General features: G+C 64.5%; 53 protein-coding genes (2 of these 53 running past the window's edge). 13 read left to right on the top strand and 40 right to left on the bottom strand.

The window, feature by feature from the left end:
• The 3 genes in view from coaBC to ubiE are tightly spaced (at most 55 nt apart) and all read right to left on the bottom strand, a layout consistent with a single transcriptional unit that may run on beyond the window.
• Positions 1 to 1204, bottom strand: the 5' portion of a protein-coding gene (coaBC, locus tag Q2941_RS03200; protein ID WP_458191637.1) for a bifunctional phosphopantothenoylcysteine decarboxylase/phosphopantothenate--cysteine ligase CoaBC. It extends 248 nt beyond the left edge of the window; 1204 of the gene's 1452 nt are visible here — the first part of the coding sequence; its start codon is at positions 1202 to 1204; its stop codon lies off the left edge, out of view.
• Between the two features lie 55 nt (positions 1205 to 1259).
• Positions 1260 to 2834, bottom strand: a complete 1575-nt coding sequence (gene ubiB / locus Q2941_RS03195) for a 2-polyprenylphenol 6-hydroxylase (RefSeq protein WP_254109761.1) — start codon at positions 2832 to 2834, stop codon at positions 1260 to 1262.
• Positions 2831 to 3592 (bottom strand): bifunctional demethylmenaquinone methyltransferase/2-methoxy-6-polyprenyl-1,4-benzoquinol methylase UbiE, encoded by a 762-nt coding sequence (gene ubiE, locus Q2941_RS03190; protein ID WP_027528305.1) that lies wholly within the window; start codon positions 3590 to 3592, stop codon positions 2831 to 2833. Before ubiE ends, ubiB begins: the two co-directional genes overlap by 4 nt.
• An 81-nt stretch (positions 3593 to 3673) precedes the next feature.
• Here ubiE and mutM point away from each other — a divergent pair, with 81 nt between their 5' ends.
• Complete coding sequence (gene mutM / locus Q2941_RS03185) at positions 3674 to 4555, top strand: bifunctional DNA-formamidopyrimidine glycosylase/DNA-(apurinic or apyrimidinic site) lyase (RefSeq protein WP_027528306.1); 882 nt, start codon at positions 3674 to 3676, stop codon at positions 4553 to 4555.
• 270 nt (positions 4556 to 4825) lie between these two features.
• Here mutM and Q2941_RS03180 read toward each other — a convergent pair whose 3' ends face one another.
• Together Q2941_RS03180 and Q2941_RS03175 are read right to left on the bottom strand one after the other, a co-directional pair.
• Positions 4826 to 5569 (bottom strand): nucleotide-binding protein, encoded by a 744-nt coding sequence (locus Q2941_RS03180; protein WP_458191636.1) that lies wholly within the window; start codon positions 5567 to 5569, stop codon positions 4826 to 4828.
• 369 nt (positions 5570 to 5938) lie between these two features.
• A complete protein-coding gene (locus Q2941_RS03175; RefSeq protein WP_458191635.1) occupies positions 5939 to 7297 on the bottom strand; it encodes a serine protease in 1359 nt (452 codons plus the stop codon).
• 238 nt (positions 7298 to 7535) lie between these two features.
• On the opposite strand from Q2941_RS03175, the gene Q2941_RS03170 reads away from it, so the two are divergent.
• A complete protein-coding gene (locus Q2941_RS03170; RefSeq protein ID WP_027528309.1) occupies positions 7536 to 8339 on the top strand; it encodes a HesA/MoeB/ThiF family protein in 804 nt (267 codons plus the stop codon).
• 12 nt (positions 8340 to 8351) lie between these two features.
• Here Q2941_RS03170 and Q2941_RS03165 read toward each other — a convergent pair whose 3' ends face one another.
• Positions 8352 to 9359: an aldo/keto reductase gene (locus Q2941_RS03165; RefSeq protein ID WP_458191634.1), complete on the bottom strand. Its 1008-nt coding sequence runs from the start codon at positions 9357 to 9359 to the stop codon at positions 8352 to 8354.
• A 116-nt stretch (positions 9360 to 9475) separates the two neighbouring features.
• Between Q2941_RS03165 and Q2941_RS03160 the strand changes: the two genes are divergently transcribed.
• Positions 9476 to 10387 (top strand): LysR family transcriptional regulator, encoded by a 912-nt coding sequence (locus Q2941_RS03160; RefSeq protein WP_027528311.1) that lies wholly within the window; start codon positions 9476 to 9478, stop codon positions 10385 to 10387.
• A 3-nt stretch (positions 10388 to 10390) separates the two neighbouring features.
• Here the strand turns inward: Q2941_RS03160 and Q2941_RS03155 are convergent, their stop codons facing one another.
• Positions 10391 to 11392, bottom strand: coding sequence for a 2-hydroxyacid dehydrogenase (locus Q2941_RS03155; RefSeq protein WP_027528312.1), 1002 nt, complete (start codon positions 11390 to 11392; stop codon positions 10391 to 10393).
• Positions 11393 to 11721: 329 nt separating this feature from the next.
• Between Q2941_RS03155 and Q2941_RS03150 the strand changes: the two genes are divergently transcribed.
• Entirely contained in the window at positions 11722 to 12249 is a 528-nt protein-coding gene (locus Q2941_RS03150; protein WP_458191684.1) for an SH3 domain-containing protein, read from the top strand.
• Between the two features lie 177 nt (positions 12250 to 12426).
• On the opposite strand, the gene irrA is transcribed toward Q2941_RS03150, so the two are convergent.
• Entirely contained in the window at positions 12427 to 12918 is a 492-nt protein-coding gene (gene irrA, locus Q2941_RS03145) for an iron response transcriptional regulator IrrA (RefSeq protein ID WP_027528314.1), read from the bottom strand.
• 352 nt (positions 12919 to 13270) lie between these two features.
• Here irrA and fabA point away from each other — a divergent pair, with 352 nt between their 5' ends.
• The 4 genes from fabA (at position 13271) to Q2941_RS03125 (ending at position 18142) form a co-directional block, all read left to right on the top strand.
• Positions 13271 to 13792 (top strand): bifunctional 3-hydroxydecanoyl-ACP dehydratase/trans-2-decenoyl-ACP isomerase, encoded by a 522-nt coding sequence (fabA, locus tag Q2941_RS03140; protein WP_027528315.1) that lies wholly within the window; start codon positions 13271 to 13273, stop codon positions 13790 to 13792.
• Positions 13793 to 13840: 48 nt separating this feature from the next.
• Positions 13841 to 15064, top strand: a complete 1224-nt coding sequence (gene fabB / locus Q2941_RS03135) for a beta-ketoacyl-ACP synthase I (RefSeq protein ID WP_458191633.1) — start codon at positions 13841 to 13843, stop codon at positions 15062 to 15064.
• A gap of 154 nt (positions 15065 to 15218) precedes the next feature.
• Positions 15219 to 16016: an enoyl-ACP reductase FabI gene (gene fabI, locus Q2941_RS03130; protein WP_027528317.1), complete on the top strand. Its 798-nt coding sequence runs from the start codon at positions 15219 to 15221 to the stop codon at positions 16014 to 16016.
• Positions 16017 to 16156: 140 nt separating this feature from the next.
• Positions 16157 to 18142, top strand: coding sequence for an autotransporter family protein (locus tag Q2941_RS03125; protein ID WP_458191632.1), 1986 nt, complete (start codon positions 16157 to 16159; stop codon positions 18140 to 18142).
• A 16-nt stretch (positions 18143 to 18158) separates the two neighbouring features.
• Here Q2941_RS03125 and Q2941_RS03120 read toward each other — a convergent pair whose 3' ends face one another.
• The 4 genes from Q2941_RS03120 to Q2941_RS03105 all read right to left on the bottom strand — a co-directional run bounded on the left by Q2941_RS03120 (position 18159) and on the right by Q2941_RS03105 (position 20950).
• Positions 18159 to 18755: a glutathione S-transferase family protein gene (locus tag Q2941_RS03120; RefSeq protein WP_027528319.1), complete on the bottom strand. Its 597-nt coding sequence runs from the start codon at positions 18753 to 18755 to the stop codon at positions 18159 to 18161.
• A gap of 95 nt (positions 18756 to 18850) precedes the next feature.
• Entirely contained in the window at positions 18851 to 19465 is a 615-nt protein-coding gene (locus Q2941_RS03115) for a Rid family hydrolase (protein WP_458191631.1), read from the bottom strand.
• 51 nt (positions 19466 to 19516) lie between these two features.
• Entirely contained in the window at positions 19517 to 20005 is a 489-nt protein-coding gene (locus Q2941_RS03110) for a GNAT family N-acetyltransferase (protein ID WP_027528321.1), read from the bottom strand.
• 12 nt (positions 20006 to 20017) lie between these two features.
• The gene (locus tag Q2941_RS03105; RefSeq protein ID WP_458191630.1) at positions 20018 to 20950 is read right to left on the bottom strand and encodes a hydrogen peroxide-inducible genes activator; all 933 of its coding nucleotides are present in this window, start codon (positions 20948 to 20950) and stop codon (positions 20018 to 20020) included.
• A 113-nt stretch (positions 20951 to 21063) separates the two neighbouring features.
• Between Q2941_RS03105 and katG the strand changes: the two genes are divergently transcribed.
• A complete protein-coding gene (gene katG, locus Q2941_RS03100; protein WP_458191629.1) occupies positions 21064 to 23220 on the top strand; it encodes a catalase/peroxidase HPI in 2157 nt (718 codons plus the stop codon).
• Positions 23221 to 23310: 90 nt separating this feature from the next.
• On the opposite strand, the gene pnp is transcribed toward katG, so the two are convergent.
• The 8 genes from pnp to rimP all read right to left on the bottom strand — a co-directional run bounded on the left by pnp (position 23311) and on the right by rimP (position 33662).
• Positions 23311 to 25473, bottom strand: a complete 2163-nt coding sequence (gene pnp, locus Q2941_RS03095) for a polyribonucleotide nucleotidyltransferase (RefSeq protein WP_458191628.1) — start codon at positions 25471 to 25473, stop codon at positions 23311 to 23313.
• Positions 25474 to 25852: 379 nt separating this feature from the next.
• Positions 25853 to 26122, bottom strand: a complete 270-nt coding sequence (gene rpsO, locus Q2941_RS03090) for a 30S ribosomal protein S15 (RefSeq protein WP_008540131.1) — start codon at positions 26120 to 26122, stop codon at positions 25853 to 25855.
• 2 nt (positions 26123 to 26124) lie between these two features.
• Positions 26125 to 27243: a tRNA pseudouridine(55) synthase TruB gene (truB, locus tag Q2941_RS03085; RefSeq protein ID WP_458191627.1), complete on the bottom strand. Its 1119-nt coding sequence runs from the start codon at positions 27241 to 27243 to the stop codon at positions 26125 to 26127.
• Entirely contained in the window at positions 27240 to 27683 is a 444-nt protein-coding gene (gene rbfA / locus Q2941_RS03080; protein WP_027528326.1) for a 30S ribosome-binding factor RbfA, read from the bottom strand. The genes truB and rbfA overlap by 4 nt, the downstream gene beginning before the upstream one ends.
• Before the next feature lie 156 nt (positions 27684 to 27839).
• Complete coding sequence (infB, locus tag Q2941_RS03075; RefSeq protein WP_254109772.1) at positions 27840 to 30521, bottom strand: translation initiation factor IF-2; 2682 nt, start codon at positions 30519 to 30521, stop codon at positions 27840 to 27842.
• A gap of 64 nt (positions 30522 to 30585) precedes the next feature.
• Complete coding sequence (locus tag Q2941_RS03070) at positions 30586 to 31269, bottom strand: RNA-binding protein (RefSeq protein WP_458191626.1); 684 nt, start codon at positions 31267 to 31269, stop codon at positions 30586 to 30588.
• A 24-nt stretch (positions 31270 to 31293) separates the two neighbouring features.
• On the bottom strand, positions 31294 to 32904 hold the full coding sequence (gene nusA / locus Q2941_RS03065) for a transcription termination factor NusA (protein ID WP_027528329.1): 1611 nt from the start codon (positions 32902 to 32904) through the stop codon (positions 31294 to 31296).
• 2 nt (positions 32905 to 32906) lie between these two features.
• The gene (gene rimP, locus Q2941_RS03060; protein ID WP_458191625.1) at positions 32907 to 33662 is read right to left on the bottom strand and encodes a ribosome maturation factor RimP; all 756 of its coding nucleotides are present in this window, start codon (positions 33660 to 33662) and stop codon (positions 32907 to 32909) included.
• A gap of 354 nt (positions 33663 to 34016) precedes the next feature.
• Here rimP and Q2941_RS03055 point away from each other — a divergent pair, with 354 nt between their 5' ends.
• Positions 34017 to 35099, top strand: a complete 1083-nt coding sequence (locus Q2941_RS03055; protein ID WP_458191624.1) for a DUF2336 domain-containing protein — start codon at positions 34017 to 34019, stop codon at positions 35097 to 35099.
• Between the two features lie 104 nt (positions 35100 to 35203).
• Here Q2941_RS03055 and trmB read toward each other — a convergent pair whose 3' ends face one another.
• The 18 genes from trmB to murJ form a co-directional block, all read right to left on the bottom strand.
• Positions 35204 to 35917: a tRNA (guanosine(46)-N7)-methyltransferase TrmB gene (gene trmB / locus Q2941_RS03050; RefSeq protein ID WP_458191623.1), complete on the bottom strand. Its 714-nt coding sequence runs from the start codon at positions 35915 to 35917 to the stop codon at positions 35204 to 35206.
• Positions 35914 to 37041: a M20 family metallopeptidase gene (locus tag Q2941_RS03045; RefSeq protein ID WP_458191622.1), complete on the bottom strand. Its 1128-nt coding sequence runs from the start codon at positions 37039 to 37041 to the stop codon at positions 35914 to 35916. The genes trmB and Q2941_RS03045 overlap by 4 nt, the downstream gene beginning before the upstream one ends.
• 120 nt (positions 37042 to 37161) lie before the next feature.
• A complete protein-coding gene (locus Q2941_RS03040) occupies positions 37162 to 37575 on the bottom strand; it encodes a helix-turn-helix domain-containing protein (RefSeq protein ID WP_027528334.1) in 414 nt (137 codons plus the stop codon).
• Between the two features lie 218 nt (positions 37576 to 37793).
• A complete protein-coding gene (lnt, locus tag Q2941_RS03035; RefSeq protein WP_458191621.1) occupies positions 37794 to 39407 on the bottom strand; it encodes an apolipoprotein N-acyltransferase in 1614 nt (537 codons plus the stop codon).
• Positions 39404 to 40522, bottom strand: a complete 1119-nt coding sequence (locus tag Q2941_RS03030; RefSeq protein WP_027528336.1) for a hemolysin family protein — start codon at positions 40520 to 40522, stop codon at positions 39404 to 39406. The genes lnt and Q2941_RS03030 overlap by 4 nt, the downstream gene beginning before the upstream one ends.
• A 13-nt stretch (positions 40523 to 40535) precedes the next feature.
• The gene (ybeY, locus tag Q2941_RS03025; protein ID WP_458191620.1) at positions 40536 to 41033 is read right to left on the bottom strand and encodes an rRNA maturation RNase YbeY; all 498 of its coding nucleotides are present in this window, start codon (positions 41031 to 41033) and stop codon (positions 40536 to 40538) included.
• A gap of 56 nt (positions 41034 to 41089) precedes the next feature.
• Entirely contained in the window at positions 41090 to 42085 is a 996-nt protein-coding gene (locus tag Q2941_RS03020; protein ID WP_458191619.1) for a PhoH family protein, read from the bottom strand.
• Positions 42086 to 42150: 65 nt separating this feature from the next.
• Positions 42151 to 43548 (bottom strand): tRNA (N6-isopentenyl adenosine(37)-C2)-methylthiotransferase MiaB, encoded by a 1398-nt coding sequence (gene miaB, locus Q2941_RS03015; protein ID WP_458191618.1) that lies wholly within the window; start codon positions 43546 to 43548, stop codon positions 42151 to 42153.
• Between the two features lie 213 nt (positions 43549 to 43761).
• Positions 43762 to 43920 carry a hypothetical protein gene (locus tag Q2941_RS03010; RefSeq protein ID WP_458191617.1) on the bottom strand — a complete coding sequence of 53 codons (159 nt, stop codon included), beginning with the start codon at positions 43918 to 43920 and terminating at the stop codon, positions 43762 to 43764.
• A gap of 162 nt (positions 43921 to 44082) precedes the next feature.
• The gene (locus Q2941_RS03005; protein ID WP_458191616.1) at positions 44083 to 44766 is read right to left on the bottom strand and encodes an HAD family hydrolase; all 684 of its coding nucleotides are present in this window, start codon (positions 44764 to 44766) and stop codon (positions 44083 to 44085) included.
• Positions 44766 to 45221, bottom strand: a complete 456-nt coding sequence (locus tag Q2941_RS03000) for a Fur family transcriptional regulator (protein ID WP_254109780.1) — start codon at positions 45219 to 45221, stop codon at positions 44766 to 44768. The genes Q2941_RS03005 and Q2941_RS03000 overlap by 1 nt, the downstream gene beginning before the upstream one ends.
• Positions 45222 to 45259: 38 nt before the next feature.
• The gene (gene rimI / locus Q2941_RS02995) at positions 45260 to 45745 is read right to left on the bottom strand and encodes a ribosomal protein S18-alanine N-acetyltransferase (protein WP_254109781.1); all 486 of its coding nucleotides are present in this window, start codon (positions 45743 to 45745) and stop codon (positions 45260 to 45262) included.
• Entirely contained in the window at positions 45742 to 46437 is a 696-nt protein-coding gene (gene tsaB / locus Q2941_RS02990) for a tRNA (adenosine(37)-N6)-threonylcarbamoyltransferase complex dimerization subunit type 1 TsaB (RefSeq protein WP_458191615.1), read from the bottom strand. Before tsaB ends, rimI begins: the two co-directional genes overlap by 4 nt.
• Positions 46438 to 46525: 88 nt before the next feature.
• Positions 46526 to 47095, bottom strand: coding sequence for a NifU family protein (locus tag Q2941_RS02985; RefSeq protein WP_254109783.1), 570 nt, complete (start codon positions 47093 to 47095; stop codon positions 46526 to 46528).
• Between the two features lie 155 nt (positions 47096 to 47250).
• On the bottom strand, positions 47251 to 47745 hold the full coding sequence (locus Q2941_RS02980; RefSeq protein ID WP_027528346.1) for a universal stress protein: 495 nt from the start codon (positions 47743 to 47745) through the stop codon (positions 47251 to 47253).
• 191 nt (positions 47746 to 47936) lie between these two features.
• A complete protein-coding gene (locus tag Q2941_RS02975; RefSeq protein ID WP_458191614.1) occupies positions 47937 to 48218 on the bottom strand; it encodes a hypothetical protein in 282 nt (93 codons plus the stop codon).
• Between the two features lie 16 nt (positions 48219 to 48234).
• Positions 48235 to 49287, bottom strand: a complete 1053-nt coding sequence (gene trpS / locus Q2941_RS02970; RefSeq protein ID WP_254109784.1) for a tryptophan--tRNA ligase — start codon at positions 49285 to 49287, stop codon at positions 48235 to 48237.
• Between the two features lie 86 nt (positions 49288 to 49373).
• Positions 49374 to 50924, bottom strand: coding sequence for a murein biosynthesis integral membrane protein MurJ (gene murJ / locus Q2941_RS02965; protein WP_458191613.1), 1551 nt, complete (start codon positions 50922 to 50924; stop codon positions 49374 to 49376).
• Between the two features lie 186 nt (positions 50925 to 51110).
• On the opposite strand from murJ, the gene Q2941_RS02960 reads away from it, so the two are divergent.
• Positions 51111 to 52112, top strand: a complete 1002-nt coding sequence (locus tag Q2941_RS02960) for an adenosine kinase (protein WP_458191612.1) — start codon at positions 51111 to 51113, stop codon at positions 52110 to 52112.
• A gap of 147 nt (positions 52113 to 52259) precedes the next feature.
• On the opposite strand, the gene Q2941_RS02955 is transcribed toward Q2941_RS02960, so the two are convergent.
• Complete coding sequence (locus Q2941_RS02955; RefSeq protein ID WP_458191611.1) at positions 52260 to 53954, bottom strand: AMP-binding protein; 1695 nt, start codon at positions 53952 to 53954, stop codon at positions 52260 to 52262.
• A 116-nt stretch (positions 53955 to 54070) separates the two neighbouring features.
• Positions 54071 to 55264, bottom strand: coding sequence for a serine hydrolase domain-containing protein (locus Q2941_RS02950; RefSeq protein WP_458191610.1), 1194 nt, complete (start codon positions 55262 to 55264; stop codon positions 54071 to 54073).
• A 338-nt stretch (positions 55265 to 55602) separates the two neighbouring features.
• On the opposite strand from Q2941_RS02950, the gene Q2941_RS02945 reads away from it, so the two are divergent.
• Both Q2941_RS02945 and Q2941_RS02940 read left to right on the top strand, forming a co-directional pair.
• The gene (locus tag Q2941_RS02945) at positions 55603 to 55923 is read left to right on the top strand and encodes a hypothetical protein (protein ID WP_458191683.1); all 321 of its coding nucleotides are present in this window, start codon (positions 55603 to 55605) and stop codon (positions 55921 to 55923) included.
• A gap of 220 nt (positions 55924 to 56143) precedes the next feature.
• Positions 56144 to 56540 carry the start of an NAD-dependent succinate-semialdehyde dehydrogenase gene (locus tag Q2941_RS02940; RefSeq protein WP_458191609.1) on the top strand. The gene runs 1097 nt beyond the window's last position, so the window shows 397 of its 1494 coding nt (coding positions 1-397); it begins with the start codon at positions 56144 to 56146; its stop codon lies beyond the right edge, outside the window.

Here is a 56540-nt window from a genome sequence, read left to right as displayed (position 1 = left end):
CGATGAGATGCTCGGTTTCGGCGGCAAAGCCGATCACCAGCGGCGGACGCTTGTCGCTGAGTTTCGAGATCGTGGCGAGGATGTCGGGGTTTTCGACGAGTTGAAGCGGCGGCATGCCGGCCGACGTCTTCTTCAGCTTCTGCTCGCCCTCATTGGCGACCCGCCAGTCGGCAACCGCTGCGGCGAAGATGGCGATATCGACCGGAAGCGAGGCCTGCACATGCTCCAGCATCTGCCGGGCCGATTCCACGTGCTTGACCGTGACGCCGTCGGGATCGTTGAGGTCGACCGGGCCGCTCACCAGGATCACCTCGGCGCCTGCGGCCTGCGCGGCGGCGGCAATGGCAAAGCCCTGCTTGCCGGAGGAGCGGTTGGCAATGTAGCGCACCGGATCGATCGGCTCGTGGGTTGGCCCCGCGGTGATCAGCACGCGCTTGCCCGCGAGCGGCCGCGGCACCGGCGGCCGCAGCAGGCGCTCGGCGGCGACGGCGATCTCGATGGCCTCGGACATCCGGCCGACGCCGGCCTCGCCCGCTTCCGCCATCTCGCCGGCGTTGGGGCCGATCATCACCACGCCGTCGCGCTGGAGTTGCGCCACGTTGCGGCGTGTCGCGGCGTTATTCCACATCAGCGGATTCATCGCCGGCGCCAGCAGGATCTTTCGGTTGGTGGCGAGCAGGACGGCGCTGGCGAGATCGTCGGCATGACCGCATGCCATCTTGGCCATCAGATCGGCGGTCGCCGGCGCCACCACGATCAGGTCGCAGTCGCGCGCGAGGCGAATATGGCCGGCGTCGAACTCGCTCTGGGGATCGAACAGGTCGGTATAGACACGCTCATGGGAGAGCGCGCTTGCCGCCAGTGGCGTGACGAATTGCTGCGCGGCCTTGGTCAGCACGCAGCGGACGTCGACGCGCCGCTCCTTGAGCCGGCGGATCAGGTCGAGCGACTTGTAGGCTGCGATCCCGCCGCCGATGATCAGGGTGACGCTGGCCTCGGCCACGGCGCCGGTGCGCGGGGATGGGGGAGCGGGAGACGCCGCGGGCGGCGCCGCGAACGGCGTCAGCGGCTCCTCGCGGCCCTCGATCAGCTCCCGCAGGATGACCCGGACCTCTTCCTCGACCGACCTGCGGTTCTTGGCCGAGCGCAGGCGCAAATAGGTTTTGACGCCTTCGTCGAGCTTGCGGATGGTCAGGCTGGCCATGACGCCCTCCAGCAGGGAATGATGGCAATGCTATCACATCATGAATGCATTGCAATCAATTCCCTCGGATGGCGAGCAGGATTCCGACCAGGGCGAGGGCAATGACCCAAAGGCCAATCGTCTGCCACCGAGCTTTGCGGCCCTCCGCGCGGGCCATTTCCTCGATCGTGTCCGACGACAGCATGTGGCCTTCGCGGGTCATGGTTTCCAGCTGCTCGAGCACTGTCACGGCGCGGCTCGCGATTGCAGGCAGTCCCGCCAGCACCCGGCCGAGCTCGCCGGCGCCGGACATCGCGCCCTGGATGCGGCCGACCGGGCCGAGATTTTGCGCGATCCACTCGCGCACCACGGGATCGGCGGTTTTCCAGATGTCGAGCTTGGGATCGAAGCCGCGCGCGACGCCCTCGACCACCACCATGGTCTTTTGCAGCAGGATCAGCTCGGGTCTGGTCTGCATGTCGAACAGGCCGGTGACCTCGAGCAAAAGCGTCAACAGCTTCGCCATCGAGATTTCTTCGGCGGTGCGGTTGTGGATCGGCTCGCCGATGGCGCGGATCGCCTGTGCAAAGTTCTCGACCGAATGGTGCGAGGGCACGTAGCCCGCCTCGAAATGCACCTCCGCCACGCGGCGATAGTCGCGGGTGATGAAGCCGAGCAGGATTTCGGCGAGGAAGCGCCGCTCCTTCAGGCCGAGCCGGCCCATGATGCCGAAATCGACCGCGACGAGATGTCCCGCATCGTCCAGGAACATATTTCCCGGATGCATGTCGGCATGAAAAAAGCCGTCGCGCAGCGCGTGGCGCAGAAAGCTCTGGATGACCTTGCGGCCGAGGTCGGGCAGGTCGACATGGGCCCCCTGCAGGCGCACGTGGTCGTTCAGCGCGATGCCGTCGATCCACTCCATCGTCAGCACGTTGTGCGTGGTGCGATCCCAATCGACCGTGGGCACACGGAAATCCGGATCGCCCTGCGTGTTCTCCGCCATCTCCGACAGCGCGGCCGCTTCCAGCCGCAGGTCCATCTCCATCGCGACCGAGCGCGACATGGTGTTGATGACCTCGACGAGGCGCAGGCGGCGTGCTTCCGCCGAATAGGTCTCAGCCTTGTGTGCGACGAAGAAGAAATCGGAGAGGTCGCGTCGGAAGCGCGCGGCGACGTTGGGTCGCAGCACCTTGATCGCGACCGCCTTGCGCACGCCGTCGCGTACCACCTCGCCACGATGCACCTGCGCGATCGAGGCCGCCGCAACGGGCGGGCCGAAGCTCGCGAACACCTCCGTCAGAGGACGCTCCAGCGATGTCGCGATCGCGGCTTCCGCCTCAGCTTGCGAAAACGGCGGCAGGCGATCCTGGAGGCTTTCAAGGTCGCGCGCCATGACGACGCCGACGACGTCCGGGCGTGTTGCCAGGAACTGGCCGAGCTTGAGATAGGCCGGGCCCATCCGGGTCAGCGCGCGCGACAGCCGCGGTCCGTGCTTTGGGCCGCGCCGTTCGACGAGGCGGGCAAGCTTCAGGGCGAGTTGTCCAGGCGGCGGCACCAGGCTCGGATCGACGGCGCCGAACACGCCCTCGCGCGCAAACACGATCGCGGCGCGGGCAAGACGCGCAATGTGGGTAATGGCAGAGATCACAAACGCCAGCCTGAATGCAATGCGACGATGCCGCCGGACAGGGTCTGCCAGCTCACGCGGGAGAAGCCGGCCGCGCGGATCATGTCGGCGAAGGCGTTCGGCTTGGGGAATTTGCGGATGGACTCGACGAGATACTGATACGATTCGGCATCGCCCGTGACCATGCGGCCAAGCGGCGGAATCACCTTGAACGAGAACAGGTCATAGAGACGATCGAGCCCGGGCATCTCGACCGTGGAGAACTCCAGGCACAGGAAGCGGCTGCCGGGCTTCAGCACCCGATAGGCCTCGCCAAGTGCGAGATCGATCCGCGGCACGTTGCGGATTCCGAAAGCGATCGTATATGCGTCGAAGCTGCGATCGGCAAAGGCGAGCGCTTCGGCATTGCCCTCGACGAAGTCGACCTGGGTGTCGAGATGCCGCTTCTCTGCGCGCTCGCGTCCCACGGCCAGCATGTTGGCGTTGATGTCGCAGACCGTGGCATGAAAGCCGGAGCCTGCCGCCTTGGCGGCACGGAAGGAAATATCGCCGGTGCCGCCGGCGACGTCGAGCAGCGCGAACGGCCGGTCACTCCGCGGCGGATCGAGCGCGTTGATCATGATGTCCTTCCAGACCCGGTGCAGGCCACCGGACATCAGGTCGTTCATCAGGTCATAGCGCGAGGCGACGCTGTGAAACACATCGTTCACCAGCGTCTGCTTGTCGCTCAGGGGGACGTCCCTGAAGCCAAAATGCGTGGTTTCGCCCGGCCGATCCATTACTCTACTCCACGAGGCGGACCATAGCGCGGCCGCCGCAATGGCGCTATCACACCGCCCTCATAAGGTGAATGCCTGACCATGCCTGAATTGCCCGAAGTCGAGACCGTCCGCCGCGGCCTCCAGCCCGTCATGGAAGGCGCCAAAATCGTCAAGGCAGAGGCCCGCAGGGCCGATTTGCGCTTTCCCTTTCAGCCGGATTTCGTGGCACGGCTCCAGGGCCAGGTGGTCACCGGGCTCGGCAGGCGCGCAAAATATCTCATGGCCGATCTCGCCTCCGGCGACGTGCTGTTGATGCATCTCGGCATGTCCGGCTCATTCCGCGTGATCAAGCCCAATGATGAAAAGTCACCGGGAGAATTTCACTATCCCAGGGGCAAGGACTCCTCGCACGACCACGTGCTGTTTCGCATGTCCTCGGGCGCCGACATCGTGTTCAACGATCCGCGCCGCTTCGGTTACATGAAAGTGATCGCGCGCAACGCGCTCGAGGACGAGCCGCTGTTGCGCGGGCTCGGCCCCGAGCCGCTCGGCAACGAATTCGACGCCGCGATGCTGGCGCAGTCCTGCGCCGGCAAGAAGACCAGCCTGAAGGCCGCGCTGCTCGACCAGCGTGTGGTGGCGGGGCTTGGCAACATCTATGTCTGCGAGGCGCTGCATCGCTCGCATCTGTCGCCGCGCCGGATCGCCGCCACGCTTGCCACGCGAAAGGAGGAGCCGACCGATCATGCCAAGCGGCTGGTCGGCGCGATCCATGCCGTGCTCAACGACGCCATCAAGGCGGGCGGCTCGAGCCTGCGCGATCATCGCCAGACCACCGGCGAGCTCGGCTACTTCCAGCATTCGTTCAAGGTCTATGATCGCGAAGGCGAGCCCTGCAAGACGCCGGGCTGCGGCGGCATCGTGAAGCGCTTCACCCAGAACGGACGATCGACGTTCTGGTGCCCGAAATGTCAGAAGTGAGGATCAAGCTCGCGGCCGAGAAAGCCGTGAGTCTCTGCGCGGCTGACGAACCCACCACGAGCGTCATTGCGAGCGCAGCGAAGCAATCCAGACTGTCACCGCGGAAAGATTCTGGATTGCTTCGCTGCGCTCGCAATGACGGGGCGGATGAAGCCTTCGAATGGCGAAGCGAAGCAATCCGGCCGGGCTGGTGGGCGGATTGCTTCGCAGCTTGGGCGCCCTGCTACCGGAAAACGGGGAGCCCCGCTGTCGTCTGAGCGATCGCCCCGCTCAGGACGCCAGTGTGGCTGTGCCCTTCGACGTGATCTCTGCGGCGGCGTGCAACATTCCGTCGGCGGCCGAGATGACCTGATCGATCAGCAGATTGGTCGTCGTCGCGAGGTTGAGCCGGGTCTCGATCCAATGCCAGAGCCCGCGGATCTCGGCGGCCGACTTGCCGCCGGGCGCAAATTCGTTGACCGCAAGGCCGGCGGCAAGTGAGTCCTGGTGATCGTTGCGCATTACGATCAGCGGGCGCGCGAGCACGTCGGCGAGCTCGAGCGCGGCTTCCTCGCCGAGCGTATTGGCCGCATTGTCGATGCGCTGGCCGCGGATCGGTGTCTGGTTCAGCACGAAGCCGAAGGGCCGTTTCCAGGCGCGGGCGACGCTGAGCGTCGAGGCGGTAGCCTCGATGTCAGCGACCGTGGGCCGGGCCGGGATCAGGCACAGGTCGGAATGGCGAATTGCAGCGGTGGTCGCGGCGCTGAGGCCGGCCGCGGTGTCGACGATCGCGAGCTGCAGGCCGCTCGCCGCCAGCATCTTCAAACGTGGCTCGATGTTGGAGGCCTGGTAGATCGGTTCGACCACGGGATCAGCCGTGGTGCGGCGGCGCTGCCAGTTCGACAGCGTGCCCTGCGGGTCGGTCTCGATCAGGCGAACGCTGAATCCGGCCTGCCGGGCGGCCAGCGCGAGGCCGATGGCAAGGGTGCTCTTGCCACTGCCACCCTTTTGGGTGGCCAGTACGATAGTATGCATAGATGTTGAATCCTCTGGAATGCTCGGGTCTCGGGTAACGCCACGCGAACGTGCATCGATGGTGATGCTGAGCTCTTCTCGCTCAGGACGTGCCCGGCCCGATCCAAAGGGGATCGCGGATGTCCGAATCAACGGTATGATGATGGCGGAATCTGGGATTCCGGCGAATCCGTAGCAATACTGAATCCGTAGTCGTACGTACCGCTCGTGCCCCGGACGCAGCGCAGCGCGCCAGCGGTGCGCTGCTGAGCCGGGGCCCAGAAGCCAATTGCTCAGTTGGGAATGCATGGGTTCCGGCTCGGCGGCGCGGCATTTCATGCCGCGTCTTGTCCGGGACACGAGAGAAGAAGCGTGGCCGTCGCCTGATCGTTACTTCCGCACGCAGATGACTCGCACGACGGCGGCTTTTGCATCCGTCGAGCTGCCATTGCCGGTGACATCGTTCGCCTTCAGGAAATCGCGCACGGCATCGGCAGGCACCATCACGGCCTGCGCGGCAGGCGCCGCGTTGGCGGGGCCGGCGACGACCAACGGTTTCAGCAGTGCGATGCCGGCGAACTTGCCGTCACCATCGATCGTGGCGGCGCCGGAAAATCCGACCGCCGGCGCCGGCGAAAGCGCTGCATCGCCGCCGGTGACGGGCGCCAGCGCAGTCTTGAGGCTCGAGACCGCGGCGCTGCCGCCTTGATTCTGTGGATCGGCGATGCCGATGACATCGACGGCCGTTTTGGCCGCCCCGCTCGCCAGGTTCAGCGGCTTCAATCCGCGCGCTCCGTAGATATGCAGCAGCGCAAGATCGTGCTCCTTGTCCTCCGCGAGCCGGTCGGCATTGCCATAGCCCCCGATGGTGATGGCAAGGCACCCGTCGGTCACGAGACGGTCTGTGATGATCGCGCCGTCTTCGGTAACGACGATGCCGGTGCCATATTCGACGGTTTTCCGCGGTGGTGGTCCCGCCTGCGGCATCGAGGGAAACGCGTTGAAGGCGCTCGATATCGCGATCACGACCGGCTCGACGGTGTTTTCCATGGCCTGGTCGTAGAGGATCGTCATGATCCGCACCTCGTCACCCCTGAAGGTGCCGCGCACGTAAAACTTCTTCAGGCCCTGCAATCCCGACAGCACGAAGAAGTCGGGCTTCACCACCGTGTAATCGACCTTGCGCCCGGCGGGGTCCTTCTTCTCGACTTCCGCGAGCTTTGCGGTGGTCGGGTTCGCCTCCTTGCGGCGGCTGAGCAGCACCTGCACCGTGCCGGTCGGCGAGGTCCATTTCGAGCCGTTGGCGTCGGTCGCCTGCTGCGGCACGAGCTTGCCGGGGATGCCGAGCCGCGCGCCGCTGGTAGGCTCCATCACGATCTTCCAGCCGACGCTCTCCTGCTTCTTGCGCGCCGTCTCGGTGAGTGCGGCCCGCTCCTGCGGGTTCAGCACACCGGTCGGCTTGCCGCCGTTCGCCTTCTGGTATTCCTTGATGGCGTTGACCATGCGCTCGCTGACGTCGCCGGTGATCGCGCCGTTATACTGCCCGACCCAGGCGAGGTCGGATTGCAGCAGAAGGCGCTCCGCCTGCGCCATGGCGTCCGCGGTCTCGGACGGCGTTTGCAATGCGGGACGGATCGGAACGGTCTGGACCGTCTTCGGCCTGGTGCCGGGAAGCGGCGGCGTCGTCATCTGCGCGTGCGCGCTCGCCGCGGTCACCAACACAAATGTTGCCGCGAGCATCGATCTCATGACAAATCCAACCCGGCCATTGAACGTGGGCTCATTGAAGCACATCTCGTTGGTCGCAAACAATCTCGGGGTGGTTCAGGCCTGCGATAGAGGGCGCGAAGCCATGTTCTCATGTCCTCATCCTGAGGAGCGACCTCAAGGCCGCGTCTCGAAGGATGGCCCCGGGTGACATGCGGGCCTTCAGGGTCGAGACGCGCGTTCCGCGCTCCTCACCATGAGGGTCAAGAGAGGAACGACGATGCTGAGTCCCGACGAACTCGAACGCTATGCCCGCCATATCGTGCTGCGCGATGTCGGCGGGCCGGGTCAGGCCGCGCTGAAGCAGGCCTCCGTGCTGGTGATCGGTGCCGGCGGTCTCGGCGCGCCGGCCCTGATGTATCTTGCCGCCGCCGGCATCGGCACGCTCGGCGTGGTCGATGACGACGTCGTGTCGCTCTCCAACCTTCAGCGCCAGGTCATCCACACGACGCCCGATATCGGCCGGCACAAGGTCGAGAGCGCCGCGGAGCGGATCGCGGCCCTCAATCCGCATGTGCGCTTCGTCGGTCACGCCACCTGGCTCAACGCCGACAACGCGCTCGGCCTGATCGGCGATTACGACCTCGTGCTCGACGGCTCCGATAATTTCTCAACCCGCTATCTGGTTTCGGACGCCTGCTTCTTCGCGAAGAGGCCACTGATCACGGCCGCGCTCGGCACCTTCGACGGTTCGCTGACGACAATCCGCGCGCACGAAAAGAACGAGGCCGGCGAATTCAATCCGACCTATCGCTGCCTGTTCCCGGAGGCGCCGCCGCCGGGCACCGTACCGGCCTGCTCGGAGGCCGGCGTGATGGGTGCGCTCGCCGGTGTGCTTGGCTCGATGATGGCGCTGGAAGCAATCCGCGAGATCGTCGGCTTCGGCGAGGGCCTGGTCGGCCGTCTGTTGATGCTGGATGCGCGCGCGATGCGCTTCGAGACGCTGCGCTACGCGCGCGATCCGGCCAATCCGCTCAACGGCGATGGACCCGTCTTCGACGATCTGAGCATCCACCGCGAGTAGTGGCGGGCTTGCTCAGCGCGCGAGCGGCCGCTCGCTGTCCAGATGTGCCATCTGCTCGGCGGCATAGCGCGTGCCGGAGGCGACATCCGGCGGGAAGGCTTTTGCGAGCGCCGCAAGATGCGCCGGCGTCAGTGTCACCTTGGTCGAGCCGAGCGCCTCGGTGAGACGGTTGCGGGTGCGGGCGCCGACCAGCGGCACGATCTCCTTGCCCTGCGCCGCCACCCACGCGATCGCGACCTGCGCCGGCGTGGCACCGATCTCGGTAGCGATCGCACGCAGCGAGTCGACAAGCGCGAGATTGGCGTCGAGGTTCGCCCCGTGGAAGCGCGGGGTCATCAACCGGTAATCCCTGCCGGCCTTGCCGCTGTCCTTTGTCCAGTGGCCGCTGATCAGACCGCGCGACAGCACGCCATAGGCGGTGATGCCGATGCCGAGCTCGCGGCAGGTCTTCAAAATATCGCGCTCGATGCCGCGCGCGATCAGCGAATATTCGATCTGGAGATCGACGATCGGATGTACGGCGTGCGCGCGGCGAATGGTGTCGGAGCCAACCTCGGACAGGCCGATATGCCTGATGTAGCCGGCCTTCACCAGCTCGGCGATTCCGCCGATCGTCTCCTCGATCGGAACATTGGGATCGAGCCGCGCCGGGCGATAGATGTCGATGTAATCGGTGCCGAGCCGCTGAAGCGAATAGGCGAGGAAGTTCTTGATCGCGGCCGGCCGGCAATCGATTCCGGCGAATTCACCGGCGGGTCCGCGCAGCGCGCCGAATTTGACGCTGAGCTGCACCTTGTCGCGCGGGCGATCCTTCAACGCTTCCCGGATCAGCATTTCATTGTTGCCCATGGCGTAAAAGTCGCCGGTGTCGAGCAGCGTGATGCCCGCATCGAGCGCCGCATGGATCGTGGCGATGCTCTCATCGCGGTCGGCCGGTCCGTAGACCTCCGACATGCCCATGCAGCCGAGACCGATCGCAGTGACGGTGGGGCCGGTTGAACCGAGTTTGCGCTGTTCCATGATGGCTCTCCTCGAATGGCGGGCAGGCTGCGCCGCGCGATGAGGTCAGATATGCGCATGGCCGATTACGCCGATAAGCTGGACAATTCAGAATAGCTTGTTCATCATATCGAACAATGGCCGATCCTGACCTGCGTGATCTCGACGTCTTCGTTGCTGTCGCCCGCACCCGCAACTTCCGGCGCGCGGCGCAGGACATTCGCGTATCCGTGTCGAGTCTCAGTCAGCGCCTACGAGATCTGGAGGAGCGCCTCGGCGTCCGTCTGATGAATCGCACCACCCGCAGCGTCGCGCTGACCGAGGCAGGCGAGCTGCTGCTGTCGCGCGTGGCCCCGGCGCTGCGGGATGTTGGTAATGCCCTCGATCAGGTCCGGGGCCTGCGCGAGGTTGCGTCGGGCCGCCTGCGCATCAATGCGCCGCCGCCGGCGGTCGATCTGGTGTTGGCACCGATGGTCGGGCCGTTCCTCGCGGCCTATCCGCAGGTCGATCTCGACATCGTTTCCGAAAGCGGTTTCGTCGACATCGTCAGTGCGGGCTTCGATGCCGGCGTGCGCTATGGCGAGCATCTCGCGCAGGACATGGTGGCGATCTCGCTGAGCGGTCCGCAAAGCTATGTCGTCGTCGCATCACCCGATTACGTCGCGCGGCGCGGCATGCCCCGGCACCCGAAAGATTTGCTCGACCATGATTGCATCCGCGCCCGCTACAGCAGCGGCGTCATGCACGATTGGGAATTCGAGAAGGGCGGCCAGATCATGAAAGTCGATCCACCGGCCAAGCTGATCTCGACCAACATGGGTCTTGCCATGCGTGCCGCGCTGGACGGCGCTGGCATCTGGGCAAGCCTTGATGGCTATGTCGGCGAAGCCCTGAAGTCCGGTGCACTGGTGAGCATGCTGGAGGATTGGTGCGAGCCGTTTCCGGGACCGTTCCTGTACTATCCGAGCCGGCGCCAAACGCCGCCCGCGCTGCGCGCCTTCATCGATTTCGTCGCCGGCTGGCGCAAACGCGAGACGCGCGAACAATAAATCTCAGAGCATGCTCGGTAGCACGCGATCCGGCGGCTTGTGAGCGTCGAGGAAGGTGCGGATGTTGATGATCACCTTCTCGCCCATGTCGACGCGGCCTTCGATGGTGGCCGAGCCCATGTGCGGCAGCAGCGTCACCTTGCCGGCTTTGGCGAGCCGCACCAGCTTCGGATTGACCGCGGGCTCGTGCTCGTAGACGTCGAGACCGGCGCCGCCGATCTCGCCGGCTTCGATCAGCTTGATCAGCGTGTCCTCGTCGGTCACCTCGCCGCGCGCGGTGTTGACGATATAGGCCTCTTTCCGGATCAGCTTCAGCCGCCGTGCCGAGAGCAGGTGATAGGTCGCGGGCGTGTGCGGACAGTTCACCGAGATGATGTCCATCCGCGCCAGCATCTGGTCGAGGCTTTCCCAATAGGTCGCGCCAAGCTCCTCGGCGATCTTCGGGGCGACGGGACGGCGATTGTGATAGTGGATCTGCAGGCCGAAGGCGCGGGCACGGCGCGCCACGGCCTGGCCGATGCGGCCCATGCCGACAATGCCGAGGCGCTTGCCGCCGATGCGATGGCCGAGCATCCAGGTCGGCGACCAGCCCGCCCAGGGTTTGCCTTCCGTGAGCACCGAGGCGCCCTCGATCAGCCGGCGCGGCACCGCGAGGATCAGCGCCATGGTCATGTCGGCGGTGTCCTCGGTCAGAACCTTCGGCGTGTTGGTGACGGTGATGCCGCGCGCATGCGCCGCCTCGACGTCGATATTGTCGACACCGTTGCCGAAATTCGCGATCAGGCGAAGCTTGCAGTCGGGCTGGTTGATGATGTCGGCGTTGATATGGTCGGTCACCGTCGGGACCAGCACCTCGGCCGTGCGCGCGGCCTCCGCGATCTGCTCCCGCGACATCGGGGTGTCGTCAAGATTGATCCGGGCGTCGAACAATTCGCGCATGCGCGTCTCGATCGAGTCCGGCAGCTTGCGTGTCACGACGACGAGGGGTTTTTTCTTGACCGACATGTCCTGCTCTCATGAGGCTTCGCTGGCCGCCTCTGTGGTCAAAGGCTTACCGTTCAGACCTCATTAACCCGGTTGTTCGACACTGGCCTTGCCGCATCGTCCCCGGCGTTTCCTTCAAGCTCTCCCGACGTTTCCGGCCGGAAAATCGGGCCAAACTGGTTTGTTAGACGCTCGTCCTCTCTAGCAGATGGCCGGGCCAAGACAAGAACCACGGCAGCGGAGGGAAAGACCCGCGTGGGGCGGGGAGAGGGACATGCGGCATGGATTTGGAAGTGATTTCTCGGAATTCGGCTCGCTTGCGCCAGGGTTCCGGCAGGAGACGGGTCGTGATGGCGTTGGGGCGTTTTTGGTCGGTGGTGGTGCTCGTCTTGGGTTGGCTGGGCGCATCGGTCAGCCCCGGACATTCGGCCAAGGACGCGGTTCAGACCGCGAGCGGCCTTCCCGTGCCGCGCTATGTCAGCCTCAAATCCGACCATGTGAATGTCCGCGCCGGCCCGACCAAGGACAACGATGTGGCCTGGGTCTACACCCGCGCCGGCCTGCCGGTCGAAATCACCGCCGAGTTCGAGAACTGGCGCCGGGTGCGCGATTCCGAAGGCGCCGAGGGCTGGGTCTATCATTCATTGCTGTCGGGGCGCCGCACCGCGGTCGTCACCATGAAGCACAAGGACGATCTCGCGCCGATCTATGATCGCGCCGACACCGAGAGCTCGGTCGCCGCAAAGCTCCAGGCCGGCGTCGTCGCCCAGGTCAAGAAGTGCACCACAGGCTGGTGCCACGTCACGGGCAACGGTTTCGACGGCTGGATCCAGCAGGAGCGGCTCTGGGGCGTCTACTCCGACGAGCTGGTGAACTGACGCCGCAGGCGTCATCCGGGGGGCGATGCGTCAGCATCGCAATCCGGGATCTCGAGATCCCCCGAAGCGCATTGCGCTCGGAGGTCTGGTGCTCGCGCACCATCCCGGAATGACCACGCAAATAAAAATGGCCGGGACAAGCCCGGCCATGACGATCTCTCGTCCTGTTTCGAGAACTCAGCGCTTCTTGCGCAGGCGCACCACCATGTCGATGCGCGCGATCTCGTAGCCCTCGGGCACGTCGGGCATCTTCGAGAGCGCCAGATGCGGGTCGGGAATGTCGACCAGCTCGTGGCTGTTCTCGAGATAATAGTGGTGGTGCGTGGTGACGTTGGTGTCGAAATAGGTCTTGGTGCCGTCGACGCTGACCTGGCGCAGCAGACCGGCATCGGTAAGCTGGTTCAGCGTGTTGTAGACGGTCGCCAGCGACACCGGAACCTTGGCCAGCGTCGCTTCCTCGTAGAGCATTTCGGCGGTGAGGTGCCGGGCGCCCTTGCCGAACAGCAGCCAGCCCAGCGCCATGCGCTGGCGCGTCGGGCGAAGCCCGGCGGCCTGGAGCATTTCGTTGACGTCGTGCCACGGGCAGCCGGTCAGGGCCGGCTGGCGTCCGGAGTGGAGGGACGCGGAATGGGCGGTTTCGTCATGGTGGTTCGGGGCGCTATCGCTCATTTCCGATTTCAGGGCACGCGAGGAAAAACACTATTGTTCTGCAATATATGGACGGATAGATGCAGATGCAAGTTTCTCGCAACTAGAGCGGTTCTAAGTCGGTCCGGAACCGGGACGAGATGCGATCATTTTACCCTGTAAAGGGCGCTTTGACGCCGGGAGGGCCTATGATAGAGAGCGCGCGGTCCCGCTTAACCGATTTTGGCGCAGCCGGGCTCAACGAGGCTTGGCCCGCGGTCCGTCCGGTCACGCGGTTTTCGCGCCTGACAACGGCGAATGGCGCTCCTTCCGTCGAGAAACGGGGCCATTCTCGCCAAAACTGCCCCATCGGGATTTGAACAGAGGCTCCGGGATGCTGAACAGGCGCAACGGTTACGAATACGAGGATTTGCTGGCGTGTGCCCGCGGCGAGATGTTCGGCCCAGGCAACGCCCAGTTGCCGCTGCCGCCGATGCTGATGTTCGACCGCATCACGGAAATTTCGGATACCGGCGGCGAGTTCGGCAAGGGACTGGTGCGGGCCGAGCTCGACGTCAAGCCGGACCTCTGGTTCTTCGGCTGCCATTTCAAGAACGACCCGGTGATGCCGGGCTGCCTAGGCCTCGACGCGCTCTGGCAGATGGTCGGGTTCTACCTCGGCTGGATCGGCGGCGAGGGTCGCGGCCGCGCGCTGGGGTTGAGCGAGTTGAAGTTCGGCGGCCAGGTGCTGCCCGAGGCCCGCAAGGTCGTGTACCAGGTCGATATCAAGCGCGTAATGCGCTCAAAGCTGGTGTTGGGCATTGCCGACGGGTGGCTTTCGGTCGACGACACGATTATCTATCGCGCCAAGGATCTGAAGGTCGGCCTGTTCAAGCAGGGCACGAGCCTGGGCTGAAGCAAGGCGCATCAATTTGAAGGCGACAACGATTAGGGCGAGGCGGTCATGAGGCGGGTTGTGGTCACCGGGATGGGCATTGTCTCGTCCATCGGAAACAACACCCAGGAAGTGCTTGCGAGCCTTCACGAGGCGAAGTCAGGCATCTCGCGGGCAGAGAAATATGCCGAGATGGGCTTCCGCTCGCAGGTGCAGGGCGAGCCGACGCTCGATCCCGCCGCTGTGATCGACCGGCGCGCGATGCGCTTCCTCGGCCAGGGCGCCGCGTGGAATCACATCGCAATGGAGCAGGCGATCCAGGATTCCGGCCTCGGGCCCGACGAAGTCTCCAACATCCGCACCGGCATCATCATGGGCTCAGGCGGCCCGTCGGCCCGCACCATCGTCGAATCCGCCGACATTACCCGCAGCAAGGGACCGAAGCGTGTCGGACCTTTCGCGGTGCCGAAGGCGATGTCGTCGACGGCGTCCGCGACGCTCGCGACCTGGTTCAAGATCAAGGGCGTGAACTATTCGATCTCGTCGGCCTGTGCGACGTCGAACCATTGCATCGGCAATGCCTACGAGACGATCCAGATCGGCAAGCAGGACGTCATCTTCGCCGGCGGTTGCGAGGAATTGGACTGGTCGCTGTCGGTCCTGTTCGACGCCATGGGCGCGATGTCCTCGAAATACAACGACACGCCCGCCACCGCCTCGCGTCCCTATGACGTCAATCGCGACGGCTTCGTCATCGCAGGCGGCGCCGGTGTGCTGGTGCTGGAAGAGCTCGAGCATGCCAAGGCGCGCGGCGCGCGCATCTATGGCGAGATCGTCGGTTATGGCGCGACGTCGGATGGTTACGACATGGTCGCGCCGTCGGGTGAAGGCGCCGAGCGCTGCATGCGCATGGCGATGTCGACCGTCAAGACCAAGGTCGATTACATCAACCCGCACGCCACCTCGACGCCGGCGGGTGATCCGCCGGAGATCGAGGCGATCCGGAAGGTGTTCGGCGTCGGCGAGAAGTGCCCGCCGATCTCCGCCACCAAGGCGCTCACCGGCCATTCGCTGGGCGCAACCGGCGTGCAGGAGGCGATTTACTCGCTGCTGATGATGAACAACGGCTTCATCTGCGAGAGCGCGCACATCCAGGAGCTCGATCCGGTGTTCGCCGACATGCCGATCGTGCGCAAGCGCATCGACAACGCCAAAATCGGCACCGTGCTGTCGAACTCCTTCGGCTTCGGCGGCACCAACGCCACGCTGGTGTTCAGCCGGCTGGATGCGTGATTGTTTGATTTGGTCATGCCCCGCGAAGGCGGGCCATCCAGTACGCCGCGGCCTCTCGATTTATCACGAACCGTCCTGGAATACTGGATCGCCCGCTCCAGTGCGCAAGTGCGCACAAGGCGGGCGATGACGCCGAAATGGGAGCTATGAGGCGATGGAAGGTCTGATGAAAGGCAAGCGCGGTCTGATCATGGGCATCGCCAATGATCACTCGATCGCCTGGGGCATGGCGAAGGCGCTGCATGCCCACGGCGCCGAGCTTGCCTTCACCTTCCAGGGCGATGCCCTAGGCAAGCGCGTCAAGCCGCTGGCGGAGTCTCTTGGCGTGGAATTGGTGCTGCCTTGCGACGTCGAGGACATCGCCAGTGTCGATGCCACATTCGCTGCCTTGCGCGAAAAGTGGGGCAAACTCGATTTTGTGATCCACGCGATCGGCTTTGCCGACAAGAACGAGCTGAAGGGCCGCTACGCCGACACCAGCCGCGAGAATTTTTCGCGCACCATGGTGATCTCCTGCTTCTCGTTCACGGAAGTGGCCAAGCGCGCTGCCGAACTGATGACGGAGGGCGGCAGCATGATCACGCTGACCTTCGGCGCCTCCATGCGCGCGATGCCGAATTACAACGTGATGGGCGTGGCCAAGGCGGCGCTGGAAGCCTCGGTGCGTTATCTCGCCGCCGATTTCGGTCCACGAGGCATCCGCGTCAATGCGATCTCTGCAGGCCCCATCCGCACGCTCGCCGGCTCGGGCATCGGCGAGGCACGCGCGATGTTCGCTTTCCAGCAGAAGCATGCGCCGCTCCGCCGCGGCGTCACGCTCGACGAACTCGGCGGCTCGGCGCTGTATCTGCTGTCGGATCTGTCCGGCGGCGTCACCGGCGAGGTGCACTACGTCGATTCCGGCTACAACATCGTCCTGATGCCGAAGCCGGAAGATCTGAAGGCGGAATGAGCCTTCCGAGGCCCGACCGGGGCCGCGGCGCCTCCTCGCACCCCACGATCATGGGGCAGACTCGGCAATAGGATGATGTTTCCTGCGCCCGGTAGCGCCGCACGACCGGCGCGTCCCGCGGTTCGGGAGGAATCTTGCCGATGGTGCGTGCGATCTGTCGCGCGGGTGTGCTCGCGTCCATTGCGGGCGCTGCCCTGACCTGCGCGAGCTTCCCTGTCCTGGCACAGTCGGCGATCTGGGATTCGGCCCTGTCCAATACGCACTGGTACGTGCCGACGGCACAATTGCTGGCCTACGCTGCGCCGAAAACCAGTTTTTCGAATCCGATTCCAATCGGCGATCAGACGCTGTGGTCGCTATCCACCGCGACGAATGGATCATTCACCGGGACCAGCGTCGCGCAGCTCAAGATCGGGTCGGCGCTCGTGACCGACACCTCCACGATCCAGGGCTTCGTGACGACGGCGGGGCAGATCACGATGCTGTTCACGCCGACCTCGGGAGGCGCCGTGACCGTCGGCCTCGGCAACATGCGATCTATCAACGGTGTAACGGAGATGGAAATGCAGATGATCACGGGGGATAGCCTCCTCGTGACCCACTGGGCCTATATGCTGCCCTATGACCCCGCGACCTTCACGCCGCCGCCCTCGCAGGCCGTCCCGGCCAATTCGGTGCCGCAATGGGCATGGACGGCCGGCACCCCGTGGCGGATCGTCAGTCCCGCCCTGTTCGGCACGTCCACTCCCGGACGTTTCGTCATCACGAATTATCAGAACGGATATTTCTGGGGCGTCGGTATCGCGCCCACAGGCGGTGCCACCAGTTTCACCCTGCTGGGCTCCGTGACGCCGGAGGGCAACGTTCTCTTCAACACGCTGTCACGCGGCAATCTCACCAGTCTCTATGGGACCGCAAGCGGCGACGCGTCGGGTTCGCAGATGCTGGTCAGCACCTACGACCTGACGGGCAATCCGACCGGCGCGATAGCCTACCTGTCGCTGGTGCAGCCCTATGCCGACACCCTGCGATCCCAGAACAACCGGGCAGGGATTGGCGCGGCCGACACGCTCTACCAAATGTCCACGGCGTCGCTTGGCTGGACGGGCTCCATGGTGCCGGGCTTCCTCGCCCTGGACAATCTGAGCGGTCCGAGCCTGTCCAACGCCATCAATCAGACATTGCCCGTTCTCACCGGCGCGGCGTCGCAGGCGACCTATGCGACGCAGCGCGCGCTTCAGCAGGCCGTCACGGGACGTCTTGACGACATTCGTGGGCTCAGCTCCGGCGTTGTGCCCGAGCGGAACGTCTGGATGAAGCCGTTCGGCGGCATCGTCCGGCAGGGAAGCCTCGATGGCGTCCCCGGATACAACGCCTCCGGCGGCGGCGTAGCCGTCGGCGCGGACGCTGCGATTTCGCCACGCGCGATGCTTGGCGGCGTGTTTGCCTATTCCCGTCAGGCGATCACGGGAAGCGAGGATGCGATTCCCAATCGGCTCGCCATCGATTCATATCAGCTGGGACTCTACGGCGCTTACGCGGTCAGCCGCGACCTTCACGTCGATGCCCAGCTTGACGGCGCGCTCAATGACAATGGAGAAAGTCGCTCGCTGACTTTCATCAACAACACCGCAGCAGGAAACTATCGGTCCTACAGCGCTCACGTCGGTGTTGCGGTCAAGAAGCAGATCCCGCTCGAGGTTGGACTTACGCTCGTTCCGTCATTTCGACTGGACTACGGACAGGTGCGTTCGCCCGCCTATCAGGAAAATGGTGCCGGCGGCTTCAGCCTCAACGTCGATTCGCAAGTCTATCGGGAGCTGACCCTAACGACGGGGCTCAAGGGCGCGTATCAGCTGGCGAGGCAAGCCTATCTCACCGGCGAAGTCGGGATCGGCTACAACGCGTGGAATCGGGGATTACAGATCAGCGCGACATTTGCCGGAGGTGGCACGAGCTTCGTCACCAACGGTCTCAACCTCTCGCCATGGATCTACTCGGCGGGCCTCGGACTGGTCATTGCCGGCAGCAACCGTGTCGATCTCGGCATTCGGTACGGCCTCCAGGCCACGACGTCCGGATTGCTGCAGCAATCCGGTCTGGCCGTCCTTAAGGTCAGGCTTTGAGTCCGACGCAGTCGCCTCACCCCGCCGCGATCTTCTCTGCGCGCTGGAATGCCGGCCGCGCCACGCAGCGGGCGATATAAGCGTCGAAACTGGGGCGCGGCGGCACCAACTTGAACATCCGCACGGCGAAGTTCAGCCCCGAGCCGATCACGATGTCAGCGGCCGTGAACTCGTCGCCAAGGATCCATGGTCCCTTGGCCAGCGCGGTGTCGAGGACGTCGAACACTTGCGTCGCGCTGCCCCAGGCCGCTGTGGAGGTGGGCACCTCGAGCTTGGTGAAGATCTGGATCAACCCGGGCTCGATGCAGGCCGGCCCGAAGAACAGCCATTGCAGGTATCGTGCGCGACGCGGATCGGTCGGCGCCGGCGCGAGCTTCGTCTCCGGATAGCGATCGGCGACATAGGCGCAGATCGCGGCCGCCTCGCCGAGCGCGGCATCGCCATCGACCAGGGCCGGTACCTTGCCCATCGGATTGATCTTCAAGTACTCCGGCGCCTTCTGCGCGCCCGTCGTGATGTCGGTCAGTACACGCTCATAGGGCAGGCCGGTTTCTTCCATCAGCCAGAGCGCGGAGAAGGAGCGCGAGCGGGGCGACCAGTAGAGCTTGATCATGGGATCTCACCTTTCATCGGGACGCGATTTTCCTCGTGCATCGCGCGTCTTGTGCAACTTGGCAAGTCGCTACGGCTGGGGTTGCGATGCATGTTTCACGCGAGATGTTGGTCAACGCTCCCTTTCCGCACGCTTTGGTACAACGTCATCAAAATGCACAAGACACTGAAAATGAGCCTGCAATCGCCGCTGGCGTGTCGCAGACGCTTTGGTCGATGGACGATCTCTGCGAGAAGATGGACGCTGTTGCGCCGAAGCCTGGAAAGCGCAGCCCCTACAAAAAGCACGTTGCCGTCACTCTCTAAAGGCCGTGACGCGGATTTCGACGTGCATCTTGGGGTCGCCAAGTACCGCGACGCCCAGGCACGTCCCGGCTTATGATCGGGCATCCGAAGGCGAAACTGCCGCGCCATCTCCGCTGTAGCTGCAAGGATCGTCCCGTCCGGTTCCGGCGTATGGTATGAGTTGATGTGAGCGACGTTTGCCCAATCAAGCCCGACCTCATTCAGCATGAAGGCCACATTATCGAAGGCTTGATTGATCTCTGCCTCAATCGGAACGCCGACCGGGAAATCGAGCGTATCAGGATGCCAGCCGCCTTGGCCGGATAACTCAACTCGGCCATCGGTCTCCAAGACCATCGAATAGCTGTATTCTCTGGCGTTCTTTTCGCCCCAAGCGCCCGGAGAATTAAGCTTGAACCTCGCCACATTGCTCTCCCGTCGCGAGCATCGCGAGCCTATCGCAGGCAGCCCTTCATTTCAAACTAGGACACTACCTGGCAATCGATCGACGCTGTTCTTTCTGCGCCACCGATAGCACTTCATCATGAAGCCCGTTGCCGTCGCGATCTCTTCCCGCTCGAACATGAAGCCCTCGCGCTCGTACCAGCGCCAGGCCTTCTCGTTCTCACGCACGCAGCGCAGGACGATCTCGTCGGGCAACTGCGTCCGCGTGAAGGCGAGCAGCTGCCGGCCGAGCGAGCGTCCCTGATAGCTTGGCGCGACGAAGAGCATGTCGAGATAGAGTTTTGGCAGATGCAGCGCCAGCATGGCGGCGATCACGCCATGATCATCGGCGACAAAGAGGCTCCAGCCATCCTCGATCTCGCGCCGCACGCGCGCGCGCAGGTTCGCGAGCAGGAAATTGCTTGCCTCCGCCAGGCCGGTCGAGACCCAGCTCTCCATCCACACGCGGGCGATCTCGTCGTATTCGTGCGGCTCGGCAGGACGGATGACCGGAGTGGACATGGGTATGATCGATCAGGCCCTGCGTGGAGCGGCTGTTGCCGCATGCCGTGCGCGCACCTTGCCGGCCGACAGGCACACCACTTCGGAGATTTGCAGGAGCTGCCGCGCCAGCGGGCTGGTCTTGCGCCAGACCATGCCAATGGTGCGCGAGGGTTGCGGATCGGCGAAGCGCGCGACCGACACGGAGGCCGAGCGCGTCTCCACCGGCAGGGCCACTTCCGGGATCAAGGTCACGCCGATGCCGGCGCTGACCATCTGAACCAGCGTCGACAGCGAATTCGCATCCAGCATCTCGCGCGGCGGGGCCGATTGCATGTTGCAGAACGACAGCGCCTGGTCGCGGAAACAATGTCCTTCCTCGAGCAGCAAGAGCCGCATCTCGCGCATCATCTCGCGTGAGGGCACCGGCGTTCCCTCATCCGTGCCCGGTCGCACCAGCAGGAATTTTTCCTCGAACAATGCAACTTCGGTCAACGATGGTTCAGAGACCGGCAGCGCGACGATCGCGGTGTCGAGCCGGCCTTCGGTCAGCTCCTGGATCAGCTTGGGTGTCATCGTCTCGCGCACGCGGATATCGAGCTCCGGATGCAGGCGCGTGAGGTTCTTGGTGATCGTGGGCAGCAGATAGGGCGCGATCGTCGGGATCATGCCAATGCGCAGGCGGCCGGCGAAGCGGTCGCGCGAGGCGCGCGCGAAGTCGCCGAGCTCATCGACCGAGCGCAGGATCTCGCGCACGCGCTGGGCGAGCTCCTCGCCGAAGCGCGTGAGTGCGACCTGGCGCGCGCTGCGCTCGAGCAAGAGGCCGCCGAGCGTCTCCTCCATTTCCTTGATCTGCATCGACAGCGCCGGCTGCGAGATCGAGCAGGCTTCCGCCGCGCGCCCGAAATGGCCGAGACGCGCCAGCGCATCGAAATATCGGAGCTGCCGCAGCGTCAGATTTATCATCAGAAAATCCTATCGCAGCGATCATTAAAGTCAACTTTACCTGATAAGAGGGGGCGCCTAGAGTCGCTTGACCTGGGTCATGGCGAAGTTCGACGCCACCAGAGGAGGTATTCATGGACGATCAAGCAAAATGCCCGTTCACGGGCGGCAAACCCGCACCCTCGAACCGCGAGTGGTGGCCGAACCAACTGGATGTCCAGGTCCTGCACCGGAATTCCGATCTGTCGGATCCGATGGGCGAGGACTTCGACTATGCCAAGGAATTCAAGACGCTCGACCTGAATGCGGTCGTCAAGGACCTGCATGCGCTGATGACCGACTCCCAGGAGTGGTGGCCGGCCGACTTCGGTCACTATGGCGGCCTGATGATCCGCATGGCCTGGCACAGCGCGGGCACTTACCGCATCACCGACGGTCGCGGTGGCGCCGGTGCCGGTCAGCAGCGCTTCGCGCCGCTGAACAGCTGGCCCGACAACGCCAACCTCGACAAGGCCCGCCGGCTCCTGTGGCCGATCAAGCAGAAGTACGGCCGCAAGATCTCGTGGGCCGACCTGATGATTCTCGCCGGCAACGTCGCGCTGGAGTCGATGGGCTTCAAGACGTTCGGTTTTGCGGGTGGTCGCGCCGACGTCTGGGAGCCGGAAGAATTGTATTGGGGGCCCGAAGGCACGTGGCTGGGCGATGAACGCTACAGCGGCGAACGCCAGCTCGCCGAGCCGCTCGGCGCGGTGCAGATGGGCCTCATCTACGTCAATCCGGAAGGACCGAACGGCAAGCCGGATCCGGTCGCGGCCGCCAAGGACATCCGCGAGACGTTCTTCCGCATGGCGATGAACGACGAGGAGACCGTCGCGCTGATCGCCGGCGGCCACACCTTCGGCAAGACCCACGGTGCGGGCGATCCGTCTCTCGTCGGACCCGAGCCGGAAGCCGGTGCGCTGGAAGATCAGGGTCTCGGCTGGAAGAGCAAGCACGGCACGGGCATCGGCGCCGACGCGATCACTGGTGGTCCGGAAGTCACCTGGACGCAGACGCCGACGAAGTGGAGCAACTATTTCTTCGAGAACCTGTTCGGTCACGAATGGGAGCTGACCAAGAGCCCCGCGGGCGCGCAGCAGTGGAAGGCCAAGGTGACCGAGGCGGTCATTCCGGACGCGTTCGACAAGTCCAAGAAGCATGTTCCGACCATGCTCACGACCGACCTCTCGCTGCGTTTCGATCCGGCCTATGAGAAGATCTCGCGGCGCTTCCTCGCGCATCCCGACCAGTTCGCGGACGCCTTTGCCCGCGCCTGGTTCAAGCTCACCCACCGCGACATGGGTCCGATCGCGCGCTACCTCGGCCCGCTGGTGCCGAAGGAGACGCTGATCTGGCAGGATCCGATTCCGGCCGTCGATCATGAGCTCGTCAGCGAGCACGAGGTCGCTGGCCTGAAGACGAAGATCCTGGCTTCCGGCCTCTCGGTGTCCGAGCTGGTCTCCACGGCCTGGGCATCGGCCTCGACCTTCCGCGGCTCCGATAAGCGCGGTGGCGCCAACGGCGCGCGTATCCGCCTTGCCCCGCAGAAGGACTGGGAGGTCAACCAGCCGGCCCAGCTCTCCAAGGTGCTCGGCAAGCTCGAGGCGATCCAGAAGGAGTCCAACGCGGGCAAGAAGAAGGTCTCGCTTGCCGACCTCATCGTCCTCGGCGGTGGCGCCGCGGTCGAGAAGGCTGCGAAGGACGCCGGTATCGACGTGAAGGTGCCGTTCACGCCGGGCCGCATGGATGCGTCGCAGGAGCAGACGGACGTTCCGTCCTTCGCGCCACTCGAGCCGCGGGCTGACGGCTTCCGCAACTATGTCGGCGGCAAGCATCAGTTCCTGAGGCAGGAGGAAGCTTTGGTGGACCGGGCGCAGCTGCTCGTGCTCACCGCGCCGGAGCTGACGGTTCTCGTCGGCGGTCTGCGCGTGCTCGGTGCCAACGCAGGTGGTTCGAAGAACGGCGTGTTCACGGCGAAGCCGGGGACGCTGACCAACGACTTCTTCGTCAACCTGCTCGACATGAGCACGCAGTGGGCGCCGGTTGCCAACGGCGCGTATGAGGGACGTGACCGCAAGACCAATGCGGTCAAGTGGACCGCGACCCGCGCCGACCTGATCTTCGGCTCGCACTCCCAGCTCCGCGCCTTCGCCGAAGTCTATGCGAGCGCGGATTCGAAGCAGAAGTTCGCCAAGGACTTCGTCGCGGCCTGGACCAAGGTGATGAACGCCGATCGCTTCGACATCGCCTGAGGTGCTCTACCTCTTCCCGCTGGGGAGAGGTGAAGGAAAACAAAAAGGGCGGCCGAGAGGCCGCCCTTCGTGTTTGCAGTGCCGAGAGATTTACTCGCCGGCCGCTTCGCGCGGAGCCTGCTGGCCCTCGGTAGCCTTCTGCTTGGCCTCGAGGTCCTCGCCGGTCTGCTGGTCGACCGCCTTCATCGACAGGCGGGTCTTGCCGCGATCGTCGAAGCCGAGCAGCTTGACCTTGACCTTGTCGCCTTCCTTGACGACGTCGGTGGTCTTTTGCACGCGGCTGGCAGCGAGCTGGCTGATGTGGACGAGGCCGTCCTTGGAACCGAAGAAGTTCACGAAGGCGCCGAACTCCATCACCTTGACGACGGTGCCGTCATAGATCTGGCCGACTTCGGGCTCGGACGCGATCGACTTGATCCACTTGATCGCGGCCTTCATCGCCTCGCCGTCGCTGGAGGCGACCTTCACGGTGCCGTCGTCCTCGATGTTGACCTTGGCGCCGGTCTTCTCGACGATCTCGCGGATCACCTTGCCGCCGGTGCCGATCACTTCGCGGATCTTGTCGGTCGGGATCTTGAAGGTCTCGATGCGCGGCGCATATTCGCCGAGCTCGGCGCGGGCCGCGGTCAGGGCCTTCGCCATCTCGCCGAGGATGTGGATGCGGCCTTCCTTGGCCTGGCCAAGCGCCACCCGCATGATCTCCTCGGTGATGCCCTCGATCTTGATGTCCATCTGGAGCGAGGTGATGCCCGCTTCCGTGCCGGCGACCTTGAAGTCCATGTCGCCGAGATGGTCTTCGTCACCGAGAATGTCCGAGAGAACCGCGAAGCGCTTGTCTTCGAGGATCAGGCCCATCGCGATGCCGGCGGTCGGCCGCTTCAACGGCACGCCGGCGTCCATCAGGGCGAGCGAAGCGCCGCAGACCGATGCCATCGAGGACGAGCCGTTGGACTCGGTGATCTCCGACACCACGCGCGTGGTGTAGGGGAATTCGTGGTGCGGCGGCAGCACGGGATGGATCGCGCGCCAGGCGAGCTTGCCGTGGCCGATCTCCCGACGCTTGGTGCCGCCGAGGCGCCCGGTTTCGCCGACCGAGTAGGGCGGGAAGTTGTAGTGCAGCAGGAAGGTTTCCTTGTACGTCCCCGACAGCGCGTCGATGTACTGCTCGTCCTCACCGGTGCCGAGCGTGGTCACGACCAGCGCCTGGGTCTCGCCGCGGGTGAACAGCGCCGAACCGTGGGCGCGCGGCAGCACGCCAACTTCCGCGACGATGTTGCGGACCGTCTTGACGTCGCGGCCGTCGATGCGCTTGCCGGTATCGAGGATGTTCCAGCGAACGATCTTGGCTTCCAGCTCCTTGAACACGGCGGCGACACGGAGCTTGTCGTATTTCGGCTCCTGCCCTTCCGGGAAGAAGTGCGCCAACACCTTTTCCTTGGCGGCGCCGACGGCGGCGTAGCGTTCCTGCTTGATCGGGATCGCGTAGGCGGTGCGCAGCTCCTGCTCGATCAGGCCGAGCATCTCCTTCTCGATCGCGGAATTGTCGATCGCGACGACTTCGCGCGGTTCCTTGGCGGCCTTCTCGGCGAGCTCGATGATCGCGTTGATCACCGGCTGGAAGTGGCGGTGACCGAACATCACCGCGCCGAGCATGATGTCCTCGTTGAGCTCCTTGGCTTCCGATTCCACCATCAGCACGGCGTCGGCGGTGCCGGCGACGACGAGGTCGAGCTGGGTATCGACCATCTCGTCGAGGGTCGGGTTGAGCACGTACTCGTCATTGACGAAGCCGACGCGGGCGGCGCCGATCGGACCCTTGAAGGGCGCGCCGGACAGCGTCAGCGCGGCCGATGCGGCAACCAGCGCCACGATATCGGGATCGTTCTCCATATCGTGCGACAGCACGGTGACGATCACCTGCGTCTCGTTGCGCCAGCCGTCGACGAACAGCGGACGGATCGGACGGTCGATCAGGCGGGAGACCAGCGTCTCCTTCTCGGTCGGACGGCCTTCGCGCTTGAAATAGCCGCCGGGAATGCGGCCCGCGGCATAGGCCTTCTCCTGGTAGTCGACCGTCAGCGGCAGGAAGTCGACGCCTTCGCGCGGCGCTTTCGCGGCCACGACGGTGGCGATCACCACGGTCTCGCCGTAGGTCGCGAGGACGGCGCCGTCGGCCTGGCGCGCGACCTTGCCGGTTTCAAGCTTGAGAGGGCGTCCGCCCCAGTCGATCTCGACTGAATGCTTATTGAACATAGATGTCTTCTTTCATGGGTTCTCGAAAGAAGGGGCGCGTCGAAAAACAAAAACCATGCGCAAGATTGCGGGACGCTGATCGAAACGGGTGATCAGCGTCCTGCGATCCTGCCATGGTTTTTGGATTTCGGATGGCGTCCATCCTTTCGGGTCATACGGGCGCCTTGCCCGTTGCGCCCAGCCGCCGGATTGCTGCTGGACAGGTCAGTCGGCATGAGCGTGAACGCCAAATCGCGGCCTTCGACCATCATGCCCCGGATGCGAATCGGTATTGGCCCGCACCCGACATGCGCGTGAGCCTCGATCAAAAACCTTGAAAAAAGTGCTTTCGTTCGAAACCACGCGCAAAAACGCGCGCCGGTGGCGCGCGCAAGAGCTCTTAACGACGAATGTTGTGCTTCTCGAGCAGCGCCTTGTACCGCGCCTCGTCCTTCTTCTTCAGGTAGTCGAGGAGCGAACGGCGCGTCGACACGAGCTTCAAGAGGCCGCGTCGCGAATGGTTGTCCTTCACGTGGGTCTTGAAATGGTTCGTGAGGTTGTTGATGCGTTCCGAAAGGATCGCGACCTGGACCTCAGGCGAGCCGGTGTCGCCGGCCTTGGTGGCATTCGTCTTGATGACTTCCGCTTTGCGTTCTGCGGCAATCGACATCGTCAATTTCTCTCGTTGCGACCGGCGCTGGCAGTCAGGCCGGTCAGGTTGAACACACGCTTGGGGATGATTTCGCCATTGCCAACTTCAGCAAGCGCCAAAAGACGGCCTGCCACCGTGACATAGACTGTGCCGCTACAAGTGGGCGCATCCCGTCCGCGCAATAAAACGGCCTGGCCCCGATGGAGCCTTGCCGCATCAGCCCGAGTGACGGCCAGTGCCGGGATGTCGTCCAGCGCGGTCTCAACGGGCAAAAGCGCGTCGGCGAGGCTGCCCTCGCCGGACGCGGCTCTATGGCACAAAGCCTCCAACTGATCCAGCGGAATCATGTCGTTCTCGCCAAATGGACCGACCAGGGTCCGCCGCAGCGCGCAGATATGGCCGAAAGTGCCAAGAATCCGGCCCATATCGCGGGCCAACGCGCGGACATAGGTCCCCTTGCCGCATTCGGCTTCGAATACCGCTCGATCGCTATCTGGTTGATCCACAAGGGATAAATGGTGAATCTCAACCGGGCGGGGGGCCAGTTCCAAGACCTCGCCGTCGCGCGCCAAGTCGTAGGCACGCTCGCCCTGGACCTTGATCGCGGAATAGCGCGGCGGGACCTGCTCGATGACGCCGGTGAACCGGGGCAGCAGCGCCAGGATGGCCTCCCGGGTCGGGCGCTGGTCGGAGGTCGCGGTCGCCCGGCCCTCGATATCATCGGTATCGCGCTCCTCGCCCCAGCAGACGGTGAAGCGGTAGCGCTTGCGGCCGTCCATCACGAAGGGGACGGTCTTGGTGGCTTCCCCGAGCGCGATCGGCAGGCCGCCGGAGGCGAGCGGATCGAGGGTGCCGGCGTGGCCGGCGCGCTTGGCCTGGAACAGGCGCTTCACCACCGCAACGGCCTGCGTCGAGGTCATTCCGATCGGCTTGTCGAGCACGACCCAGCCGTGCACATCGCGCCGGTCGCGGCGCGGCTGATTGTTCTTTTGCTGCTTGGCACGCGGATCATTGTTGACGCGGCGCTCCTGCGCATGCGGCGTGGCGTCGCCGCGCAGTTCGGCAAAATTATTTTTCTGCACGTCGCGCGAATCAGCATCTTCGGTGCCGATTGCACCGTGAGCCGGGTCCGTCATCATTGTTCTTCTTCCCGATCCGAATCCGGATACTGTTCCAGATCCTTGTCCAAGTCTTTTTGCACCGCAGGCGTTCGCAATAATTTCTCGATCCGTTCCGCTTCGTCGAATCGCTCGTCGACGCGGAAGCGAATGTCAGGTGCAAATTTCAGGTTAACGCGCCGCGCGACTTCGCCGCGCAGGAATTTCTTGTTGCGATCGAGCGCTGCAATCACGCGTTCGGTGTCACGGCCGCCGAGCGGCATCACGTAGATGGTCGCGAGCTTCAAATCCGGCGACATCCGTACCTCCGGCACGGTGATGATGTGGCCTTCGAGGTCCGCATCATGCACATTGCCTTGCGCCAGAATATCGGCCATCGCATGGCGAACCTGCTCGCCGACGCGCAACTGTCGCTGCGAGCCGCCGGGCGCGGAGCTCTTTTTCTGATGGTGGCGGGGCATTTCTCTGAAAAATCACCTCATCATGCCTGTGATGGGACACGGGCATTGTCATTGTCATGTTGAACGAATGAGACGTCGATGGCCGGAATGAATCCGGCCATCGCGCTCTCGCAATTTCAGTTCAAAAAGATCCAGGCGCTTCGGTAAGATTTGGACTTACAGGGAGCGCTGGATCGTCTCCACTCGATAACACTCGATCACGTCGCCCACGCGCATGTCGTGGTAGCTCTCGAAGGCCATGCCGCATTCCTGGCCGGCCTGCACTTCCTTCACTTCGTCCTTGAAGCGCTTCAGCGTCGACAGCTTGCCTTCGTGCACGACGACGTTGTCGCGGATCAGGCGCACATTGGCGCCGCGTTCCACGGTACCGTCGGTGACGCGGCAGCCGGCGACCTTGCCGACCTTGGAGATGTTGAAGATCTCCAGGATCTCGGCATTGCCCAGCATGGTTTCGCGCAGGGTCGGCGCGAGCAGACCGCTCATCGCCTTCTTCACGTCATCCACGAGGTCGTAGATGATGTTGTAGTAGCGGATCTCGATGCCGTTGCGCTTGGCGGCCGCGGCCGCCTCCTTGTTGGCGCGAACCGAGAAGCCGATGATCGCTGCGTTGAAGCCTTCAGCGAGCGTCACGTCGGATTCCGAGATGCCGCCGACACCGGCATGCAGGATGCGGGCTGCGACTTCGTCGGTGCCGAGCTTCTCGAGCGAGCCGAGGATCGCTTCCAGCGAGCCCTGGACGTCGGCCTTGACGATCAGCGGGAATTCCTTGCGGCCCGCGGTCTTCAACTGCGACATCATCTGCTCGAGCGAGCCACGCATGCCGGAGATCGAGGCTGCCGCGTTCTCGCGCTTCTGGTGCGCGCGGTAGCTGGTGACCTGCCGGGCGCGGGCTTCGTTCTCGACGACCGCGAGACGGTCGCCGGCCTCCGGCGGACCGTTGAAGCCGAGCACTTCGACCGGCACCGACGGACCTGCCTCCTGCACCGTGTCGCCCTGATCGGAGATCAACGCACGGACACGGCCCATCTCGGCGCCTGCGACGATGATGTCGCCGACACGGAGCGTGCCGCGCTGGACCAGCACGGTCGCGACGGGACCACGGCCGCGGTCGAGCTTGGCCTCGATCACGGTGCCCTCGGCCGGACGCTGCGAATTGGTCTTCAGGTCGAGGATTTCGGCCTGCAGCGCGATCATCTCAAGCAGCTTGTCGAGATTGGTCTTGTTCTTGGCGGAGACCTCGACGTCGACGACTTCGCCGCCGAACGATTCGACCTGCACCTCATGCTGGAGCAGCTCGGTGCGCACGCGCTCGGGCTTTGCGTCGGGCTTGTCGATCTTGTTGATCGCCACGATGATCGGCACGCGCGCCGCCTTGGCGTGGTTGATGGCCTCGACCGTCTGCGGCATCACGCCGTCGTCGGCCGCGACCACCAGCACGACGATGTCGGTGACCTTGGCGCCGCGAGCGCGCATGGCGGTGAACGCGGCGTGGCCGGGCGTGTCGATGAAGGTGATCTTCTTGCCGCTCTCAGGCGACAGGACCTGATAGGCGCCGATATGCTGGGTGATACCGCCGGCTTCGCCCGAGACCACATTGGCATGACGGAGCGCGTCGAGCAGCGAGGTCTTGCCGTGGTCGACGTGGCCCATCACGGTCACGACGGGCGACCGCGTTTCGGTGTCGGTGGAATCGTCGACGGCGTCGAACAGGCCTTCCTCAACGTCCGACGCGGCGACGCGCTTGACGGTGTGACCCAGTTCTTCAGCGATAAGCTGCGCAGTGTCGGCGTCGATCACGTCGGTGATCTTGTGCATCGCGCCCTGCTTCATCAGCATGCGGATGACGTCGACCGCGCGCTCGGACATGCGGTTGGCGAGTTCCTGGATGGTGATCGCTTCCGGGATCGTCACCTCGCGGATCAGCTTTTCCTTCGGCTCGTTCGAGGCATGGCCCTTCAGGCGCTGGGTGCGTCGGCGGAACGAGGCGATCGAGCGCTCGCGCACTTCGTCGGCATTGAGCGCGGTGACGACCGTCAGGCGGCCGCGCTCCTTCTGCGGGCCGGGCTTGTGGGTGGTCTTGGGGGCTGCCGCCGGACGCGCGACGCCGCCGGGACCGCGGCGGATCTGGCGCGGACCCTCGTCCTCGTCCGGTCCGGCGGCGACTGCGGGGGCGCGACCCGCCGGGCCGGCCGGCCGCTGCGTGGTCGTTGCGGGCCGGGCCGCGGAGGCCGTCGGCCGCGCACTGGTCGTCCCGGGCCGCGGCGCAGGAGCCGCCGGTGCTGCCGTCGCGGTGCGCGCCGCAGATTGCGGCTGCTCGCCTTCGCCAAAACGCTTCTTGGCCTCGATCTCGGCCTTCCGCTTGGCTTCGTCTTCGTGGCGATGACGTTCGTCCTCGGCCTTGCGGCGGGCTTCAGCGGCCTCGCGCTCAGCGCGCTCGGCGGTTTCGCGGATGGCGCGGCGCTGGGCCTCTTCCTCGGCCTGGCGGCGTTCCTCGACCTCGCGCAGCTTGGCATCGGCCAGCGCGCTGGCGCGGGCGGAACGTTCGTCCTCGGTCAGCGTGCGCAGCACCACGCCGGAATTGGCGTTGCGCGGCGCGGCGGGCGGCGGAGCCGGGCGCGCCGCAGGAGCGGGGGCGGCCGGCGCCGGCTTCGCAACCTCAGGGGTGTGCGGCTCGGTGTCCCCGATCCGGCGCTTGCCGCGCTTCTCGACCACAACCTGCTTGCTGCGGCCATGGCTGAAGCTCTGGCGCACGGTGCCCGTTTCGACGCGCGGCTTGAGCGTCAGCGTCTTGCTCGGAACGCTCAGCTTCTTGTCGCCAGGGGTCTTGGTATCAACCATTCAGCAGTCCTAATCTTGTTGTCGTTGTGCGTTGCCGCACCGTCATACCGGTCGTCGTTTGTCTTCAGAAATCCTGGCCGCGCTTTTCGGCAGTCTCGTCATCGTCCGCCATCCGGTATCGGACCAGCATCTGGCTACGTGACAGGAATGTCCTGCTCGCCGGGCCCGCGAGCAGCGCAGCATGTATCACATTTGACCTGCCTAGTGCCAAATCCAATTCTGCCGATTTCAATGCGGTGACGACCGGAATTTGCGTCTTCTCGTCGCGATTCCGCTCGTTTTGCCGCACCATCGCGTCCAATTTGCGGATTCCGTCCTGAGCTCCGTCACTGGCGTGGATCAGGACTGCAACCGCTCCCTCTTTCAGGGCGGTCTCGACTTTGCCGAAACCGGCCAGGACCTGGCCCGCCTTGGTGGCAATCGCCAGCGCCTCGGTCACACTCCGAACTAGCAGCGTTTCCGTGTTAGAGGGAAGCGTCGGCGGGACGCGCAAATTGCGCCTGAAGGCCTTGCTGAAATGGTTACGGCGGACGGCTTCCGCAACCGCCTGTCGCGAGGCCGATATCCACATGCCCCGGCCAGGGAGCTTGCGCTTGAGGTCGGGAACAATATCGCCCTGGGGTGAAACGACGAAGCGGATCAGCTCGTCGATCGGCCGGACCTTTCGGCTGACCACGCACATGCGCATGGTCGCGGACCTTTCGGTCCGCGGTCCATGGTCGAGTTCGGGGTCACTGCTGGCAAGCATCCGGGCGACATCTCCTGATCGCCCTTAAGCCGGCTGCTGTTCGGACGCCTCGGCGTCTTCAGCGGGCTTGGCGAGGTCGGCCTCGGTGATCCAGCCGGCCTTGACGCGCGCCTGCATGATCATCGCCTCCGCATCGTCGCGGGAGATGTCGATGCCGTCGAGCGCGCCCTTGAACTTGGTCTGCTCGCCGCCTTCCTTGCGCTCGGTCCAGCCGACCAGGTCGTCGGTGGCGCAACCGGCGAGGTCGTCGACCGTCTTGATATCGTTCTCGCCGAACTTCACCAGCATCTTCGATGTGACGCCGGGCACGTCCTTGACGGCGTCCTCGACGCCGAGTTCCTTGCGCTTGGCCTCGAGCTCGGCTTCCTGCTGCTCCAGATATTCGCGCGCGCGGTTCTGAAGCTCCTGCGCGGTCTCCTCGTCGAAACCTTCGATGCCGGCGAGTTCCTTGACGTCGACCATCGCCAGTTCCTCGACCGAGGTGAAGCCTTCGGACGCCAGCAATTGACCGACCACCTCGTCGACATTGAGCGATTCCATGAAGACGCGGGTGGAGTTCTCGAAGTCGGCCTGGCGGCGCTCCGATTCCTCCTGCTCGGTCAGGATGTCGATGTCCCAGCCGGTAAGCTGCGAGGCGAGGCGGACGTTCTGGCCGCGGCGGCCGATCGCCAGCGACAGCTGGTTGTTGGTGTCGGGCACCACGACCTCGATGCGCTCGCGGTCCTCGTCGATGACGACCTTGGACACTTCGGCCGGCGCCAGCGCGTTGACCACGAAGGTCGCGATATCCGGCGACCAGGGGATGATGTCGATCTTCTCGCCCTGCAATTCGTTCACCACCGCCTGCACGCGAGAGCCGCGCATACCGACGCAGGCGCCGACCGGATCGACCGAGGAATCGCGGGAAATCACGCCGATTTTCGCGCGCGAGCCGGGATCGCGGGCCACCGCCTTGATCTCGACGATGCCGTCATAGATTTCCGGCACTTCCTGCGCGAACAGCTTCGCCATGAACTGCGGATGGGTGCGGGAGAGGAAGATCTGCGGGCCGCGGGTCTCGCGGCGCACGTCGAAGATATAGGCGCGGACGCGATCGCCGTTGCGGAACACCTCGCGCGGCAGCATCTCGTCGCGGCGGATGATGGCTTCGCCACGGCCGAGATCGACGATCACGCTGCCATATTCGACGCGCTTGACGACACCGTTGACGATGTCGCCGATGCGGTCCTTGAATTCCTGGTACTGCCGGTCGCGCTCGGCCTCGCGCACCTTCTGCACGATGACCTGCTTGGCCGACTGCGCGGCGATGCGGCCATATTCCAGCGGCGGCAGCGTATCGGCAATGGTGTCGCCGACCTGGGCGCCGGGATTGGCGCGCTGCGCGTCGACCAGTGAAATCTGGTTGGAATGATTTTCAACCTTGTCGACGACCAGCATGTGGCGCGACAGCCGGAGCTCGCCCTTCTTGGGGTCGATCTCGGCGTGAACGTCGGTCTCGCTGCCGTAACGGGCGCGCGCCGCCTTCGCGATGGCGTCCTCCATCGCGGCAATGACGATACCGCGGTCGATCGATTTCTCGCGCGCAACGGCGTCGGCGATCTGCAGCAATTCAAGTCGATTGGCGCTGACTGCCATGGTTAGTCTCCTTCGTCAGGCTCGATTTCGCCGCGCCGCGCCCGTTCGGCGGCCAGGCGATGTTGCTTGGTGTTCTTCGGTGCCGGGTTCTTTTTCGGCTTGGTGTTCTTGGTCGTCTTTTCGCTGATCTTGGCGTGCGCCGGTTGCGGCGGCTCCAGGCCGAGATTGCGGCGCATCTCGCGTTCCTGCGCCTTGCCCCGGCGCATGGACTCCGCGATCAGCTCGTCGGTCAGGACCAGTCGCGCCTCGCCGATATCCTCCATCACCAGGAGAACGTCGGTGTCCTCGCCGGCCTTGACGTCGTCGCGCGTGATGCGAACGCGGTCGCCTTCGATGCCGGCAATGGTGCCGCGGAAACGCTTTCGTCCGTCATGGGCGACGCCCATCTCGATCTTCACGAGGTGACCCAGATGGCGCTCGAAATCGGAGCGGCGCACCAGCGGCCGGTCGATCCCCGGCGAGGATATCTCCAGCCGATAGGCGCGGTCGATGGGATCGGCGACGTCGAGCACCGGCGACAGCGCCCGCGAGATCGCCTCGCAATCCTCGATCTGCATTGAGCCGTCCGGCCGCTCCGCCATGACCTGGACCGTGCAGCCGGCTTCCCCGGAGATGCGGATCCGCACCAGGCGATAGCCCATGCCTTGCAGCACGGGGCCCGCGATCGCCGAGACCCGCGCGGCCACGCCCGGCTCGACCACGAGCCGCGGCTCGGCCAATAGCTCGGTATCTGTGGAACCAGCGCTGGGTTCGATCATATCAGGGGTCAAGACGCTTCTAGTGGTTAACGCTTGCTTTAAGCTGCTTTAGGGAACTCGTGGGGTCGGTCGGCCCTCGCAGACGTGGTCGCCCGATCTCGTCGTCGATGCAGGTAACAAAAAAGAGCGGGTCCTTCCGGGCCCACTCTCAATACCGATCGTATGAGAAGATAAGTTGGCGCGGATATAGCGCTTTTCGCCCCTCTCGACAAGGCCCGGCCGCCCCAGGAGCGGCTTTTTGTGCGGCCCATGGCCTAACCGTTCCTTCACCAAGGATGGCCTAAATTGCCTGCTGGCGGCGCATTTTAAGGCTTCTCGTGTACTCCCGGCGTGCCCAATGCGAGTTTGCGTTTCATGACCGTTGCCACGTCGCTCATTCCCGGACTGGACGAGATCGTTAGGCGTGGCGACCCCCGGCGTCGCAGCGACATCGCGCGCGCCGTCGCTGACCTGTTCTTCCAGGACGCCGCCAAGCTCAGACCTGATCTCGTCGATCTCTTCGACAATCTCCTGATCGACCTCGTTCCGCATGCCGACCTGACGGCGCGCATCGATCTTGCCGAACGGTTTTCGCGCGTGGCAAACGCGCCGCGCCATCTCGTCGGTCAGCTCGCGCGCGAAAACGAAATTCAGGTGGCGGGCCCCGTGTTGCGCCGCTCGCCGGTGCTCGACGAAGCCGCGCTGCTGGAGATTGCGCGCCTGAAAGGTCAGGGCCACCTTCTTGCCATGACCGAGCGACCCGTCCTGTCCGCCGACATCACCGATGTGCTGGTCGAGCGCGGCGATCGCGACGTGGTGCGGCGTACCGTCGGCAATGCCGGTGCGATGTTCTCGGCAGGAGGCTATTCGGAGCTGATCAAGCGTGCGGCACAGGACGGCGTGCTGACGCTCAAGATCGGCCAGCGCGACGATCTCTCCGGCGACCAGCTCAGGGACCTCCTGGGCGGAACGCTCGACGTCATCCGCCGTCGTCTGTCGAGCGTGGTCAAGCCTGCGCGCCAGGCCGAGATCAGGCGCGCGATGAACGAGCTCGAGGAGGCCTCGCTGCCGCCAGGTCCGCGGCGCGATTATGCGGCGGCACAGCGCACCGTGCTCGGCCTGCATCGCGAAGGTCACCTCGGCGAAAGCGCGCTGCTCGGCTTCGCCAAGGCCCACAAATATGAGGAATCCATCGCTGCGCTGTCCGCGATGTCCGGCGTCAGGCTCTCCGTCCTCGACCGGCTGATCGCCGGCGACCGTTACGATCCGATCCTGATCCTGGGCCGGGTTCTGAATTTCGGCTGGCCGACCGTGCGCGCCCTGATCCTGTTGTGGTACGGCCCGCAGCGCGCGCCCGCAGATGCCGATATCGAAGCGGCGCGAATGAACTTCACCAAGCTGATGCCGTCGACTGCCGAGCGCGTCGTGAATTTCTGGCGCAGCCGCCAGACGATCTGAGGCTCAGAGCATGATCCGGAAAAGTGTGGAGCGGTTTTCCGAGAGGATCATGCTCAAATAACGACCTAAAGCGCGATGACGATTCATCCTAATCTCATCGGGCTTTAGAATCTCCGGAATCGCAAATACGCCGCCTTGCGGCCCTCGCGCTCGGCTTTTCTGCCATAGCGCGTCATGGTGTAGCCGTCCCAGGGCTTCCGAAAATCGTCGGCGCGCTCGGCGAGCCAGACGAAATCCGGCGAGCGCGCGAGATGCGACAGCGTCCAGGCGCAGTAATCGTCGATGTCGCAGACGAAGCGGAATTCGCCGCTGCTTCTAAGCACGCGCGCCATCGCGGCAATGGTCTTGTCCTGGACGAAGCGTCGCTTCCAGTGCCGCCGCTTCGGCCAGGGATCGGGATGGATCAGGTCGATCCGCGACAGCGAAGAGTTCGGCAGCCAGGCCAGCAGCTCGGCGGCATCGCCCGCGAACAAGCGGATATTGCCGATATTGCGCGCCTCGATCTGCGCGAGGATCTTTGCCATGCCGTTGACATAGGGCTCGCAGCCGATGAATCCGGTGGCCGGAAAGTCTTGCGCCTCCGCCGCCAGATGCTCGCCGCCGCCGAAGCCGATCTCGAGCCGCAGCGCTTGCGCGGCGGGATCGAAGATCTCGCGCGCATTCGCAGGCGCGCCTTGCGTGATGTCGAGCGCGAGATGCGGCAGCAGATGCGCAACGAGGTCGGCCTGGTGCTGGCGGAGCTTGTGCCCCTTGCGGCGGCCGAAGAACGCGCGTTCGCCGTCGTCAGCGCGAGCCGGATCCGATCTGCGCTCGCTCATCGCAGCGTCTGGTACAGGCGATAGAGCAGCCGCGCGCGCGGCTCGAGCGAGGAGACGTAGAGCTGCTCATAATGGGTGTGTGCGCCCTTGCCGTCGACGCCGAGCCCGTCGAGCGTCGCGGTATGGGCCGCGGTGAAATTGCCGTCCGATCCGCCGCCGGTGTGGGTGTCGATCAGGTCGAAGCCGAGCTCGCCCGCCAGCGTTTTCGCGTGCTCATAGAGCGAGGCGCCGGAATTGCTCTTTTCGTAGGGCGGCCGGTTGAGGTTGCCCGTCACCTTGACGGTGACGCCTTCGGTCTTCGATGTCAGCCCAAGAATCTTTCCGACGAATTCTTCGGCGTCGGCATTGCTAAGCACGCGCAGGTCGACCTCGGCATAGGCTTCTTCCGGCGTGACGTTGGGTCGCGTGCCACCGCGCACCACGCCGACATTGACGGTGACGCCACGCTCGAGATCGTTCATCCCCTCAAGTGCGTGGATGATGTGGGCGAGCTCGCGGATGGCGCTGCGGCCATCCTCGGGCCGCGAGCCCGCATGCGCTGGCACGCCCTTGATGAAGATTTCGAATCGCCCGACGCCCTTGCGGCCCGTGACGATCTTGCCGCCGTCGCGCGCCGGCTCCGTCACCAGCACATATTTGGCCTTGCGTCCTTCCGCTTCGATCAGCGCGCGCGAAGTCGGGCTGCCGATCTCCTCGTCCGAGGTGAATATGTGGGTGATACCGAGCGGCGAGCGGTCGGACGTGGCGCACAGGTTGCGGAATGCGTGATGGGCGATATAGGCGCCGCCCTTCATGTCGTAGATGCCGGGGCCGAAGGCGCTGTCGCCCTCGACCTTGAAGGGCAGGCGCTCGATGAAGCCCATCGGGTGTACTGTATCGAGATGGCTGAGCACGAGAATGCCGGGTCTGTCCTGTCCCCATGCCGAACGCACCACGAGATGATCACCGCAGCCATTGATGCCCGCGACGCGTTCGGTCGTGACGGGCAGGTCGCGATGCTGCTCGGTGACGACAGACATCAGCTTGTTGACCTGCTCAGGCGCCTCCGTCGGCGTCTCGATCTCCACCCAGTGGCGAATGCCCTCGAGGATGGTCGCAGTGTCGAACGGATTTGAGCTGGACATGTCGTCGCCTAAAGCCTCGGGGTGAGCAATGTCGCGGAAGGTCGCGCGCCTTATACGCGGACCGCACATCACGACATAGGCCAGATTTGGCGCAGCCTCATGGCCCGAATGCAGGGCGCGTCAGCGGTTGTCGGGGCCTTCGCGGGCGGCAATCTGCTCGACGAGATCGACGATCGAGCGGCGCAGCTTGGAATCGGTGATCCGGGTGAAGGCTTTCGTCAGCGCCAGCCCTTCGGACGTGGCGAGGAAGTCGGAGACGTAGGAGGGCGAGGCGCCCTCGCTGAAGCCTTCGGGGCCCGGCGTGCCGCTCGGTCCGCCCTCGAACAGGAACGACACCGGCACCTGGAGGATTTCCGCGATCTGCTGAATGCGACTCGCGCCGACCCGGTTGGTGCCCTTCTCGTATTTCTGGATCTGCTGGAACGTCAGGCCAAGCGCTTCGCCAAGCTTCTCCTGGCTCATGCCCAACATGATGCGGCGCATGCGCACGCGGCTGCCGACATATTTGTCAACAGGGTTGGGCGCTTTCGACATCTCCTCTGCCCTCCTCAGACACCTTTAGCGCAACAGGGGAGTATGCGTCAGGTGATAACGTCGCCAAAACCTCTCTTGGGATTTTTGGGAAACATTGCGGAGAAATTTAGCAACGCCCCACTGTCTTGGTGCAGCAAGGGCAGAATGCGGAGCGCGCCGCCGCTCTGTCAACCGGTGGATTACGGTTGTCAAAAGTTTACCGGCAGCGCCGCCGGCGATCAGGGAAGCCGTCTGGCAACGCGCTTGCGCACTGCAAGAATGACGGCGAGCGCGACGAGGATCGCGGCCGGAATGTCGCCGACCCTGGCATACACGGTCGGCGGGATCGCAGTGGGCAGGCCCGAATCCAGCACGCCTTCGATGCCGAGGCCAAGACTGGCGACGACCCGGCCGACGGGATCGACGACCGCCGAAATCCCTGTATTTGCCGAGCGGACCAGCGGCAATCCGAGCTCGATGGCGCGCATCCGCGCCTGCTCCATGTGCTGGTGCGGGCCAGTGGAAATTCCGAACCAGCCGTCATTGGTCAGGTTGACGATCCAGCCCGGGCGTTCTTCGCGTCCCGCAACGTCACCGGGAAAGATGGCCTCGTAGCAAATGAGCGGTAGCGCGGACGGCGCGCTCGGCACCGGCAGCGCGTGCCGCAGGGTGCCGGGAATGAAGCCGCCCTGAACCCGGGTCAGTTGCTCGAAGCCGAGCTTCTCCATCAGATCCTGATAGGGAAGAAATTCTCCGAACGGTACCAGGTGCAGCTTGTCGTAGACGGAAAGCACGCTGCCGTCGTGGTCGATCACGTAGATCGAGTTATAGGCGCGCGTGATTCGCGTGCCGGGCGGCAGATCGGGCGCACGGACCGACCCCGTGATCAGCACCGTTCCCTTCGGCAGGAGGTCCGCGATTTGCGCCATCGCGTCGGCTTCGCGGGTCAGGAAGAACGGAAAGGCGGATTCAGGCCAGATCAGGATGGTGGCATCGCGTACGCCGGTCGACTGGGGTCCGGAGGCGCGGTCCGACAAAGCGAGGTACTTCTTCATCACCTCCGCCTTGGCGGAGTAGTTGAACTTGGCGTCCTGCTGGAGATTCGGCTGCATCAGGCGGAGCTTTGCGCCCGCCACCATCGTCGTTGGATGCAGCGACAGGCGGATCGCGCCGAAGATGCCCATGACGATCAGCAATGCGATCGCTGCGACCGGCACGCGCCACGGCATTTTCCGATTCGCGGTGCGGTCGATCAGCACCGCGGGACTGGCGAAGATCGCGACCGTCAGGAACGTCATGCCCCACAGGCCGATCAGGGACGCGGTCTGTGCCAGCGGCAGCGGCTCGGACAACGCATAGCCGAAGGCATTCCAGGGAAAGCCGGTCAGGGCATGGCCGCGCAACCATTCGGCGACGGTGAGACTAGCCGCGAGCGCGAGAATGCGCCCGCCGTCCTTGGTCCAGAGCAGCCGTGCCAGGCCAAAGCCGATCGCCGTGTAGATCGCGAGATAGGCCGGCAGGCCCAGCACCGCGAACGGCGTGAGCCAGGCAAAGGTCTGGGCATCGACGAAGAAGGCGTAGCCGATCCAGTAGAGGCCGGGGACGAAATAGCCGAGCCCAAACCAGTAGCCGGTCAGCGCAGCGGCTGGAACGCCACCGAACCGGCCGCCGCCGGCACCGTCGATCAGCCAGACCAGCACCGGAAAGGTCAGGAACAGCACCGGCCAGGCGTTGAACGGTGAGAGCGCCAGCACCGAGAGCGCGCCGGCCGCCATGGCAATGAGCGCGCGCTTCCATCCCCAGGTGAGGATGATGGCAAGAGCGACCATCCGAAGTCGTTGCGCCGGGGTCACTGCGTGCCGGCTCCGTCGCTGGGCGGCGGATTGGGCGCGTCACCGGATGGCGGCGTACCTTGATCGGGTGAGGCCTCGCGGCGGCGGCTTTCGCGCTGGGTGCGCGGGGCCGGACGCTCTTTGCGGGCCGCGATGCGCAGCCGCTTGACGCGGCGCGGGTCGGCGTCGAGCACCTCGACCTCGTAATTGCCGGGGCCGGAGATCACCTCGCCGCGTACCGGCAGGCGGCCGACGAAGCTGACGAGATAGCCGCCGAGCGTCTCGACCTCTTCACCCGCCTCGCCAGTGACGAAATCCTCGCCGATCACGGAGCGGACGTCGTCGATGCTCGCGCGCGCATCGGCGATGAAGGAATTGTCGAGCTGGCGCACGATCGACGGCGGCTCGTCGCTGTCGTGCTCGTCGTCGATCTCGCCGACGATCTGCTCGACGATATCCTCGAGCGAGACCAGCCCGTCAGAGCCGCCATATTCGTCGACCACGAGCGCGAGATGGATGCGCGAGGCCTGCATCTGCGCAAGCAGGTCGATCGCCCGCATCGAGGGCGGCACGTAGAGGAGCTTGCGGATGATGTTGGCGTCCTGCAGCGGCAGCGCGAGGTCGACCGCGCGCAAATCGAGACCGGCAGGCAGCGGCTTCTTGCGCTTGGTCTTGGTGGCCTCCGAGACGCGGGCCTTGGCTGTCATGAAGGTCAGGAGGTCGCGGATGTGCACGATGCCGACGGGATCGTCGAGCGTCTCGTTGTAGACCACGAAGCGGGAATGGCCCGCGCTCTCGAAACGGTCCATCAGCTCGCCGAGCGGGATGTCGCGCTTCACCGCGATGATGTCGGCGCGATGCACCATGACGTCGGCGATACGGCGCTCATGCAGGTTGAGGATGTTGCGCAGCATGGTGCGCTCGACGGCGGAGAAGCCGGCATCGTCAGGCGTCGTGGCGTCGAGCACGACCTGGAGATCGTCGCGGACCGATCCCGCCTTCCAGCCGAACAGCGTGCGGATCGCGCGGATCAGCCAGCCTTCGGCGGTCGGACGCGCGATCTCGCCCGGCTGCACCACCGCGGGCAGGTTGCGGGTGTTTCGCGGATTGTCGTGGATTGGTTCGGAATCCGCCATCTCAATCGATCCGTCAGCGCTCTGCATAGGGGTCTGGGATACCGAGCTGGGCCAGGACGTCCTGTTCGAGCGCTTCCATCTCCTCCGCGTCAGCGTCGTTTTCGTGGTCGTAGCCGATCAGGTGCAGGAAACCGTGCACCGCGAGGTGGCTCAAATGGTGGTCGAACGGCTTCTGTTCCTCGTCCGCCTCGCGCCGCAGCGTCTCATAGGCGATGGCGATGTCGCCGAGCATGCGCGGCGCATCGCCCACCTTCCATTCGCCCTCCGGCTGGAGCGCGGGAAAGGACAGCACGTTGGTCGGCTTGTCGATGCCGCGCCAGTTGCTGTTCAGCGTGCGGATGCCGGAATCATCGGTCAGCATCACGGCCACTTCGGCATCCGTGACGTCGTCGTCGACGAAAGAGGCCGCCGCGGCGATCGCGCGCTGGATCACCGCCTCGGCATCGGGCTCGCCCTGCCAGCAATCGGCAACGACGAGAACCTCGGTCATGGGAAGGTTGGAATGCGACATGGTGTTGTTCGGAGCGGACGACGCTTGTCTTGCGTCTTTCGATCCGGCTTTTCTCGCTATGGCTTGCCTGCGGCCGGCCGCTGTGCCGACCCCTCATAGGCGGCAACGATCCGCGCCACGAGCTCGTGGCGGATCACGTCCTCGGCGGTGAAATGAACTTGTGAAATGCCCTCGACGCCGCCGAGCAGACGGGTCGCCTCCGACAGGCCGGAGGTCTGGCCGTTCGGCAGGTCGATCTGCGACGGATCGCCGGTCACTATCATGCGGCTGTTCTCGCCGAGACGCGTCAAGAACATCTTCATCTGCATCGAGGTGGTGTTCTGCGCCTCGTCCAGGATGATCACGGCATTGGTCAGGGTGCGGCCGCGCATGAAGGCGAGCGGCGCGATCTCGATCTCGCCGGTCTGGAGCGCGCGCTCGACGATGCGCGCGTCCATCAGGTCATAGAGCGCGTCGTAGATCGGGCGCAGATAAGGATCGACCTTCTCGCGGAGATCGCCGGGCAGGAAGCCGAGTCGCTCGCCGGCCTCCACGGCCGGGCGCGACAGGATGATCTTGTCGACCTCCTTGCGCTCGAACAGTTGCGCGGCGTGCGCGACCGCGAGCCAAGTCTTGCCGGTGCCGGCGGGGCCGATACCGAACACCAGCTCATGGCGTTTCAGTGCGCGGATGTAGGAATCCTGTGCGGCGGTACGCGCGCGCACCGGGCGCTTGCGCAAATTGATGCTTTCGAAGGTCGACTTGGCAGACTTGGCGTCGAACTCGAACAGCGAGCCCTGCGCGATCACGGCACGAATCGCGCCTTCGACCTCGCCCTGGTCGAGATCCTGTCCCTTCACCGCCTGGGCGTAGAGCATCTCCAGCACGCGCCGCGCCGCTTCGCAGCCGTCGCGCGTGCCGCCGATGGTGATGTGGTTGCCCTTGGAGTCGACGACGACGCCGAGCCGGCGCTCGACCTGCGCCAAATTCTGCCCGTAGGGGCCGACCAGCGCGGAAGCGGCGCGGTTGTCGTCGAAGTCGATGACGACCTGGGTTTCGGGCGGAACTTGCATGTCGCGGTCAAATTTGCGGCTGGGAGCGAACGAAGACGAATCCGATGCGCTTTTTGGCAAGGGTTTCAGGCTCCAGTGGCGATTGGCGATAAAGCGGGCCGCTGCGCGGGCTCGGGCGTCACGAGCTCGCCGAGCAGGCTGTAGCGTTCGAGGCTGTCGATGCGAACCGGCAGGACTTTTCCGATGATATCGGGCGATGCCATCACATGTGCGGGCTGAAGGTAAGCGGTGCGACCGACGATCTGGCCGTCCTTGCGCGCCTCGCGCTCGAACAACACGTCGACGGTTGTACCAATCGCAGCCTTGTTGAAGGCCGATTGCTGGGCGTCGATCAACTCCTGGAGCCGCTCCAATCGCTGGTCCATCTCGACTAGGGACACCGTCTCCTGCATCTCCGCGGCTGGGGTTCCCGGCCGGGCCGAATATTTGAACGAGTAGGCTGCAGCGTAGCCGATTTGTGTGACCAGTGCGAGGGTCGCGCGAAAATCTTGCTCGGTCTCCCCAGGGAAACCCACGATAAAATCTGATGAAAAAGCAATGTCTTGGCGTACAGCCTGGAAACGGTCGATGATCTTCCGGTATTCATCGGCGGTATGCTTGCGGTTCATGGCCGCCAGGATCCGGTCCGAGCCCGACTGCACCGGCAGGTGCACGAAGGGCATCAGGCCGGGAAGGTCGCGGTGGGCCGCAATCAGGCTGTCGTCGACGTCGCGGGGATGGCTGGTCGAATAGCGCAGCCGAACGATGCCGGGAATCTGCGCGAGATGCTCGAGCAGCTTGCCGAGCGGCCAGCTTTGTCCGTCCGGTCCCTCGCCGTGATAGGCGTTGACGTTCTGGCCGATCAGCGTGAGTTCGCGCACGCCATGGTCGGCTAGCCGCTTCACGTCGTCGACGATCTTCGCAACCGGACGCGACACCTCGGCGCCGCGCGTATAGGGCACGACGCAGAAGGTGCAGAACTTGTCGCAGCCTTCCTGCACGGTGACGAAGGCGGAGATGCCGCGCGCGCGGATCGCCTCGGGCTTTGGCTGGGCGAGGAAGCCGAACTTGTCGGCCGCCGGAAATTCGGTCTCGATCGCGCGGCCGTCATGGCCTGCGCGCTTCAGCAGCTCCGGCAAATGGTGATAGCTCTGCGGCCCGACCACGACGTCGACCACCGGAGCGCGGCGCACGATCTCCTCGCCCTCGGCCTGCGCGACGCAGCCGGCGACCGCGATCTGCATGGTGCGGCCGCCGCGCGCGGCCTCGTCCTTGGCGACGCGCAGGCGCCCGAGCTCGGAATAGACCTTCTCCGACGCCTTCTCGCGGATATGGCAGGTGTTGAGGATGACGAGGTCGGCATCCTCTGCGCTCGCCGTCTCCACGAATCCTTCCGGCGCCAGCGTGTCGACCATGCGATGGGCATCGTAGACGTTCATCTGGCAGCCATATGATTTGATGTGCAGCTTGCGCGGCGGCGTCATGGAACCCGGATTTGAGGTGGAGAACGGCCCTCAGATATAGGCTGTAGGGGCGAAAATCCAGCGATTGGACCCCTCAGAGACCGTCATTCCGGGGCGATGCAAAGCATCGAACCCGGAATCTCGCGCCAAATCCCCTGGATTCCGGGCTAATCGCGGCGCGATGCCCCGAAACGACGATGGCAGGCCAAGCTGCGGCGACCTGGGTGTATCAACCTACCGGCGCGGGGTGGCGAGCCATTCTCTCCAGAACGCATCCTGCGCATCAACCGAGGCGGGGATGACATCAGGCCCCGTTTCGAAGATTTCGACGAGATCGGTCATGTGCACGTGGGCACCCTTGGTCAGCCGGTATGCCTTCAGGCCCCGTCCCATGTCTCTCGCCATTCCAGAAGGATACACATTGAGGCTGGCACCGTAGCAGAATGGGATGAACCCCTCAGGTTCAAGCTGACGGCGTATCAGGCACCTGTCTCTTATACACATGATGTGTATAAGAGACAGTCGTGTTGCTCGTCCAAGTTCACCGCACATTCTTCACGCCAAAAGCTCAGGGTCGGCCGCGACCTGCCGGACCAGCTCCGGCAACTGCCGCATGTCATCGAACGTCAATCCAGCGCCGGCCGCACGCAGCCTGGCGGCGTGACCCGGTGGGCAGTGGCTACCGCCGTGAAAGCCGAGCACGGTCATCCCGGCAGCGTGCGCACCCGTCACCCCGGGAACGCTGTCCTCGATCACGAGGCATCGTTCCGGCGCGGCTTTCATATGCTCGGCGGCGAACAGAAACAGATCGGGTGCGGGCTTGCCGCGTGCGACCTGGCTTGCGGAAAAGATGTGCGGAGCAAGCATTTCGTATAGCCCAGCACAAGACAGGCCGTGACGGATCTTCTCCGGTGTGCCGCTCGATGCAACGCATTTGGGCAAATCGATTGCGCCAATCGCGGCGGCCACATGGGTGATCGGCAGCAGATCGCTGGCATAAAATTGCAGCGTCGCCGCATTCACCTGCTGCTCCAGATCGTCAGGTAGCTTGCGGCCGATTTCCTGTTCGACCATCAGCCGCGCATCCCGCTCGGATACGCCGAGGAAGCGGACCAATACCTGCTCCGGTGTGATCGGGTAGCCGTGGCGCGTCAGCACATCCGCATGCGCGCGACAGGAGATCACCTCGCTGTCAACGAGCACGCCGTCGCAGTCGAAGATGATAAGGTCTACAGGCACTAACTTGCAGGCTTCTCGTCGTCGAGCGGGACGCAATAGAGCTCGAGCCGGTGATCGACCAGCTTGTAGCCGAGCTTGCGGGCGATCTCCGCCTGCAGCTTCTCGATCTCTTCGGAGGTGAACTCGATCACCTTGCCGTCGCGCAAATTGATGAGGTGGTCGTGATGGCTGTCGCGCATCTGCTCGTAGCGCGCGCGGCCCTCGCGGAAATCGTGGCGCTCGATGATGCCGGCATCCTCGAACAGTTTTACGGTGCGATAGACGGTCGAGATCGAGATCTTGTCGTCGACGGCGACGCAGCGTCGATAGAGTTCCTCGACATCGGGGTGATCTACGGCTTCCGCGAGCACGCGGGCGATGACGCGGCGCTGCTCGGTCATGCGCATGCCGGTGGCGGCACAGCGCGCCTCGATGCCGGTCGCCTTGGTCGCGGAAGAATGTTTGAGTACGGTCATAGGGTTGTCTGCCTGGCGGGCGCCTTGTTCAGTCGATGTTACGACAAGTCACGTCGCATCAGAAGTGCGTTCAATTGTTCCCCGTTCGCCTGCTTATAGTAGCGTTCGCGGCGCCCGACCACCATGAATCCGATGCCGTCGTAGAGGGCCCGCGCCGGCCGGTTATTTTCCTCAACTTCGAGAAATATAGTGCGCACGCCGCGGCCGGCGAGGTGGCCGAGATGGGTCAAGAGCAGCGCGCGGGAGAACCCGCGGCCGCGATAGGCCTGGTCGACGGCAATGGAGAGGATTTCCGCCTCGTCGGCGCCCATCCGCGAGACCGCAAAACCGATCGTCTTGCGGCCCAATCGCAAGCGATGCACCAGCGTGTTGCGCTCGCTCATCATGCTTTCGAATTCGCCTTCGCCCCAGCCGCGCGCAAAGGCTGCGCCATGCAGTTGCGCGAGGCGCGCAGCGTCGCGCGCGCTCGCGCCCTCGACGAGGGCGGTGCCGCCGCGCCACCATTCGGCGAGCCAATTCATCATGGAGTTGCGGCGTGTGCTGCGAGTGGCGGCATGGCGGCCGGTTTCGCATCGGGCGCCCGCAAATAGAACGGACGCGCCGGATTGGTGTCGGGATCGGCGGCTGCACCCAGCCAGGCCACCCAATTGATGTCGGGCGCGGCCTGCTGATCGACGGCGATCGGTTGGGCTGCGTCCTTCGGCCAGCGATCGGCGAGAATTTTGGCGGCATTGCCGACCAGATGCGGCGCGCCGAATTGCGAGGCGGCGATCGCCTCATCGACGCCCGCAACTCCTGGCCGCACGAGCTGGCTGCCGTCGCCGGCGACGATCTGAAAATAGACGTGGTCATGCCGCGCGTCGATTGCGGAGATGACAGGTGCCGGCTTGTTCTGGCTGATGATGGCGGCAGCATAGGCCGACAGCGTCGTCAGCCCCACCGCCGGCTTGCCGGCTGCGAGCGCAAGTCCGCGCGCGGCCGAAATCCCGACGCGCAGCCCCGTGAAGCTGCCGGGACCGGTGGTAACCGCGATGCGGTCGAGCGCGGTGAAGCTGAGCTCGGCCGATTGCATCACCCGCGCGATCAGCGGCATCAAAGCTTCCGCATGCCCGCGCTTCATCGGCAGCGATTCCTGCGCGCGCAGTTCGGCGGTTTCGGTGTCGAGCACGGCCGCGGCGCAGGCGTCGAGCGCAGTATCGATGGCAAGGATCAGCATAAAAAAGCGAATGGCGAGTGGCGAATAGCGAGCAGCCTAACCGATCGGGGTTTCATTCGCCATTCGCTACTCGCCATTCGCGGCCAAATCACATCGGCCGGACTTCGACCACGTCGGGCACGAAATGCCTGAGCAGGTTCTGGATGCCGTGCTGGAGCGTCGCGGTCGAGGACGGGCAGCCGGAGCAGGCGCCCTTCATGTTGAGGTAGACGACGCCGTCCTTGAAGCCGCGGAAGGTGATGTCGCCGCCATCATTGGCGACCGCGGGACGCACGCGGGTCTCGATCAGATCCTTGATCATGTCGACCGTCTCGGCATCCGCCTCGTCGAAAAATTCGTCTTCCTCGTCGAGGTTGTCGTCACTGGCGGCCACGCCATCGGCGAGCAGCGGCGCGCCGGACATATAATGCTCCATGATCGCGCCGAGGATCGCGGGCTTGAGCTGCTGCCATTCACCGCTCGCCTTGGTCACGGTGATGAAGTCGCTGCCGTAGAACACGCTGGTGACGCCGGGCACGTCGAACAGTTTTTCGGCGAGCGGCGAGCGGGCGGCGGCCTCGCGCGAGGCGAATTCCATCGGGCCGCCGTCGGATACGAGGCGGCCTGGGATGAACTTCAACGTGGCGGGATTGGGGGTAGCTTCGGTCTGAATAAACATGGCTCTCTCCGGACGTCGCCGGTTCAAGGCCGGCGCGTGAGCTTTCAGTACCAGATGGCGACGCCAAACGCACGGTCAAGGGGCGGGTGGGGAAGTTTTGCTGCGGGATCAGCGGGTTAACCCCTCGCGCCGTTAACGGGGAGGGGGAAACGGTCCTATGACAGCGCGTCGACCTCGGGGTCGCTCAGCTCGCCCGAGATGATCGTCACCGGAATCGGGAACGTGCCGACGGCATTGGCGAGCAGCGCGACGAGCGGCCCCGGTCCCTCGGCGCCGGGATTGGCCGCGAGCACCAGCATCGCGATATCCGGATCCTGGTCGATGACCTCGAGCAATTGTTCCATCGGGTAGCCCTCCCGGATCACGCGTTCCGGCGTGATCGCGGCGATGCCGTTGGCGCGGCCGGCGGCGCGATCGAGCGCGGCGTTCGCCGCCTCCTCCGCTTCAGCGCGCATGATGTCGGCGACACCGAGCCATTGCTGGTTCTGGTCCTCGGTCTCGATGATGCGCAGCATCACCACGCCGCCGCCGGCGCGGATCGCCCAGCGGCTGGCGTAATAGACCGCGCGGTCCCATTCGGCGGTGTCGTCGACGATGACAAGGCATTTGGGCTTGTGACCCGGCTCAAAGCATCGTCGCTTGCTGCTCATGCATGTCCCGGCGTATCCCCGCCCGGCATGCTGCCACGGTGTGGCCGTCTTCGACAAGCGGCGTCGCCGATCTGAGCCCTAGTCTGGACGATTCCAGGGGATCGGCACGGGCGCCTTCGCGGCTGCAACACTCTCTGCGTCGCCCGGCTGCACGGAAATGATGTGCAGGTACTCAAACGGCAGTTCGGTTCCTAGCCAAAACTGATCGTTCTCAGCGACAGAAGCGGTTGATTCGCGAGCATGCCGACATAGCCATTCGCCTTGCGCTCGCGGACGATCACCCACATCCGCTCAACGGATGGGTGTTCTTCACCCTCGACGACAATCTCGAAGATCAGCTTGGCGTAGTCGCCAGGCTGGAGAAGCTTCCGGACGGCGAGATCCGGAATTTGAAAGGTCTCGGGGGTAGCGCGGTGGCGCTCCTCCCCGTCTCCGAGGCGCCAGCCATCTCTTTCGAAGTCTGGCGTTCTCATCGGCGTCGTCCGCCGACTAGCGCTTGCGGATGAAGCCAACGATGTCCTTGGAAAGCGCCATGGTCTCGTCCGCAATCGCGCGCGCGCGGTCGGCGCCGTCGTTCAGGATGGTATCGATGTGACCGGGATCGGCAACCAGGCGCTTCATTTCGCCGGCGATCGGCGCCAGCTTTGTCACGCAGAGATCGACCAGCGCGTTCTTGAAGCTGGAGAACTGGCCGCCGCCGAAATCGCGCAGCACGTCGGCTTTCGCCCGGCCCGACAGCGCGGCGAAGATCCCGACAAGGTTGTCGGCCTCGGGGCGCGCTTCCAGACCCTTTTCTTCCGTCGGCAGCGGCTCCGGATCGGTCTTCGCCTTGCGGACCTTCTGCGCGATGGTGTCGGCATCGTCGGTCAAATTGATGCGCGAGTAGTCCGACGCATCCGACTTCGACATCTTCTTGGTGCCGTCCCGCAAGCTCATCACGCGCGTCGCCGGCCCCGTGATCAGCGGCTCCGGCAGCGGGAAGAACAGGCCGTCACCGAAGCCATGACCGCGAATCGAATCGCCAAAATCGTTGTTGAACTTCTGCGCGATGTCGCGCGAAAGCTCGAGATGCTGCTTCTGGTCCTCGCCGACCGGAACATGCGTGGCGCGATAAAGCAGGATGTCGGCCGCCATCAGCACGGGATAATCGTAGAGGCCGACGGAGGCGTTCTCGCGGTCCTTGCCGGCCTTCTCCTTGAACTGGGTCATGCGGTTGAGCCAGCCCATGCGCGCGACGCAGTTGAAGATCCAGGCAAGCTCGGCGTGGCCGGCGACCTGGCTCTGGTTGAACACGATGTGCTTCTTCGGATCGATGCCGCTAGCGATGAACGCCGCGGTCACCTCGCGGGTGTTGCGCGCGAGCTCGGCCGGTCCGCCCCAGACGTCCACGCCTTGCGTGATCGCATGCATGTCGACCACGCAATAGATGCAGTTGTGCGTTTCCTGCATCTTCACGAAGTTGACGATCGCGCCGAGGTAATTGCCGAGGTGCAGATTGCCCGTCGGCTGGACGCCCGAAAAAACCCGTTCAACGAATGGCATGGCAGCTTTCCTGGCAAGCTTTCCCCAGAGGTACGGGCCGTCGTTTCCAACAGCGGCGCTGCTCCGTCAAGTGTAATTCGCTGCTCTTACGCGCCCCGGTCCTGATGCGCCGGCCGCCTCAAGGCGGCAACGGCCTCGCGCCAGGACGCGATGCCGAGCAGTTTCAGGAACAGGCCATAGGCCACCAGGCCACCCGTGATCTGAAGGCCGAGAACGATCAACCCGAGCAGGCTGTGGCCGCCGGCGGGCGTGATCGCGGTCGTGAGCCAGAGCAGGGTGCCCATGGCGAGCGCGGCGAGCGCGATCCGCGGCAGCCGCTTGCGGGCGTCGTCGTCGACCGCGAAGCCGAATTCGTCTGCACCCTTGCGAAGCAGCGAGAGCGCGCTGCTCCAGGCGCCGCAGGCGATGCTCGCTGCAATGCCCGTTGCGCCGAAGACATGGCCTAGAACCACCGCGAGCGCCACGGCGACCACGAACCCCTTTGCAGTCGCGATCAGCGGCGCCATGGTGTCGCCGCGGGCAAAGAAGGCCGGCGACAGGGCCTTGATCAGGACATGGGCGGGCAGGCCGAGCGCCAGCGCCATCAGCGCGCGTGCGCTGGCCGCAGTGTCGCTCGCGCCGAACGCGCCATGCTCGAACAGCAACCGCACGGTCGGCTCGGCCAGCACGATCAGGCCGAGGGTCGCCGGCAGCGCAAGACCCGTGGCGAGCTCGAGCGCCCGCGATTCAGCATGCGCCACGGCGCCGCGATCGCCGCTACCGGTCGCGCGCGTCAGCTCCGGCACCAGCACGGTACCCATGGCGACGCCGACGATGCCGAGCGGTAATTCGATCAGGCGGTTGGCGAAATAGAGCCAGGAGACGGCCGACGGCGTCGCCGAAGCAATGATGGCACCCGCCACCATCAGCCATTGCGGCCCCGAGCTTGCGATCATGCCGGGGATCGCCTTGGCGAAGAAGCCGCGCATTTCCTTGTCGAAGGTGACGCGCAGGGGCGTGGCGAGGCACGCGCTGCGCTGCGAGCCCAGCATCAACAGTTGCAAGAGGCCGGCGATGCCGACGGTCGCGGCAAGCGTCCATGCGGCGAAGACCGCATCGGCGTGTTCCAGCAGCAGAGCTGCGATCGCGGCGATCAGCGCGATGTTGAACAGCAGCGGCGAGAACGCCGTGAGCGCAAAGCGGCCTTGCGCATTGAGCAGCCCCATCAGCACCGTGACCGGGCCGGCGAAGGCGAGATAGGGCAGCATCAGCCGCGCGTTCGCGACCGCCAGATCGCGCGTGTCGCTTCCGACGAAGCCCGGCGCGATGATGGTGATGATGAGCGGCATCACCAGTGCGATCACGATCGAGGCTACGATCAACGCCGCGCTGATCGTCCCCAGGACGCGGCCGGCGAAGGCCGCCGCAGCCTCTTCGCCATCGCGCTCACGGATGCCGAGCCAGGCCGGGACCAGCGCCGCATTGAGCGCGCCTTCGCTGAGCAGCCGGCGTACCACGTTGACGAGCTGGAACGCGGCGAGAAATGCGTCCGCGACGGCACCGGTCCCGAGCAGCGCCGCGATCAGGGAATCGCGGGCAAAGCCCAACAGCCGCGAGGCCAATGTTCCCGTCGAAACGGTCAGGAAGGAGCGGATCATCGGGCCTACATACCATAGCGTTTTCGAGCGAAGTGGTCCCGGTTCGCGTAAAGAAAACGCGTCAAAAGATAACCCTTCGTTGCTTGCTCGCGCGGGGCCTAACGTGATAGGCCGCGAGCCGGATTTCGAGCCGAACAGGAAGCGGATTTTCCGCGTAACCGCAATCGGGCAACAGGATCAAGGTGAATGGCTGACGCGAAATATGACGTCTTGGGGATCGGCAACGCGCTGTTCGACGTGCTGGTCCGGACCGACGAGGCTTTTCTCGCCAAACACGGCATGACCAAGGGCAGCATGTCCCTGATCGACGAGGCGCGCGCCGCCGCCATCTACAAGGATATGGGCCCGGCCACGGTAGTGTCGGGAGGCTCAGCCGCCAACACCATCGTCGGCGTTGCGAGCCTGGGGGCGCGGGCGTCCTATGTCGGCAAGGTCAAGGACGACCAGATCGGCAAGCTCTATGTGCACGACATCCGCGCTGCCGGCGTTGCCTTCGACACGCCGGCCGCCAAGGACGGCCCTGCCACCGGCTGCTCCTACATCCTGGTGACGGCGGATGGCGAGCGCACCATGAACACCTATCTCGGCGCGGCGCAGGACCTGTCGCCCGCCGACATCGATCCGGCCGAAATCGCGGCCGCGCGCATCGTCTATCTCGAGGGCTATCTCTGGGACCCCAAGAACGCCAAGGATGCTTTCCTCAAGGCGGCGAAGATCGCGCATGATGCGCGCCGCAGGGTGGCGCTGACGCTGTCGGATTCATTCTGCGTCGACCGCTATCGCGACGAGTTCCTGTCGCTGATGAAGAACGGCACGGTTGATATCGTGTTTGCCAACGAGTCCGAGCTGCATTCGCTCTACATGACCTCGGATTTCGACGCCGCGCTCAAGCAGCTCCGCAACGACGTCAATCTCGGCGTGGTCACGCGCAGCGAGAAGGGCTGCATGGTGGTGTCATCAGAAGATGCCGTCGCGGTGCCGGCCTCGCCGATCGACAAGCTCGTCGACACCACCGGCGCCGGCGATCTCTTCGCTGCCGGCTTTCTGTTCGGCCTCGCGCGGGATCTCTCCTACAAGCAATGCGGCCAGCTCGGCGCGCTCGCCGCGGCCGAAGTGATCCAGCACATCGGCGCCCGCCCGCAGGTTTCGCTGAAGGAGCTGGCGCAGCAGCGCGGATTGACGGTGTAGCGCGAACTCGCCTCAGTCTCCGCTGTCATCGCCCGGCTTGAAACCGGGCGATCCAGTATTCCAGAGACAGCGACGAATACGGAGAGGCCGCGGCGTACTGGATCCCCCGCCTTCGCGGGGAATGGCAGCCTCCCTTGGGCCGGTCACTCACGCCGTCTTCGCCGCCTTCAGCCCGAGCCGTTTCTCCACGGCATCCCGCATCAAAAACTTCTGGATCTTTCCCGTCACTGTCATCGGGAATTCGTCGACGAACTCGACGTAGCGCGGGATCTTGTTGTGGGCGATCTGGCCCTCGCAGAAGGCGCGGACCTCCTCGGTCGTCAGCTTCTCGCCTGACCTGACGCGGATCCAGGCGCAGAGCTCCTCGCCGTAGCGGGTATCCGCCACGCCAAAGATCTGCACGTCCTGGATCTTCGGGTGGCGATAGAGGAATTCCTCGATCTCGCGTGGGTAGAGGTTTTCCCCGCCGCGGATCACCATGTCCTTGATGCGGCCGACGATGTTGCAATAGCCCTCGGCGTCGATGGTGGCGAGGTCGCCGGTGTGCATCCAGCCGTTGGCATCGAGCACGTCGGCGGTCTTCTCCTTGTCCTCCCAATAGCCGAGCATGACGCTGTAGCCGCGGGTGCAGAGCTCGCCGCGTTCGCCGCGCTTGACGATCTTGCCGTCGAGATCGACGACCTTGACCTCGACATGCGGATGAATGCGTCCGACGGTGGAGACGCGGCGCTCAAGCGGATCATCGACCGCGCTCTGGAAGCTGACCGGGCTGGTCTCGGTCATGCCGTAGGCGATCGTCACCTCCCGCATGTTCATCTCGGTGTTGACGCGCTTCATCACCTCGATCGGACACGGCGCCCCGGCCATGATGCCCGTGTGCAGCGTTCTTAGATTGAACTTCGAGAAATCGGAGTGATCGAGCTCAGCGATGAACATCGTCGGCACCCCGTAGACCGCGGTGCATTTCTCCTGCTCGATCGTCCGCAGCGTCACGAGCGGATCAAAACCCTCGCCGGGGTAGACCATGGCCGCGCCGAGCGTGACGGAGGCGAGATTGCCCATCACCATGCCGAAGCAGTGATAGAGCGGCACCGGGATGCAGATGCGATCCGTCTCGGTCAGGCGCATCGCGCGTCCGGTGAAATAGCCGTTGTTGAGGATGTTGTGATGGGTCAGCGTCACGCCCTTGGGTGAGCCGGTCGTGCCGCTGGTGAACTGGATGTTGACGGGATCGTCGAACTGCAAGGACGCGCCGAGCGCCGCCAGCTGTTCCCGGTGACGGGCGCTACCCATGCGCGCGACTTCTTCGAACGGGATCGTGCCTGATACGGCGGGACCGCCGATCTGGATGACGATGCGTAAATCGGGCAGCCGCGCCGCGTGCAGTTGCCCCGGCCTGGCACTGGCAAGCTCCGGCAGCAGCGTGTTGAGCATCTCCATGTAGTTGCTGGTCTTGAAGGCCGTCGCGGTGACGATCGCCGCGCAGCCGACCTTGTGAAGCGCGAATTCCAGCTCGCTGAGGCGATAGGCGGGATTGATCGTCACCAGGATCAGCCCGGCCTTGGCGGCCGCGAACTGGGTCAAGGTCCATTCCGGGCGGTTCAGCGACCAGATGCCGATCCGCGCCCCGCGTTCCAGGCCGAGCGCCAGAAAGCCGGCGGCGAGCGCATCGACCCGTTCGGCAAATTCCGTCCAGGTCCACCTGACGCCGTGGCTGGGCGAGACCAGCGCCTCGCGATCGCCCCAGCGCCGCACGGCCAGGTCGAGGCTGCGGCCGATCGTGTCGCCGAGCAGCGGCGTATCGGAGATGCCACAAACATAGCTGTCAGCTTTGTCTGCCAAGGTCGTGTCCTCCAGCCCGTTTCATGATGGCCACGTGCCCCGAGGGCGAGGGCCTTCGGGGCACGGTACATCTTGTTGTGAGCACGCGCGACAAGGCGCGTCTTAGACTTAAGGGGCTATGCCGCCCTCTGGCCGCTTCCGGCATCGAGGCCGGCATAGACGCCCCGTTCGAAGCCGGCGAAGGCTTCCAGGCAGTCCTTGTCGACGAAGGGTAGGAGTTGCATCAGGATCACGCCGGTGACGTCGCGTGACGGATCGATCCAGAAAAAGGTGTTGGCGAGTCCCGCCCAGGCCATGCTGCCCGGGCTGCGGCCCTCAGCCGTCTTGGCGGTGTTGATCATGAAGCTGAGGCCCCACTTCTTCGCCTGCTCAGGATAGAGGTCGACATCGTTGGTGTAGATCGGTGCAGCCGAAATCAACTTGGTGACGTTGAAATCGCCGATGTGGTTCTGGCTCATGGTTGAGATCGTCTCAGGCCTGAGGACCTGGTTGCCGTTGCCGCGGCCCTTGTTCAGGATCATCTGGGTGAACTTGATATAGTCGCTTGCGGTGGAATAAAGGCCGCCGCCACCCATGTGGAATTCCGGCTCCTGCTCGAGCTCGAACGGGATCGCAGCGACCTGTCCGTTCTCGCCGCGCGCGTGCATGCCGACCAGCCGCTTGCGCATGTCATCGGTGATCTTGAACGCCGTATCACTCATGCCGAGCGGCGCGAACAGGTTGTCGCGCAAGTACGCGTCGAGCCGCTTGCCGCTGACGGCCTCGACCGCCTTGCCGACGAAATCGATGTTGATGCCGTATTCCCAGCGCGTGCCCGGATCGGACGCAATCGGCCTTCTCAACGTGTGGTTCTTGCAGGTGGTGATTCCCGGCGTTCCCGTTTTTTCCAGAAAAGCGGCGATGTCGCCGTTCCACAATTCATAGCAGAAGCCGGCGGTATGGGTCATGAGTTGGCGCAGCGTGATCGGCCGCTTCGCCGGACGCAGCTTTGGCGCGCCATTGGCATCAAAACCTTCGAGCACTTGCGGGGCGGCGAGGTCCGGCAACACCGTGCTGATCGGTGCTTCGAGCGAAAGCTTGCCCTGCTCGACCAGTTGCATCGCACCTGCGGCGGTGACCGCCTTCGTCATCGACGCGATCCAGAACACGCTGTCCACCGTCATTGCATCGGGCTCGGACAGGTCGCGCTTGCCGAACGCGCCTTCATAAAGCACGTCCTTGCCGGTCGCGGCGACGGCGACGACGCCGGGAATGGCCTTCGCATCGCTCTTCTGGCGCAGAACCTGATCGATCTGGGCTTTGCTTTGCATGCGCATTTCCTCCGGTTTGATTATTGTTGGAAGTGATCGATTGTCCTCCCGCGAACCACGTGCGGCAAGCATCTCAACTGCAGCGCCGTTCGCGATGTCGTGACTTGACGGCGGGTCACCCGCGAAGGACGACACGGGGACCAAACTGCAACACCTCGTCACAATCTGCGGTGGATGACCGCACTTCGCCGAGACCTCGCGGGGTATCAGGCGATATGCTTCGGGCATACTGCTCTGAAATATTTTGTGAAGGCGTTCAGAATCCGGCCAATTCGACGCGGCCGGCCAAAGATTTGAAGCAAATGCTGGCGGCTTCGGTTGCCGCGAGGGGGCTTAAAATGATTTCGACCTGGAGCGAATGGAAGCGCTATCCCCGTCAGGGGCGGGGCGAGAACCTCGAGGCGCCGATTTCGCCGGGCATTTACGAAGTCCGGATCGCCGGCAGTGGTGCGCTATATTCCTTCGGAGCGGTCGACAATCTCGCGCAGGCCCTGGCGCTGCTGCCGGTCGGCTCGAAGTCGTGGTTCGGCCGGCGCGACACCACTTCCGTGCCGGATCTCGAGTACCGGACCTGCGCCACCTCGACTAGGGCCGACGCGAAGGCGGCCGCCGAACGCATGATCGGCCGGCGCGAGACCTATATGAGCGGCGCAGCGTAGACAACGCCAAGACTGAGTTGAGCTGAGTTCTGCCCACGATGCAGGACACCTCCCGTACGGAGAGGTAAGAGATCGCCGCCAGACTCAAGCAAAAATCGTCCTGCGCCGGCTTCGCGCTGATCCCAGATTAGCTTGAAGCAGACTTGCGTTGCGGGGCGATGCAATATGCCCCGCATGCCCCTATATTCCGGGCCAATCCGACAGTCCCAGGAGCAACGCCATGACCCCGACCGCCGCCGCACGCGCCCCGCAAGCCACCGCCGCCCTGCGCGATCGTCTCAAGGATCCCTCGCTGCTGCGCGAGGCCTGCTACATCGACGGCGCCTGGGTTGGCACGCCGTCGCGGCCGGTGACCAATCCGGCGAACGGCGTCGAGATCGCAAAGGTCCCGGTCATGAGCACGGCAGAGACGACGCAGGCGGTGCAAGCCGCCGAGCGCGCCTTCCCTGCCTGGGCCAAGTTGACCGCCAAGCAGCGCTCCAACATCTTGCGCAAATGGTTCGAATTGATCGCGGCCAATCGCGAGGATCTCGCGTTGATCCTGACCTCCGAGCAAGGCAAGCCGCTGACTGAAGCGCTCGGCGAGGTCGATATCGGCGGCGCCTATGTCGAGTTCT

Source organism: Bradyrhizobium sp. UFLA05-153 (genome assembly GCF_054185185.1).
Note: the sequence above shows the minus strand (reverse complement) of the source record. Positions and strands in the feature narration are given on the sequence as shown.

Excerpts from the sequence above, each read along its gene's own strand:
- Q2941_RS03070 (WP_458191626.1), bottom strand. The coding sequence starts at position 31,269 with ATGCTTGCCAGCAGTGACCCCGAACTCGACCATGGACCGCGGACCGAA.
- tsaB (WP_458191615.1), bottom strand. The coding sequence starts at position 46,437 with ATGCTGATCCTTGCCATCGATACTGCGCTCGACGCCTGCGCCGCGGCC.
- irrA (WP_027528314.1), bottom strand. The coding sequence starts at position 12,918 with ATGAGCGATAGCGCCCCGAACCACCATGACGAAACCGCCCATTCCGCG.
- Q2941_RS02985 (WP_254109783.1), bottom strand. The coding sequence starts at position 47,095 with ATGTTTATTCAGACCGAAGCTACCCCCAATCCCGCCACGTTGAAGTTC.
- rimP (WP_458191625.1), bottom strand. The coding sequence starts at position 33,662 with ATGATCGAACCCAGCGCTGGTTCCACAGATACCGAGCTATTGGCCGAG.
- Q2941_RS03030 (WP_027528336.1), bottom strand. The coding sequence starts at position 40,522 with ATGGCGGATTCCGAACCAATCCACGACAATCCGCGAAACACCCGCAAC.
- Q2941_RS03155 (WP_027528312.1), bottom strand. The coding sequence starts at position 11,392 with ATGTCGGTCAAGAAAAAACCCCTCGTCGTCGTGACACGCAAGCTGCCG.
- Q2941_RS02945 (WP_458191683.1), top strand. The coding sequence starts at position 55,603 with ATGATTTCGACCTGGAGCGAATGGAAGCGCTATCCCCGTCAGGGGCGG.
- Q2941_RS03180 (WP_458191636.1), bottom strand. The coding sequence starts at position 5,569 with ATGCATACTATCGTACTGGCCACCCAAAAGGGTGGCAGTGGCAAGAGC.
- rimI (WP_254109781.1), bottom strand. The coding sequence starts at position 45,745 with ATGATGAATTGGCTCGCCGAATGGTGGCGCGGCGGCACCGCCCTCGTC.
- ybeY (WP_458191620.1), bottom strand. The coding sequence starts at position 41,033 with ATGTCGCATTCCAACCTTCCCATGACCGAGGTTCTCGTCGTTGCCGAT.
- Q2941_RS03040 (WP_027528334.1), bottom strand. The coding sequence starts at position 37,575 with ATGTCGAAAGCGCCCAACCCTGTTGACAAATATGTCGGCAGCCGCGTG.
- Q2941_RS02980 (WP_027528346.1), bottom strand. The coding sequence starts at position 47,745 with ATGAGCAGCAAGCGACGATGCTTTGAGCCGGGTCACAAGCCCAAATGC.
- Q2941_RS02960 (WP_458191612.1), top strand. The coding sequence starts at position 51,111 with ATGGCTGACGCGAAATATGACGTCTTGGGGATCGGCAACGCGCTGTTC.
- rbfA (WP_027528326.1), bottom strand. The coding sequence starts at position 27,683 with ATGCCCCGCCACCATCAGAAAAAGAGCTCCGCGCCCGGCGGCTCGCAG.
- mutM (WP_027528306.1), top strand. The coding sequence starts at position 3,674 with ATGCCTGAATTGCCCGAAGTCGAGACCGTCCGCCGCGGCCTCCAGCCC.
- ubiE (WP_027528305.1), bottom strand. The coding sequence starts at position 3,592 with ATGGATCGGCCGGGCGAAACCACGCATTTTGGCTTCAGGGACGTCCCC.
- Q2941_RS03175 (WP_458191635.1), bottom strand. The coding sequence starts at position 7,297 with ATGAGATCGATGCTCGCGGCAACATTTGTGTTGGTGACCGCGGCGAGC.
- truB (WP_458191627.1), bottom strand. The coding sequence starts at position 27,243 with ATGATGACGGACCCGGCTCACGGTGCAATCGGCACCGAAGATGCTGAT.
- Q2941_RS03055 (WP_458191624.1), top strand. The coding sequence starts at position 34,017 with ATGACCGTTGCCACGTCGCTCATTCCCGGACTGGACGAGATCGTTAGG.
- miaB (WP_458191618.1), bottom strand. The coding sequence starts at position 43,548 with ATGACGCCGCCGCGCAAGCTGCACATCAAATCATATGGCTGCCAGATG.
- infB (WP_254109772.1), bottom strand. The coding sequence starts at position 30,521 with ATGGTTGATACCAAGACCCCTGGCGACAAGAAGCTGAGCGTTCCGAGC.
- Q2941_RS03000 (WP_254109780.1), bottom strand. The coding sequence starts at position 45,221 with ATGACCGTACTCAAACATTCTTCCGCGACCAAGGCGACCGGCATCGAG.
- fabI (WP_027528317.1), top strand. The coding sequence starts at position 15,219 with ATGGAAGGTCTGATGAAAGGCAAGCGCGGTCTGATCATGGGCATCGCC.
- murJ (WP_458191613.1), bottom strand. The coding sequence starts at position 50,924 with ATGATCCGCTCCTTCCTGACCGTTTCGACGGGAACATTGGCCTCGCGG.
- Q2941_RS03120 (WP_027528319.1), bottom strand. The coding sequence starts at position 18,755 with ATGATCAAGCTCTACTGGTCGCCCCGCTCGCGCTCCTTCTCCGCGCTC.
- Q2941_RS03020 (WP_458191619.1), bottom strand. The coding sequence starts at position 42,085 with ATGCAAGTTCCGCCCGAAACCCAGGTCGTCATCGACTTCGACGACAAC.
- Q2941_RS03010 (WP_458191617.1), bottom strand. The coding sequence starts at position 43,920 with ATGGGACGGGGCCTGAAGGCATACCGGCTGACCAAGGGTGCCCACGTG.
- Q2941_RS02975 (WP_458191614.1), bottom strand. The coding sequence starts at position 48,218 with ATGAGAACGCCAGACTTCGAAAGAGATGGCTGGCGCCTCGGAGACGGG.
- Q2941_RS03125 (WP_458191632.1), top strand. The coding sequence starts at position 16,157 with ATGGTGCGTGCGATCTGTCGCGCGGGTGTGCTCGCGTCCATTGCGGGC.
- Q2941_RS03170 (WP_027528309.1), top strand. The coding sequence starts at position 7,536 with ATGCTGAGTCCCGACGAACTCGAACGCTATGCCCGCCATATCGTGCTG.
- katG (WP_458191629.1), top strand. The coding sequence starts at position 21,064 with ATGGACGATCAAGCAAAATGCCCGTTCACGGGCGGCAAACCCGCACCC.
- fabB (WP_458191633.1), top strand. The coding sequence starts at position 13,841 with ATGAGGCGGGTTGTGGTCACCGGGATGGGCATTGTCTCGTCCATCGGA.
- Q2941_RS03160 (WP_027528311.1), top strand. The coding sequence starts at position 9,476 with ATGGCCGATCCTGACCTGCGTGATCTCGACGTCTTCGTTGCTGTCGCC.
- pnp (WP_458191628.1), bottom strand. The coding sequence starts at position 25,473 with ATGTTCAATAAGCATTCAGTCGAGATCGACTGGGGCGGACGCCCTCTC.
- Q2941_RS02950 (WP_458191610.1), bottom strand. The coding sequence starts at position 55,264 with ATGCAAAGCAAAGCCCAGATCGATCAGGTTCTGCGCCAGAAGAGCGAT.
- Q2941_RS03045 (WP_458191622.1), bottom strand. The coding sequence starts at position 37,041 with ATGTCCAGCTCAAATCCGTTCGACACTGCGACCATCCTCGAGGGCATT.
- trmB (WP_458191623.1), bottom strand. The coding sequence starts at position 35,917 with ATGAGCGAGCGCAGATCGGATCCGGCTCGCGCTGACGACGGCGAACGC.
- rpsO (WP_008540131.1), bottom strand. The coding sequence starts at position 26,122 with ATGTCGATTGCCGCAGAACGCAAAGCGGAAGTCATCAAGACGAATGCC.
- Q2941_RS03165 (WP_458191634.1), bottom strand. The coding sequence starts at position 9,359 with ATGGAACAGCGCAAACTCGGTTCAACCGGCCCCACCGTCACTGCGATC.
- nusA (WP_027528329.1), bottom strand. The coding sequence starts at position 32,904 with ATGGCAGTCAGCGCCAATCGACTTGAATTGCTGCAGATCGCCGACGCC.
- trpS (WP_254109784.1), bottom strand. The coding sequence starts at position 49,287 with ATGCCATTCGTTGAACGGGTTTTTTCGGGCGTCCAGCCGACGGGCAAT.
- Q2941_RS03150 (WP_458191684.1), top strand. The coding sequence starts at position 11,722 with ATGGCGTTGGGGCGTTTTTGGTCGGTGGTGGTGCTCGTCTTGGGTTGG.
- fabA (WP_027528315.1), top strand. The coding sequence starts at position 13,271 with ATGCTGAACAGGCGCAACGGTTACGAATACGAGGATTTGCTGGCGTGT.
- Q2941_RS03110 (WP_027528321.1), bottom strand. The coding sequence starts at position 20,005 with ATGTCCACTCCGGTCATCCGTCCTGCCGAGCCGCACGAATACGACGAG.
- Q2941_RS03105 (WP_458191630.1), bottom strand. The coding sequence starts at position 20,950 with ATGATAAATCTGACGCTGCGGCAGCTCCGATATTTCGATGCGCTGGCG.